Genomic DNA, 53,957 nt, shown 5'->3' on the forward strand with positions numbered 1-53,957 from the left:
AGCCAAGCGCGCGCTGCCCTCCGCCTCCTGCCCCGGCCGCACCGTCGACGCCGTCACGCATGCCATCGGCACCGCGGACTCGTCGGCCGCGGCGATCGACCTCGCGGTCGACGCCTGGCTCGCCTCGCCCTACGGCGAGACCGCCCGGCTGCTGTCGTCCTGCCGTCGGGCCCCCGGGTTCGAGTACGGGGTCGCTTCGCTCACGTCCGGTGGGACGCGCTGGATGACGGTCCTCGTCTCCTCCCCCACCGCCTCCACGTCGACGTCGGGAGCCTGCTGATGCCCGCGGTGCCCGGGACCCAGCCGCGCCTCTCCGAGACCGCGCAGCACGTGGTCCGTCGCTTCACGTACGGCTACAACCTCCGGCTCGAGGCCGACGTCCTGCGCCACTCCGGCGTCGACGCCTGGTTCGAATCGCAGTTGGCCCGCCACCCCGACCCCGCGGCGGACGCCGTGCTGAGCTGGTTCCCGCGGCTGAAGGACACGCCGAGCCGAGCCTGGGCGAACGCACGGTCGGAGGCGTACAGCGGCTGGCAGTACGGCGACGACCTGGTGAAGTACTCCCTGGTCCGTCGCGTGGTCGCCACCAACCAGGTCCACGAGATGATGGTCGACTTCTGGTCGAACCTGCTCCACATCCCGGCGGGCGAGGGCCTGAGCTTCCCGTGGCGCCTGCACTACGACACCCACGCGATCCGGCCCCACGCACTCGGGACGTACCGTGCCCTGCTGCGCGCGGCCGTCACGCACCCCTCGATGTCGGGCTACCTCTCGAACCACCGCAACACGAAGACGCTCATCAACGAGAACCTCGGCCGCGAGCTGCTCGAGCTCTACACGGTCGGCCGCAGGGCCGGGTACAGCGAGGCCGACGTCAAGAGCTCGGCGCGCCTGCTGACCGGCTTCACCGTCGCGATCGAGAAGGACTTCGGCGCCGGCTACGACCCCGCGCTGCACCACGTCGGGCCCGTCAAGGTCATGGACAGGACCTTCACGAACGCGGCCGCCGACGGACGGGCCGAGCTGAACGCGTACCTCGACTGGCTGGCGATGCGCCCCGAGACTGCGACGCGCATCGCCCGCCGGCTCTGCGTGCGCTTCATCAGCGACGACCCGCCGCAGAGCTCGGTCGACGCCGTCCAGAAGGCGTACCTCGCGTCCGGCAGCGACATCAAGGCCTGCCTGCGCGTGCTCGTGCGCGACCCCGGCTTCCTGGCCTCGAAGTTCAAGAAGGCGCGCACGCCCGCCGAGGACGTCGTCGCCACCCAGCGCGCGTGCGACATCGTGCCGACGGGCGCGGGCAAGGACAGCCACGTCGACGCCTTCAGCTGGCTGTGCAGCTGGATCGGCCAGGCGCCGTTCTCGTGGCCCCGGCCCGACGGCTCGCCCGAGCAGTCCGACACGTACCTCTCCCCCGCCCGGCTCCTGCGCTCCTGGACGACCCGGTCGTGGGCGGCGAACGCCGGTGAGAAGGTCACGAAGGCGACCCGCCCCCTCCCGCGCGACCTCGTCCCGCCGGTGTGGCCGCTCCCGCTGAAGGACCTCGTGCACCACCAGGCCGTCATGATGACGGGACGCCGGGCGACGGCCGAGACGGTCGCCGGGGTGGCGACCCTCCTCGACAAGCCGGCGACCCACGTCTTCTCGGCCGAGTGGGAGCGGAACGAGGGCCACATGACCTGGATGCTCACCCTCATCCGCACCGCGATCCTGAGCGCCCCGGAGGCGATGCTGCGATGACCGACGGACACGACGCGTCCTGCGCCGACTACGGCGTCACCCGGCGCAACCTGCTGAAGTCCGCCGGGCTGCTCGGCATGGCCGGCGTCTCCACCGCCATGTTCGGCGACGTGCTGGCCTCGACGGCCTACGGCGCCACCAACGGCAACGTCCTCGTGGTGCTGTCACTGCGCGGCGGCGCCGATGGGATGTCGATGATGGTGCCCCACACCGAGTCGGCGTACTACGCGAACCGCAAGACGATCGCCCGGAACCTGCAGCGATCGAACCTGCTCGCACCGGACGACACGTTCGGCCTGCATCCGTCGTTCAAGCCGCTCGAGGGGCTGTGGAAGAGCGGCAGGATGGCCGCGATCCACGCCGTCGGGCTACCAACCCCGAACCGGTCGCACTTCGAGGCGATGGAGCTGGTCGAGGACGCCGATCCCGGCTCGTCCGAGCGCATCGGCTGGCTCAACCGCGTCATCGGGTGCTTCGCGACCCACGAGGTCTTCGACGGCCTCCAGGTGGGGTCCACGGTCATGCCCACGTCGCTGATCGGACCCCGGTCGTCCTTCGCGACGACGGACTTCACCTCGTTGTCCGCCCCGTGGGCCGACCATCGCGACCTCGGCCCGCGCCTGCGCTCGGTGCTGGGCACCATGTACCGCGACTCCGGCACCGCGATCGGGCGCGCCGGCCAGGAGGCCATCGCCCTCGACCGGCGCACGGGCGCGATCGCGGCCGAGGAGAAGAAGGGCTCGCAGAACGGTGCCGTCTACCCGCGGTACAACGAGCTCGGCGAGGCGCTGGCCAGCTCCGCGGCGCTCATCCGCGCGGGCGTCGGCGTGCGAGCCATCGCCGTCGACTTCGGCGGCTGGGACCACCACGTCGACATCTCGTGGCGGATCAGCGACCAGATCGAGCAGATGTCCAAGGCGATCGCCGCGTTCCTGACCGACCTGGGCGGTCACGCCTCGCGGGTCACGATCGTGACGCTGAGCGAGTTCGGGCGCCGGCTGGGCGAGAACGGCGCGGCCGGGCTCGACCACGGGTACGGCAACGCCGTGTTCGCGTTCGGCGCGGGCGTCAAGGGGGGGTACTACGCGAAGTGGCCGACCCTGGGCGCCGGCAAGCAGGTCGACGGCGACCTCGCCGTCACGACCGACTACCGCAGCGTGCTGGCCGAGATCCTGCAGGCGCGGTTCCCCGAGGTGGGGGTCGGCACGGTGTTCCCGGGCCTGACCCGCACCCCGCTGGGCTTCATGTCCCCGTACTGACGCTCAGCCGGGGAACGCGCGCACCCGGCGGCCCTGCAGCTGCTCGGGGGTGATCGCGATGTGCACCGGCTCGCCCCGGCTGCCGGCCCACGAGTTCGGCAGCCGCGTGCCGAACGCCTCGAGCTGCTCGGGCGTCGCCCGGGCCGCGGTGCCGCGCACCACGACGCTCCAGCCGGTCTGGTAGGTGTCGTCGTGGTGGTCGGCCTCGAGGACGAACCGGCGCTCGACGATCGAGGCCAGCCCCGAGGTCTCGCTCGTGCGGATCAGGAGGATGCCGTCGTCGTAGGCGTAGTTCACCGGCAGCAGCTCCAGCTGCCCGTCGGCGTCGAAGGCGATTCGCGCGAACCGGCCGACCTGCAGCAGCTCACGGCACTCGTCCTGGTCCAGCTCTTGGATCGATCCGGTGCTCATGCCCCCATTGTGCACACAGCCGGAGCGCTACCGTGTGGCCATGAACTCGCTCCGCAGCCCGTGGCTCGCCGCCTTCGGCGTCGCCGTCGTGGTGCACCTGGCCCTGGTCCTCGCGCACGCGCAACCGTGGGAGAGCATCACCAAGTGCCTCATCGCCCCGCTGCTCGCGGCGTGGGTGATCGAGCAGCAGGGTCCCCGGATCATCGCGCTGGCCCTGGTCTTCTGCCTGTTCGGCGACCTCTTCCTCGAGATCGACGGGCTCTTCGTCGCCGGGATGGCGTCGTTCGCGGCCGCCCACGTGTGCTTCGTGACCTTCTTCGTGCGTCGTGGCGCACTCGACGCCCTGCGCCGCCGCCTCTGGATCCCGCTGGCGCTGCTCGTCGGCGCGATCGTGCTGCTGGTGTGGGTGTGGGGCGGCCTCGAGTCGGCCCTGCGGGTCCCCGTGCTGGTCTACGCGCTGCTGCTGTCGGCCACCGCCGCCACGGCGCTCGCGGTCGACCTGCGCGCCGGTGTCGGCGCGCTGCTGTTCCTGTTCAGTGACGGCCTGATCGCCGCCCGGATCGCGGAGCGGGTCCCGGAGGACTCGGTCCTCGGCGGCTTCGTCGTGATGCTGACCTACTGCCTGGCGCTGTTCCTGCTGGCCACCGCGATCGTGCAGAAGGAGGCCCGCACCCGTGCGGCGGGCGGGTTCGACCCGGCCCGGCCCACCGACTGCTGGCCCACGCTCCCGGCGGAGGTGGGCCGATGAGCACCGTGCGGGTGGGCGACCTCGCGTTCGACGTCGACGTCCTGGGCCCCGAGGACGGCACGCCGGTGGTGCTGCTGCACGGCTGGCCGCAGGACCGACGCTCGTGGCGCGCCGTCGCCGAGCGCCTCGTGGCCGAGGGCCTCCGCGTGGTCGTGCCCGACCAGCGCGGCTACAGCGCCGGCGCCCGCCCCGAGGGCGTCGAGCACTACCGGGCCGAGCTGCTGGCGCGGGACGTCGTCGACATCGCGGCGGCGCTCGGGCACGACCGGTTCCACCTCGTCGGGCACGACTGGGGCGCCGCCGTCTCGTGGGTCGTCGCCACCGGCCACGCCGACCACGTGCTGAGCCTGACCGCGGTGTCCGTCCCCCACCTCACCGCGTACAACGAGGCCCTGGCGACCGACCCCGACCAGCAGCAGCGCGGCGCCTACATCGGCCTGCTCCGCAAGCCCGGCAAGGCCGAGGAGATCCTGCTCGAGGGCGACGGCATGCGCCTGCGGGCCATGTACGGCGGCGACGTCGAGCGGGAGGACGAGGACGGCTACATCGCCCACCTCTCCGAGCCGGGAGCGCTGACGGCGACCCTGAACTGGTACCGGGCGATGGGGGCCGACCTGGCCTCGACGCCCGCCGTCACCGTGCCCACCACCTTCGTCTGGGGCGCGTCCGACCTCGCGATCGGCCGCTACGGCGCCGAGCGCTGCGGCGACCACGTCAGCGCCGACTACCGCTTCGTCGAGGTCGACGGCGGTCACTGGCTCCCCGACACCCACCCCGACCTGCTGGCCTCCGAGGTGCTGGCGCGGGTCCGCAGCGCAGCCGACCCGGCATGATGGGCGCATGACCGACCGCGCAGGACAGCCGGCCGAGGCGGCCGATCTCGTCGACCTGGCCCATCTGGTGACGGCCTACTACACGCTCACGCCCGACCCCGAGGTCGTCGACCAGCGCGTCGCGTTCGGCACGAGCGGACACCGCGGGTCGAGCCTCACGACCTCGTTCAACGAGGACCACATCGCGGCGACGACGCAGGCGATCTGCGACCGCCGCAAGCAGCAGGGCATCGACGGGCCGCTGTTCCTCGGTCGCGACACGCACGCGCTGTCCGAGCCGGCCTGGGCCACGGCGATCGAGGTGCTCATCGGCAACGACGTCGACGTGCTGGTCGACGACCGGGACGGCTTCACCCCGACGCCGGCCGTGTCGCACGCGATCATCCGCGCCAACCGCGGCAAGCGCACCGGCCTCGCCGACGGCATCGTCGTCACGCCGTCGCACAACCCGCCGGCCGACGGCGGCTTCAAGTACAACCCGCCGCACGGCGGCCCGGCCGACAGCGACGCCACGACGGTCATCGCCGGCCGCGCGAACGAGCTCATCGCGGCCGGACTCGGCGGCGTGCGCCGGGTCCCGTTCTCGCGGGCCCGAGCCGCGTGCCGCCCGTACGACTTCCTCGGCACCTACGTCGACGACCTGCCCCAGGTGGTGGACCTCGAGGCCATCGCGGCCGCCGGCGTGAGGATCGGCGCCGACCCGCTCGGCGGCGCCAGCGTGGCCTACTGGGCCGAGATCGCCGACCGTCACGGACTGGACCTGACCGTCGTCAACCCGCTCGTCGACGGCACGTTCCGCTTCATGACGCTCGACTGGGACGGCAAGATCCGGATGGACTGCTCGTCCCCGGACGCGATGGCGTCGCTGATCGAACAGCGTGACCACTTCGACGTGGCCACCGGCAACGACGCCGACTCCGACCGCCACGGCATCGTCACCCCCGACGCCGGCCTGATGAACCCGAACCACTTCCTGGCCGTCGCGATCGCGCACCTGTTCGGCGGTGCCCGACCCGGCTGGCCGGACTCCGCCCGGATCGGCAAGACGCTCGTGTCGTCGTCGATGATCGACCGGGTCGCCGAGCAGGTCGGCCGTCCGCTCGTCGAGGTCCCCGTGGGCTTCAAGTGGTTCGTGCCCGGACTGGTCGACGGCTCCTTCGGCTTCGGCGGCGAGGAGTCGGCCGGCGCGTCGTTCCTGCGCCGTGACGGCGGCGTGTGGACCACGGACAAGGACGGAGTCATCCTGGCCCTGCTGGCCTCGGAGATCATCGCCACGACCGGCCGCACCCCGAGCGTGCTGTACGCCGACCTGGTCGAGCGCCACGGCGACCCGGCCTACGCCCGGATCGACGCCCCCGCCGACCGCGCCCAGAAGGCCCGCCTCGCGAGCCTGAGCAGCGACGACGTGACGGCCACCGAGCTGGCCGGCGAGCCGGTCACTGCCGTGCTGACCGAGGCGCCGGGCAACGGCGCGGCGATCGGCGGACTGAAGGTGACCACGGAGTCGGCCTGGTTCGCGGCGCGCCCCTCGGGCACCGAGGACGTCTACAAGATCTACGCCGAGTCGTTCCGCGGCGCCGAGCACCTCGCCGAGGTGCAGGCCGCCGCGAAGTCGGTGGTCGACACGGCGCTGGCCGGCGGCTGAGTCAGCCGAACGGCCAGTTCTGGTCGGGGATCGTCAGGCCGCGGCCGAGCTCGTGGGCGCGCTTGTTCCAGTCCATCGTGCGGGCGGCGATCCAGTAGCGCTGCTGGGCCATCAGCATCGTGAGGCTCGACGCGACGACCTTCGGGAACGTCTTGCCCATGGTGAGGGCCAGCTCGCGCGCGGCGCGGGCGTCGTGCGCCGCGTCGTGCGCGCGGTCGAGCCGCACGCCGTAGTGACCGGCCACGTCGGCGAGGCGGCGCTGGCCGCTGCGCTCGCGATCGACGCCCCAGTCGATGACGAACGGGTCGACGACGAGCAGCCGGTCCCAGTCGGGCTGGTCGAGGTCGTGCCGCTCGGCCTCGGCGCGCAACAGCGTGAGGTCGAACGACGCGTTGTAGACGACCAGGCCGATGCGACGCTGGACGAGGTCGTGGACCCATGCGAGCACGGGGCGCAGGGCCTGCGCCGACATGGGCGAGGAGGCCAGGTCGGACGCGGTGATGCCGTGGATGTCGGCCGAGGACTCCGGGATCGGCACGCCGGGGTTGACCATGCCCATGAGGTCGCCACCCACGTCGGACAGCGCGGCGAAGCTCAGGATCCGGTCCTTGCGCGGGTCGATGCCGGTGGTCTCGAAGTCGAGCGAGGCCAACGGCTGGCGGTACCAGACGTTCGGGTCCTCGCGCGGCGGCAGGACGTTCTTGGCGCGCCGTCCCGAACCGGTGCGGACCGGATCAGACGTGGGGCGGGCGGACGCGTCAGGCATGGGGCGGTTCCTCTCGGTGCAACTCGTTCGACGGGGCCGTCCCCGGCTGCTGCGCATCCCGTTCCGCCATCTGTCCCTTGAGCTCGTGGACCTGGTGCTTGCGCCGTCGGGCCGCGGCCGTGAGCGTCACGAGCGCCAGGGCGGCGATCACACCGGCCAGCGCGCCGAAGAACGTGGCCCACTGGAAGCCGGGCGCCTCGTTCACCAACGTGATCCAGCCGGCGTCCGACGCGCTGTTGTCGCCCAGGCTGATCGACAGCGTCAGCCAGTTCGGCGCGGCGAGCGCGAGCGCCACCACGACGACGGCGATCTTCCACGGCCACTTCAGGAACGGCCGCCGCGCCTGCCACGCGACGAGCACCGGGAGGAAGCTGAAGACGAAGCCGTAGAACAGGCCCCAGAAGATGCCGACGGTCATGCGACCGTCGACCTGGTTGCCGATGCGCTGGGACCACCACCGCGGCAGTGCCGCGGCGAGGAGGCCGTAGACGACGAGGGCGAGGACGACGAGCACGAGGCCGACGACGATGCGCCGGACCCACGTCTCGGTCCCGGTCCGAGTACCGGGACCAGCAGAGGACAGGCCGGCGGAGCGGGAGTTCGCGGGGTCGGCCATGGTACCCATTCTGGCACTCCTCGAGGACACTTCACAGGGGCCCACCCGCTAGGGTTGGGCCGAGCCCATGGTCTTCCTCGTCGCGCTGCACTTTCTCGTTGCCGCGACCTCGCCTGTGCTCGTCCGCATGCTGGATAGACGAGCTTTCCTCGTCCTCGCGCTGGTCCCAGCAGCCTCATTCGTCTGGCTTCTCGGTCCCGTCGCGCGGGCCACCGAGGGCGATCCGACCTACGAGCACGTCACCTGGATCCCGCAGATCGGGCTCGACGTCGACTTCGCCGTGAACGCCCTCAGCGGCATCGTCGCGCTGCTCGTCACCGGCGTCGGCGCGCTCGTGCTGATCTACTGCACCTGGTACTTCCGACCCAACGATCCCGAGATCTGGCGCTTCTCCGGCGTCCTGACGGGCTTCGCCGGCGCGATGCTCGGGTTGGTGCTCGCCGACAACGTCTACGTGCTCTACGTCTTCTGGGAGCTGACGACGGTCCTGTCGTTCCTGCTCATCGGCCACAACCCCGAGCGGCGCGCCAACCGGCGCGCGGCCCTCAACGCGCTCATCGTCACGACCTTCGGCGGCCTGGCGATGCTGGTCGGGCTCGTTGGGCTGCACCTGGCCAGCGACACCCCGCGACTGAGCGCGATCCTGGCCGATCCCCCGGCGGCCGGTCCGGCCGTCACCGCCTCGATCGCGCTGGTGCTGGTCGGCGCCCTGTCGAAGTCGGCCCTGCTGCCGTTCCACTTCTGGCTGCCCGGCGCGATGGCGGCGCCGACCCCGGTCAGCGCGTACCTGCACGCCGCGGCGATGGTGAAGGCCGGCGTCTACCTGGTGGCCCTGCTGGCCCCCGTCTTCGCCGACACCCCGGGGTGGCGCCCCGTGCTGGTCGGCCTCGGCATCGCCACGATGATCCTCGGCGGCCTCCGGGCCCTGCGGCAGTACGACGTCAAGCTGCTGCTCGCCTACGGCACGGTCAGCCAGCTGGGCTTCCTCGTCGCGGTCGTCGGCGCCGGCACCCGCTCGGCCGCGTTCGCCGGCCTGGCGCTGCTGTGCGCGCACGGACTGTTCAAGTCCGCCCTCTTCCTCGTCGTCGGCGTGATCGACCGGTCCGTCGGCACGCGCGACCTGCGCGAGCTCTCGGGCCTGCGCGCCGCCCGGCCGGGCCTGTTCGTCACCACCGTCGTGGCCGCCGCGTCGATGGCCGGCCTGCCGGTGCTCTTCGGCTTCACCGCCAAGGAGGCCGCGTTCGCCGCCTTCGTCGACCTGGGCCACGACCTCGGCCACCCCGGATGGGGCCTGGCGGCGCTCGTGGGCACCGTGGTCGGCTCGATCCTCACGGTCGCGTACAGCGCCCGCTTCGTGTGGGGCACGTTCGCCGACAAGAAAGGCGTCGAGCCGTGCACGCCGCGTGACTTCTCGCCCTGGTTCGCCGGCGTCCCCGGGATCCTCGCCGCCTGCAGCCTCGCCGCCGGACTCGCCGGCCCGCTCCTCACGCCGCGCATCGCCACCTACGCCGACCAGTTCCCCGAGGGCTCGCACGAGGCGCTGCTCACCCTGTGGCACGGCTTCACCCCGGCGCTGTGGCTGTCCGTCGTCGCCGTCGTCGCGGGCGTGGCCCTGTACGCCGGACGCCACCCCGTCGCCGCGGCCCAGCACGCCGTCGCCGACCGCCTGCCCCTGCCGGACGCCGAGCGCGCCTACCAGGCCGTCATGCGCGGCGTCGACCGCCTGGCCGTCGAGGTCACCGGTCGCACCCAGCGAGGCTCGCTGCCGGTCTACCTCGGCATCATCCTGGTCACCCTGGTCCTCGTCCCGGGGTCGGCGCTCGTCCGCGCGTGGCAGACGCCCGACGTGCGGATCGCCGACAACCCGTTGCAGGTCGTCACCGGCCTGATCATGATCGCGGCCGCGATCCTGACCGTGCGCTCTCGACGCCGGCTGCGTGCCGTGCTGCTGCTGGGCGTCACCGGCTACGGCACCTCGATCCTGTTCGTGGCCCACGGCGCCCCGGACCTGGCCCTGACCCAGGTGCTCGTCGAGACCTTCCTGCTCGTCACGTTCGTCCTGGTGCTGCGCCGCCTCCCCCCGTTCTTCAGCGACCGCCCCTTCAACATCGCGCGCTGGGTGCGGGTCGGCGTGGGCACGGCCACGGGCCTGGCCGTCGCCGGGTTCGCGTTCGTCGCCACCAACGCCCGCACGGCCACGCCGATCTCGGCCGGCTGGGCGAAGCCCGCCTACGAGTACGGCGGCGGCAAGAACATCGTCAACGTCGCCCTGGTCGACATCCGCGCCTGGGACACGATCGGCGAGCTGAGCGTCCTGGTCGTCGCCGCCACCGGCATCGCCAGCCTGATCTTCCTGCTGACCGATCGCTCGATGCGCCAGGTCCGCGTGCGGCGCGTCGTCAGCGAGGACTCCAACGCCTGGCTCGCGGCCAACCTCCACGACCAGCGGCGCTCGATCGTCTTCGAGATCATCACGCGGCTGATCTTCCACACCGTGGTGGTGTTCTCGATCTTCCTGATGATCTCGGGCCACAACTCCCCCGGCGGCGGGTTCGCCGGCGGTCTCATCGCCGGCCTGGCCCTGATGATCCGGTACCTCGCCGGGGGCCGCGAGGAGCTCGACAACGCCGCGCCGGTCGACGCCGGCGTCGTGCTCGGCCTCGGTCTGGCCGTCGCCGCGCTCTCCGGCCTGCTGCCGACCCTGCTCGGCGGCGGCGTGCTGCAGAGCGCGATCATCGACATCGCGATCCCGGTGCTCGGCGAGCTCCATCTGGTGACCTCGGTCTTCTTCGACATCGGCGTCTACCTGGTCGTCGTCGGCCTCGCGCTCGACGTGCTGCGCAGCCTGGGCAGCGGGATCGACGCCCAGATGGAGGACGAGGACGCTGCCGCCGAGGACCCGAACCGCGAGGTGATGACGTGACCGCGAACCTGATGTTGATCGCCGTCGTCGGCGTGATGGTCGGCGCCGGCGTCACCTTGGTGCTCGAGCGCAGCCTGACCCGCATCCTGGTCGGCTTCGTGCTGATCGGCAACGGGCTCAACGTGCTGTTCCTCGTGGTCTCCGGCCCGGCCGGCGCCGCCCCGATCCTCGGTCTGTCCGGCGACCCGATGGCTGATCCGCTGCCGCAGGCGATGGCGCTGACCGCCATCGTCATCACGCTCGGCACCACCGCGTTCGGCCTGGCCTTGGCCTACCGGGCGTGGCAGCTGACGGGCACCGACGACGTGCAGGACGACCTCGAGGACGACCTGATCCGCCGCCGCGCCGAGCGCGACGAGGTCTCGGCCACGTTCGACGAGGTGGACGACACCGAGCTGCCCGACGAGGGCTACGCCGGCGACGCCACCCTGGCCCCCGAGGACGAGGTGCCCGCATGACGAGCCTGCTGGACCAACTGGTCCTCGCCCCCGTGATCCTGCCGCTGCTCGGCGCCGGCCTGTGCCTGGCCTTCGGCCGGTTCGCCTCCGCCCAGCGCGTCATCAGCATCATCACGCTCGTCGCGGTGGTGGCCTCGGCCAGCGTCCTGCTGGTGCGCGCCGACCGGCACGGGCCGCAGTCGTTCAATGTCGGCGGCTGGCCGGCCGAGATCGGCATCAGCCTCGTGGCCGACCGGCTGAGCTCGCTGCTGCTGCTGATCTCGACGATCGTCACCTTGTGCGTGCTGCTGTACTCGGTGGGCCAGGGCATCGTCGAGTTCGGTCGCGACGCACCACTGTCGGTGTTCTACCCGACGTTCCTGGTGCTGAGCGCCGGCGTCTCCAACGCCTTCCTCTCGGCCGACCTGTTCAACCTGTTCGTCGGGTTCGAGATCCTGCTGGCGTCCTCCTACGTGCTGATCACCCTCGGCGGCACCGAGGCCCGCGTGCGGTCGGGGACGATCTACATCATCGTCAGCCTCGCGTCCTCGGCGCTGTTCCTGATCTCGGTCGCGTGCGTCTACGCCGCCACCGGCACCGTGAATTTCGCCCAGCTCGCGCTGCGCATGCCCGAACTCTCCAGTCCCGTCGCGACCATGCTGCAGTTGATGCTGCTGCTGACCTTCGCGGTCAAGGCCGCGGTGTTCCCGCTGTCGGCGTGGCTGCCCGACTCCTACCCCACCGCGCCCGCGCCGGTCACGGCCGTGTTCGCGGGCCTGCTGACGAAGGTCGGCATCTACGCGATGCTGCGCACGCAGACCCTGCTGTTCCCTACCCACGAGCTGCGGACGCTGCTGCTGTGGGCGTCGATCCTGACGATGGTGGTCGGCATCATGGGCGCCGTCGCGCAGTCAGACATCAAGCGTGTCCTGTCCTTCACGCTGGTCAGCCACATCGGCTTCATGCTGTTCGGCATCGCACTGGCCAGCGACCTGGGCATGACCGGCGCGATCTTCTACATCGTCCACCACATCACCGTCCAGACCACCTTGTTCCTCGTGGCCGGCCTGGTCGAGTACCGCTCCGGCACCACCAATCTCGACCGACTGGGCGGCCTCGCCCGGCACGCCCCCGTGCTCGCGGTGATGTTCTTCGTCCCGGCGATGAACCTCGCCGGCATCCCACCCTTCTCGGGATTCCTGGGCAAGCTCGCGCTGATCGAGGCGGGCGTCGAGGCCGGCGACTGGCTGGCGCTGGTCGGCGTCGGCGCCGCGGTGGCGACGAGCCTGCTGACGCTCTACGCGGTCGTCAAGATCTGGAACCGTGCCTTCTGGCAGCCGATGGCCGACCCCGAGGACGAGACCCCCGTGCCCTTCGACCCGCTGGTCATGGGTGGCTCGCTGCACGGCCGCAGCAGCGTCGGCACGGCCACCCAGCGCGAGACCACGTGGAAAGAGGACACCGAGGGCGAGCGCCTGCCGCTGCGGATGGCGATGCCCACCATCGCCCTGGGCCTGGTCACCGTCGCCCTGACCGTCTTCGGCGCCCCCCTGTTCTCGGTGGCCGACCGTGCCGCCGACGAGCTGCACGAGCGCACCCCGTACATCGAGGCGGTGCTGGGCGATGGCTGATCGCGTCCGCGGCCTGCGGGTGTGGCACCTGCCCGTGATCGCCTGGCTGACCCTCGTGTGGCTGCTGCTCTGGGGCGCGGTCACGCCGATCAACGTCGTCGGCGGCCTTCTGGTCAGCGCCGTGATCGTCATGGTCTTCCCCTTCCCGCGGGTGTCCGTCGAGGGCACGCTCCGGCCCTGGCCCACCGTGGTCCTGCTCAGCCGCTTCCTCGCCGACCTGGCGGTCGCGAGCTTCACCGTGGCCTGGCTCGCGATCCGGCCCGCGGCCCCGCCGCCGAGCGCGGTGCTGCAGATCGACCTGGTCAGCGGCTCCGAGCTGCGCCAGACCCTGACCGGCGAGCTGATCTCGCTGGTGCCCGGATCGTTGCTGATCGAGCTCGACTCCGAGGGCCGGCGGATGTGGCTGCACGTGCTCGACGCGGCGACGCCCGAGAAGGTGGCCGGAGCGCGGCGCAAGGCCCGTCTGCAGGAGCACCGCCTGCTCCGGGCCATCGGCACCGACGCCGAGATCAACGACAGCGAACGCCGCCTCCGGGAGGACGCCTCATGATCGTCGTGGCCATCATCTGCGCCGTGTTCCTCGGCCTGACCGGGCTGCTGTGCCTGGTGCGCATCGTGCGCGGCCCCACGATGCTCGACCGCACCGTGGCGGCCGACGTCTTCGTCGCCGCGTGCGTCGGGGCCATCGGCGTCGAGGCGGCGGTGGGGCGCCACAACACCACGCTGCCGATCCTGGTGGCCCTGGCGCTCGTCGCGTTCCTGGGGTCGGTCAGCATCGCCCGCTACGCCGCGTCGCAGTCCACGGGAGGGTCGCCCTCATGAGCTGGAGCACCATCGCCGACGTCCTGTCCGGGGCGCTGCTCATCCTGGGCGCGGCCTTCGCGTTCGTCGCCGCCGTGGGCGTCGTGCGGTTCCCCGACGTGCTCACCCGCATGCACGCGGCCACGAAGCCGCAGACGTTCGGCCTGCTGCTGATCCTGGCCGGCCTGGCGCTGCGCAGTGACAGCGTCGGCGACCTGACCCTGGTGGCGGTCGTCGCGCTCTTCCAGCTGCTGACGGCGCCCGTCTCGGCCCACATGGTGGCCCGGGCGTCGTTCCGTGCCGGCCAGGTCGACCGCAAGGCGCTCGTCGTCGACGAGGGCGACTGACCGTCCGGCCTCAGTCGGCCAGGTCGACGACCACCGGGGCGTGGTCGCTGGCGCCCTTGCCCTTGCGCTCCTCGCGGTCGATCCACGCGCCCTCGACCCGCTCGGCGAGCGCCGGCGAGCCCAGCACGAAGTCGATGCGCATGCCCTTCTTCTTGGGGAAGCTCAGCTGCGTGTAGTCCCAGTAGGTGTAGACGCCCGGGCCCGGCGTGTGCGGACGGACCACGTCGCTGAACCCGGCGTCGACGATCGCCCGGAAGGCGGCGCGCTCGGGCTCGGAGACGTGCGTGCGCCCCTCGAAGACCGCCATGTCCCACACGTCGTCGTCCTGCGGCGCGATGTTCCAGTCGCCGGTGAGCGCGATCGGCAGGTCGGGGTTCTTCGCGAGCCACTGCTCGCCGGCCGAGCGCAGGCGCGCCAGCCAGTCGAGCTTGTACTGGTAGTGCGCGTGGTCGAGGTCGCGACCGTTGGGCACGTACAGGCTCCACATCCGCACGCCACCGCAGGTCGCGCCGATCGCGCGCGGCTCGAGGACGTCGTCGAACAGGGGCTGGTCGACGCCGAACGAGCGCTCGACGTCCTCGAGGCCGACGCGCGAGAGGATCGCGACGCCGTTCCACTGGTTGATGCCCACGTGCGCGTACTCGTAGCCCAGCGCCGTGAGCTCAAGCGCCGGGAACTGGTCCTCACGGCACTTGGTCTCCTGGATCGCCAGGACGTCGACGTCGTGGCGATCGACCCACGAGGCGACCCGGTCGATGCGGCTGCGGATGGAGTTGACGTTCCACGTCGCGATGCGCATCAGAAGTCGACCCGCAACGGGTAGGAGGACGTGCCGTCGGCGGCGGTGTTGACGCCCAGGACGTGGTGCAACTGGATCTCGTTTCGCTCGAACGCCAGGCGGGACCCGGCCATGTAGATTCCCCACACCTTCGCACGGCCCTCCGACACCTCGTCGAGCGCCTCGTCCCAGTGGTCGACGAGGTTCTGGCACCAGGCCGCGAGGGTGAGGGCGTAGTGCTCACGCAGGTCCTCGGCGTGGCGGATCTCGAAGCCCGCGTCCTGCATGGCGACGGCGATCGTGCCCACTCCGGCCAGCTCGCCGTCGGGGAACACGTAGCGGTCGATGAACTGACCGGCCATCGCCTTGCCCCGGTTGTCACGGCGGGTGATGCAGTGGTTGAGCATCCGTCCGCCGACCTTGACCTTGCTGCGCGCGAAGGCGAAGTAGTCGCCGTAGTTGCGCACCCCGATGTGCTCGGTCATGCCGATCGAGCTGATCGCGTCGAAGTCGGTCTCGGTGACGTCGCGGTAGTCGCTGAAGCGCACCTCGGCCCGGCCGGAGAGCCCCTGTCGCTCGATCTCGGCCTGCGCCCAGCCCGCCTGCGCCCGCGACAGGGTGACCCCCAGCGCGCGGACGCCGTAGTGCTCGGCCGCGTGCCGCACCATGCCGCCCCAGCCGCACCCCATGTCGAGCAGGCGGTCGCCGGACTTCAGGTCGAGCTTGCGGCACACCAGGTCGTACTTCTCGGCCTGCGCCTCCTCGAGGCTGGTGTCGGGCTTGGGGAAGACGGCGCACGTGTAGGTCATGGACGGTCCGAGGACGAGCTCGTAGAAGCGGTTGGAGACGTCGTAGTGGTGCTCGATGACCTCGGCGTCGCGCTCCTTGGTGTGCCGCAGCCCCTCGAGGGCGCGCCGCCACTTGGGCAGGTGCTCCTCCGACGGCGGCGCCGGGGGCTTGAGGTTGCCCAGACCGAGGCTGCGGACGATCTGCACCAGCTCGGGCCCCGAGGGCACGCGGAACCGGAGCCGGCTCATGAGCGCGTGCATCACGTCGTAGGGGTCGCCCGGATGGACGCCGTCGATCTCGAGGTCGCCCGACACGTAGGCCCGCGCGAAGCCGAGGTCGCCGGGCGCCGTGAGGAGGTAGGCCAGTCCGCGTTCGTTGAGCAGGCGCAGCCGGATCCGCGAGTCCTGCGGCCCGAGCGTGCTGCCGTCGAAGGCCTCGAAGGCGATGGGCATGCCGTCGCGCAGGAGCCGCTCGAAGGCCTCCGCGATCGTGAGTCGGGTCTCGGACGTGCTCATGAGTTCCTCACCGCCTTGTCGTGGAGGGTGGTCAGTCGGGACTGCGGGTCGTACTGCTCGCGCACCCGGTCGAGGCCGGCGGTGCCGTAGAGCCGGTCGAAGGTGGCGCGGTCGTAGAACGCCTCGGAGTACAGCGACTTGTGACCGCCGAGCCGGTGCACCTCGGCCTCGATCCGTCGGTTGACGGTTCCGGGCTCGGTGCCCTCGGGGACGACGACCGTGCCCCAGAAGCCGACGTTGACGTAGACCTCGCCGGGCGTCAGCGGATAGGTGGGCCACGCGCGCGTCGTGCGCAGGGGGCACAGCCAGACGGGCCGCATGCCGATCTCGCGATCGAACCAGGCGAGGAAGTCGTCGAGACGCTCGAGCGGCACCTCGATGTCCTGGATCACCCGCTCGCGCCCGGGGACGTGCTTGATCCGGTCGAGCACGCGACTGACGCCGACGACGGAGTCGAGGGAGACGAGCCGGTGGTAGACGTCGCTGCGTCGCCACCGCCGCGGCCAGACCCGGCGGACGACCGGGTGCTGGGCCCCGAACGCGCCGGAGCACCAGAACCAGTCGGTGTCCCAGCGCCAGAGGTAGTCGTGGACGGTCAGGACGTCCTCCTGGCGCGCGCGGATCGAGCGGTAGTAGACGTCCTGCCCGGCGTAGTCGCTCGTGGGCAGAGCGGTGTCGACGAACTGCGCGAGCGTCAGGTACACCTCGTCGGGGCTGAAGGCGGTGCCGTCCACCGCGTCGACGGTGGTGCCGTCCCACCGCCCCGCGTCGGCGATCTCGGCGACGGCCTTGGCGGCGTCGGCGGCCCCGGCGAACCGCACGTGGCGCAGCCGGACCTGCCGCGGCGCCGGCTGCAGCGAGATCCTGAGCCGCACGGCGTACCCGAGGCTGCCGTAGGAGTTGGGGAACGCCGCGAACAGCTCGGCGTGCTCGTTGTCGGGGGTGGCCATGACGAGGTCGCCCGAGCCGGTCAGCACGTCCATCTCGAGGACGGCCTCGTGCGGCAGGCCGAGCCGCAAGGACGTCGACTCGATGCCCAGGCCCGTGACGGCGCCACCGAGGGTGATCGTGCGCAGCTGCGGCACGACCGTCGGCATGAGGCCGTGGGCGAGCGTCTCGTCGACCAGCCGCTCGTAGGTGCACATGCCCTGCACGTCGGCGGTGTGGCCGACGGGATCGATCGCGATGACCCCGTCGAGCCCGGAGACGTCGAGGCCCGCGCCGGCGGCCCGCGCGCGGGGACGGAAGAGGTTGGAGGTGCGCTTGGCGAGCCTCACGGGCTGCCCGGACGGCAGCGCGTCCCACGAGGCGCGGAGGGCAGCCACGGCGCGCGTGTGCTGACCCCACCCCTGCATGTCTCGCAGGCTATCGCTGCGGACCGACGAAGAACCAGACCAAGACCTCGGCGTCCCGCCCCCTGATCCGCAGGTCGGCCGCTCCCGTGATCTGGAGCTCGTCGCCCTCGCCCAGCGACTCGCCGTCGATCGTCACCGGACCGCGGGTGACGTGGACCAGCGCGCCGTACTCCGCGGCGACCGTGAGGACGTCGTCCCCGCGCGGCCGCGCCACGACCAGCCGCGCGTCGGCGTGCACGGGCACCGTGTCGTGGAGACCGGGCCCGTCGGGAACGACGGCCGACGCGTACTCGGGCGCCTCCCCGTTCCGACTGCGGAGCATCATCTGCACGAAGCGCAGCGGCTCGGTGGCGCTCCCGTTGCGCTCGGCGTGGGTGACGCCCGCACCGGCGCTGAGCCGCTGGGCCACGCCCGCGCGGACCTCGCCGCGCTCGCCCGTGGAGTCCTCGTGCGCCAGCACGCCCTCGAGCACCCAGGTGACGATCTCGGCGTCGCTGTGGTGGTGCTCGTCGTACCCCGCCCCGGGCGCGAGCCGCTCCTCGTTGATCGCGACGACCGGACCGAAACCGACGCGCTCGGGGTCGTAGTGCCGCCCGTAGGAGAACGCGTGGAACGTCTCGGTGCCGTCGGCGAGGGTGTGGAACCGGTCGGCGGCGCGGCGGACGACGCGCGGCTCAGGCATAGCCGAGCTCGTGCAGCCGGGCGTCGTCGATGCCGAAGAAGTGCGCGATCTCGTGCACGACGGTGATGCGGACCTCCTCGACCACGTCCTCCTCGGTCTCGCAGATCGCCAGCGTGGGATTGCGGTAGACGAAGATGCGGTCGGGCACGACGCCGGCGTAGGTCGAGTCGCGCTCGGTCAGTGGGATGCCGTCGTAGAGCCCCAGCAGGTGCGGATCGTGCGAGGGTGCGTCGTCCTCGATGAACAGCACCACGTTGTCGAGCCGGTCGGCCAGCTCGCGGGGGACGTCGGCCAGCGCGGCGGTCACCAGTTCCTCGAACCGGTCGGGGTCGACGTCGATCACGAGCCGAGTCTAGGGCGGCGCGCGAAGCGCTGGGCGTGACGTTTCCAGGGTCGACACGCCGGTAGGCACCCCGCGAACGTCACTGCCAGCGCTGCGCTCAGGGACCGGGACGCGGTGCCCTATGCTGGTCTGGTTGTCCGGCCCCCTTCGTCTAGCGGCCTAGGACGCCGCCCTTTCAAGGCGGTAGCGCGGGTTCGAATCCCGTAGGGGGTACCAACGCCGCACCCCGTCCCCGACAGAACCAGATCAGTTCCCCATGCCCCAGAGAAGCCTTCCGCCCACCGCCGCGGTGGACGAGGAGAACCCTCGCCTGCACTGGGCGGCCATGTCGTTCACGATCCTGGTGATGATCGGCGCCGCCGTGGTGGGGCTGACCGCAAGCGACCACTTCACCCGCCTCACGATGGCCGCGAGCGTGATCGCCTGCATCGCACTGTGGCAGACCCTGCGCGATCCGGTGGTCCTGACCGGCCTGACGATCGTGGTCCTGGGTGCCGTCCTGGGCTGGGGACTGAACTTCTACGACCGCATCTGGTGGTACGACGACTTCGCCCACTTCACGTTCTCGCTCGTCAGCACGACGGGCATCGCGCGCCTGGTGCTGCACCGCTACCGCGCCGACACCGCCGCGCTGCTGCTGGTCGCGCTGTGGCTCTCCTGGCTGGGCATCGGCTCGCTGTGGGAGATCGGCGAGTGGGCCTCGGACCAGCTGCAGTCGACGCACCATTCGCGCGGCTACGCCGACACGATGACCGACATGATCCTGAACTCCACCGGCTCCGCGCTCGGCATCTGGATCTACTGGCGCTGGCTGCGCACCCCGGTCGACGCGGCGAGCGTGCTCGCGGCCGACGCCCGCCGCTGACCAGGGCGAGGGTCCGAGGCATCGACCCCGCCCCTCGCGTCGGCTACGTTCGGGGAGACCGACCTGCGAGAGGCACCGATGAGCTTCGACACTCCCCGCGGAACGCGCGGCAGGAAGAGCACGAGCAATCCCCTGCTCCGGCTGGTCAACCGGGTCGTCGTGTGGCGCGCCCGCAAGACCGGGTCGGTGACGATGGGCCCCATGAAGGTCCTGGTCCTGAACACCACGGGCGCGAAGACGGGTGAGAAGCGCGAGACGCCGGTGGGCTGGTTCCCGGGCGAGAACGGGTCGTGGCTCGTCGTCGCCTCGGCCAACGGCGCCGTGCGGAACCCGGCCTGGTTCCACAACCTCGCCGCCCATCCCGACGACGTCACGATCGAGGTCGACGGCCGCTCGGTGCCCGTCATGGCCGAGCAGCTGCACGGCGCCGAGCGCGAGGCCGCCCTGGCGTCGATCATCGCGTCGGCCCCGCAGTTCGCCGGCTACGAGCAGAAGACCGACCGCGCGATCCCCGTGGTGCGGCTGACCGAGAAGTCCGTCCCACGCGCCTGACGGGAGCATGGTCCCGCCCGTCCGGGGTACGCCACCGGCACAGCGATCGGAGGGCGACATGGGGATCAGCCGACTGGAGCACGGGATCGTCCGCATCGAGGACGCCGGCACCAACTGCTACGTGATGGAGCTGGCCGGGGGCCTGGTGTTCGTCGACGCCGGCCTGCCGCGCACGTGGCGGCTCACGCACGAGGCGCTGCAGGCACTGGGACGGCGCTGGGATGAGGTGACCGACGTCGTCGTGACCCACGCCCACTTCGACCACCTCGGCTTCGCCGCCCGGGCCCAGCGCGAGTCCGGCGCCCGCGTGTGGGTGCACCCGGGCGACCACCGCATCGCGGCGCATCCCTACCGCTACCGACCGGGTCGCCCGCGCCTGCTGTACCCGCTGCTGTACCCCGCGTCGTTGCGCGTGCTGGGTCCCATGGTGCTCGCGGGCGCCCTGCGGGTGGAGGGCGTGGAGCTCCTCGAGACGCTGGACATCGGGTCCGCGCCGGCCGGCGTCACCGTCGTGCCGACGCCGGGGCACACCGACGGCCACTGCGTCCTGCACGTCCCCGAGCTCGACACGGTCTTCACCGGGGACGCCCTGGTCACCCTCGACCCGTACACCGGACGACGCGGGCCCCGGATCGTCGCGCAGGCCGGCACCCGGGACGCCCCGTCGGCACGCAGGTCGCTCGACCGGATCGCCGAGACGGGCGCGCGCCTGGTGCTGCCCGGCCACGGCGAGCCGTGGCACGACGGGGCGGTCGCGGCCGTCGAGTCGGCCCGGCACACCGAGATCGCCTGAGCCCGCGACCCGGACACTAGGCTCGACCGCGTGTCTGCCGGTCGCTTCGCCCCGTCGCCCTCGGGCGACCTGCACCTGGGGAACCTGCGCACCGCGATCCTGGCGTGGCTGTTCGCCCGCGCGACCGACCGGAGCTTCCTCGTCCGCGTCGAGGACCTCGACCGGCAACGGTCTCGGCCCGAGTTCGAGCGCACCCAGCTCGAGGACCTCGCCGCCCTCGGCCTGACCTGGGACCCGCCCGTCGTCCGGCAGTCCGAGCGGGACGACCGGTACGCCGCGGCGCTGGACCGGCTCACCGACGCCGGGCTGACCTTCGAGTGCTTCTGCACCCGGCGCGAGGTCGCCGAGGCGGTCCGGGCCCCGCACCACCCGCCCGGCGCGTACCCCGGCACCTGCCGCGACCTCACGGAGGCCGAGCGCGCCGAGCGTCGCGCCGAGCGCGTCCCGGCCATCCGGCTCCGCGCCCAGGCCGACCGCTGGGTGATCCACGACGCGCTGCACGGCGAGGTGGACGGACACGTCGACGACGTGGTGCTGCGTCGCGGCGACGGCGCCCATGCCTACAACCTCGCGGTCGTCGTGGACGACGGCGAGCAGGGAGTCGACCAGGTCGTCCGCGGCGACGACCTGCTGGACGTCGCCCCCGCGCAGGCGCACCTCGCCCACCTGCTCGGCCTGCCCGAGCCGGCGTACGCGCACGTCCCGCTGGCCCTGAACGCCGCAGGCAGGCGGCTGGCCAAGCGCGACGGCGCGGTCACCCTGCGCGACCTCTCGCCCGGGACGGTGTGGGACCTGATCGGGGACTCCCTGGGCGTGAGGGCACGCTCGCCGGAGGCCCTGTTGGCCGAACTGGACCCTGCCGATCTCCCCCGGAAACCGTGGATCCTGACGTCTTGACCACCCCCGTTTTGGTGCCTCCGGAGGGCGTCAGGTAGGCTTGCGGTCGCGGTTCAACCGCACAGCATGAGGCCCCGTGGCGCAGTTGGTTAGCGCGCCGCCCTGTCACGGCGGAGGTCGCGGGTTCGAGTCCCGTCGGGGTCGCCAGTGCTGAAACCCCGCCCCTTTCGGGGGGCGGGGTTTCGTCTTTCACCAGTTGCGCACGAGACCACCGGTGTCGATCCGCCGCCGGTGGTGCGGTAGGGTGAACGTCGCTCGTGAGAGCACGGCCAGGTAGCTCAGTTGGTACGAGCGTCCGCCTGAAAAGCGGAAGGTCGCCGGTTCGACCCCGGCCCTGGCCACCACCTGAGAACCCCGGCTCCGCGCCGGGGTTCTCCTCGTTCAGCCGCCTCCGCTCCGGCAGTGGGACACTGCGGCGTGTGAGTGCCTCCTTGCCGACAGCCAGAGCCATCGAGGACCAGCTCTTCGCCGCCCTCGGCATCGTGCGCGTCGTCCTGCTGCTCAACGCCGTCGGATGGAACATCCACCGACGCGACAACTTCCAGCACCCCGAGGCCGCGGTCGCGTGCGTGGCGGTGATGGTGCTGTGGACCTTCGTGGCGAACGTCTCCTACGGCCGACCGCGCCTGCGCACGGCTCAGCTCGTCGTCGTCGACCTCGCCCTGGCCGTCGTCCTGATGCTCGTCACACCCTGGGTGAAGGGCGAGGGGTACCGCGCCACCGTGCCCGGCTTCTGGGTGGCCGGGGCACTGCTGGCCGCGGCGCTGCGCTTCGGCTGGCGGGGTGGCTTCATGGCCGGCGTGGTGCTCGCCGTCGCCGACATCGTCCCCCGCGAGGAACTGCGTCAGTCCGACGTCGGCAACGCGTTCCTGCTGATCCTGGCCGGAACGATCGTCGGGTACCTGTGTGCCTCCTTGCAGACGATGGCTGCCGAGCGCGAGGCCGCCCAGCGCGAGGCAACGGCAGCGGCTGAGCGCGCGCGTCTGGCACGCGCCGTCCACGACGGAGTCCTGCAGGTGCTCGCCCTGGTCCAGCGGCGTGGTCGCGAGCTCGGCGGCGACCTGGGTGAACTCGGCGCCCTCGCGGGGGAGCAGGAGGATCGGCTCCGACGCCTGATCCGTGCGCAGGACTCCCTGTCGGTCGACGCCGACACCTTCGACCTCGCGACCGCGCTCACCGGACTGGAGGAGCTTCCCGGCGTGACCGTGTCCACGCCCGGCCACCCCGTGGAGATGGGGGCAGCGACGGCCCTCGAGGTGGTCGCCGCCGTCCGGGCCTGCCTCGACAACGTCCGGTTGCACGTGGGCGAGGACGCACCGGCCTGGGTGCTGCTGCAGGACCGGCAGGACCGGGTCGAGGTGTCGGTGCGCGACGACGGGCCCGGCATCGCGCCCGGCCGGCTCGAGATCGCCGCCGCCGAGGGCAGGCTCGGCGTCTCGGGATCGATCCGTGGTCGGATCCGCGACCTGGGCGGCACCGCCGAGGTGGCGACCGGGACCTTCGGCACCGAGTGGAGGTTCGCGGTCCCACGAGAACGACCCGACACGGCCTACGGTCGTCGTCATGAGTGAGATCGAGGATCCCCGTGCCATCCGGGTGATGGTGGTGGACGACCACCCGATGTGGCGCAACGCCGTCGAGCGCGACCTCAGGCAGGCGGGGCTCACCGTCGTGGGGGTCGCCAGCACCGGCCGGGAGGCACTGGCCCGGTTCCCCGCGGCACGCCCGGACGTCCTGCTGCTCGACCTGCAGATCCCCTCCCCGGACGGCATCGAGGTCACGGCCGAGGTCGTGCGCCAGGACCCGTCGATCCGGATCCTGGTGCTGTCCGCCTCCGGCGAGTCGGCCGACGTGCTGGCCGCCGTCAAGGCCGGTGCGACGGGGTACCTGGTGAAGTCCGCGTCGCGCGAGGACCTGCTCGAGGCCGTGCGCCGTGTGGCCGACGGCATCCCGGTGTTCACCCCGGGCTTGGCCGGACTGGTGCTGGGCGAGTTCGAGGGCCCCTCGCACGGCGGCGCGAGCGCACCCCCGGAGGCGCGACTCACCGCTCGCGAGACCGAGATCCTGAGGATGGTCGCCACCGGCATGGCCTACCGTCAGATCGCCGAGCGCCTGGTGCTGTCGCACCGCACGGTGCAGAACCACGTCCAGAGCATCCTGGGCAAGCTCCGGATGCACAACCGGGTGGAGCTGACCCGCTACGCGATCGAACGCGGCATCGGCGACGCCTGAGCGCTCCACACCTTCTTCACTCCTCGGTCGCGACGGAGACCTTCGTGCAGTCGGCGCCGAAGTCCTGCTTGAGCCTGCCGCCGGTCTCGTCCGCCGAGAAGAGGCAGTCGCCGCCACTGATCATCGCGTAGAAACTCTCGCCGGACGTGAGCGTGTAGAACGCCTGTTTCACCCCACCCAGCTGCTCGAGGTGCCGCCCGGCCATCGCCGAGACCTCCGCCGGCGTCGCCGAGGCCGGCACCTGTGCCGTGGCGTAGTCGTCGGTCAGCATGATCGTCGCGCCCGTCGGCAGGTCGGTGCGGAGACGGTCGTAGAAGGCACGTTGCTGCGAGCTGGGGAACCCCGAGCTCGACCCGAGCTCCCACCCGGTCTCGTCGTCGCGGGTCTGGACGTCCCACCCGGCGTTCGCGATGTCGCCGTGCCTGCGCTCGAGCCTCGCCAGCATCCGCAGCACACTGTCACCGTCCTGTTCGCCGATGGTGACGGTGAACCTCGTGAAGACGTGGGGCGACGTCGCGACGTCCTGGGTGTTGATGTCCGCGTTGACCGAGGCCGTGGGGAACACCGTGACCGCGTCCTCCGCAGCCTGTTCCACGGCCTCCACCTCGGCGTCGGGATCGAAGCTGCGCACATGGACCGTGTCGTCACCGAGGGTGACGAAGAGGTCGCCCTCCTCACCGTGGTGGGTGCCCGCGAAGCTCTCGTACGTTCGCGCCACCACCGCGACGACGTCGTCGGCCTCGGCGTCCTGCGCCATGGCGACCCGGAACTCCAGCTTTCCCGAGTCCAGCACCACCGGCTCCGTGTACCGAAGGTCGACGTCCGTCACGCCGGGCAGCTCGGCGAGGGCTCCGCGCAGGTCCTCGGCGGCACCGGCACGACTGATGCCCGCACAGGCGGCCAGGAGGGGCAGGGCGAGCGCGGCGGCGGCGGCCGCGAGGAGTCGGTGGTTCATGCCTCTCAGCCTGTCGGGACGATGCTCCCGACGTCATGAGTGCGAGTACTCATCTTGACGCTGGACAGGCGACGATCCGTGTTCCGTCGCCTACGCTGACCAGATGCGCCGGCTCGGAATCGTCCTGACCTCATTGTTCGTCGCCCTGGCGGTCGCCGCCCCGGCCCACGCTGCGAAGCCCAGCTCGCCGAAGCGCTTCACCGGGTACGCCTTCGACACCTGCGTGTCGCCGTCCGACCGGACGATGGACGCCTGGAACGTCGCCTCGCCCTACGCGGTCGTCGGCATCTACACCTCGGGCAACTCCCGGTACTGCGACGACGCGAAGCAGCCGTACCTCAGCCCTGCGTGGGTCAAGCGTCAGGCGAACCGGGGCTGGCTGTTCATGCCGATCCACGTCGGCTACCAGGCGCCGTGCTTCGATTCGAAGTCGAAGAAGCTCCGGATGTCGTCCGTGGGCACCACCGCGCGCCGGCAGGCCCGAGCGGACGCCGACGAGGCCGTGCGGCGCGCCGCGTACTTCGGCTTCGCGAAGGGGAACGCCGTCTACCTCGACATCGAGTGGTACGACCGGACCAACCGCCGGTGCGACGCCGTGGTGCTGACGTTCATCGACGCGTTCGTCCAGCGGGTCCACCAGCGCAAGTACAAGGTCGGCCTGTACTCCAGCGGCTCTGCCGCCATCCAGTCCGTCAACGCCGCCCGGCTGGCGCAGCGCAAGGGCTTCGACTTCCCCGACCAGATGTGGTTCGCCTGGACCAACCGACGCGCCAACACCGACGGCGGCCCGTACCTGTCGAGCTCGCTGTGGACGCGCAACCGGGTGCACCAGTACCACAACAACGTGGCCCTCACGTACGGCGGAGAGAAGGTCACGATCGACAAGAACGTCCTCACCGTCGGTGGCGGCTCCCGCGCCAAGAAGGAGCGCAAGGTCTGCAAGATGTCGCCGACCCTGTCCCGGTACCGCTCCGTGAAGGCCGGCTCGCGCGGCAAGGACGTCAAGCTCCTGCAGTGCCTGCTGCGCCGCAGCGGCTACAAGACCACGGTGACGGGCCGTTGGAACGCGCGCACGACGAAGGCGGTCAAGGCCTACCGCCGCGAGCTGGGATGGAAGCAGACCGGTTCGACGTCCCGCGCGCTGTGGACGGCGCTGCTGTCCCGCGGCTCGACGCCGATCGCCCTGAAGCGCGGCGAGGTGGGTGAGCCCGTCCACCGGCTCCAGCGCTCCCTGCGCGCCTCGGGCCAGAAGGTCAAGGTCACCGGCATCTACGACGCCCGCACCACGAGCGCGGTCCGCGCCTACCGCAAGCGGATGGGGCTGCCCGCCTACCAGACCGCGGACGTCCGGGTCTGGGCCGCGCTGCAGGCCGGTCGCCGCTGAGTCGCCTCAGCGCCGGTGCCCGGCGACCAGCAGGACGCCGGCCAGCCCGACCAGCATCGCGCCGCCCGCACGGCGGACCGCGGCGAGCCGCGCCGGCGAGCTGACGAACCAGTCGCGCGCGGCGCCGGCCGCCAGCGCCCACCCCGAGTCGGACACCACGGCGATCGCCAGGAAGACCACGCCCAGGACCAGCATCTGCGACGCCACTGCACCGGCCTCGAGGTCGACGAACTGCGGCAGCACGGCGACGAAGAAGACGATCGTCTTGGGGTTGGTCACCCCGACCGCGAAGCCCTCCGCCAGAGCGCGCCACGGCGAGGCGGGTGCCGCCGCCGCACCGTCGGTGAGCGCTCCCTCGTCGCGTCCACCGCGCCAAGCCTTCACACCGAGGTACGCCAGGTACGCGGCTCCGACGACCTTGACGGCCGTGAACACGGCGGCGGACTCGGCCACGACGGCCCCGATCCCCAGCGCGACCGCCGCGACGAGCGGGACGCCGCCGAGCCCGTTGCCGAGCACGCTGAGGATCCCCGTGCGCCGCCCGTGGGCCAGCGACCGTCCGACGACGAACAGCACGCTGGGGCCCGGGACGACGATCAGGACCAGCGAGGCCAGCGCGAACGCCAGCAGGGACTCGACGGGAGGCACGCCAGCACCGTAGTCCAGCGGCACCGCCGGAACGAGGAACGGCCCACCCGGCCGGAACCGGGTGGGCCGTTCGTTCGTCCAGCGTCAGTGCATGACGACCGGGGGCTTGCCCTCGTCGTCGAGCAGGTGCGCCGGCTCGCTCTTGCGGGGCAGGAACGCCACCGGGATCAACGTGGCGAGCAGCACCGCGAAGGCCACCCAGTACGACTGCGAGAACGCGTCGGCCAGGTCGCTGAACCCGGCCTGCAGCTGGTCGGGCGTCACGCCGAGCATCTCGACGAGTCCACCACCGTTGTCGGTGTAGGACTGCGCGGCCAGCTGGGCGCCGGTCAGGCCGTCCTCGACCCCGGGGATCTTGTCGGAGCCCGGGATGACCGAGCCGCGCTGCATGCCGTTGGTCAGGACCACCGAGATGACCGCGATGCCGGAGGCACTGGCGACCTGCTGCACGACGTTGAGCAGCGTCGAGCCGCGGGCCACCTCCTGGTTGGTCAAGGTCTTCAGCGCCGAGGTGAAGATCGGCATCATCGTGCCGCCCATGCCCAGGCCCATGACGAACAGCCAGCCGATGATGTGCCAGTACGGCGTGCCGGGATCGGTGCTGGTGGCCAGACCGAACATGCCGACCAGGATGCCGATGAAGCCGAACGGGACGATCCGGCCGACCGGGATCCGGTCGACGAGCGCGCCGGCGATCGGCATCGTCAGCATCGCGCCGATGCCCTGCGGGGCCACCAGGAGTCCGGCCATCAGGACCGACTCGCCGTGGACCTGCTGGAAGTACGTCGGCACCAGCAGCAGCGCGCCGAAGAACGCGCTGGCGAACAGGAACATGACGATGAGCGAGACGCGCAGGTTGCGGTTGCCCAGCAGACGCAAGTCGAGCAGCGGGTGCTGCGGCTTGAACGAGTACACGACGAACGCGCCGATCAGCAGGACGCCGATGACGGCCGGGACGATGACCTTGGCGGCCATCGCGGTGCCCTCGCCCGGGATGGAGGAGATGCCGTAGAGCAGCAGCGCCAGACCGGGCGACATCAGCAGCATGCCGACGACGTCGAGCCGCTCACTGGGCTCCGGGGAGTCCTTGGGCAGCACGCGGCTGGCGTAGACCAGGCCGACGATGCCGATCGGCAGGTTGATCAGGAAGACCCAGTGCCACGACGCCTGGTCGATCAGGATGCCGCCGAGGATCGGGCCCATGATCGGGCCGAGCAGCATCGGGATGCCCAGGATCGCCATGAGGCGGCCCATCCGGTGCGGACCCGCGGCGCGGGTCATGATCGTCATGCCCAGCGGCATCAGCATGCCGCCGCCGAGTCCCTGCAGGACGCGGAAGGCGATGAGCGACTCGATGTTCCACGCGGTGGCGCACAGCAGCGAGCCGAGCGTGAACAGGGCGATCGCGGTCATGTAGAGCCGCTTGGTGCCGAACCGGTCGGCGGCCCAGCCGGTGAGCGGGATGACGGCCGCCAGCGCGAGCATGTAGGCGGTGGCCGTCCAGGCGACGGTCGCGTACTTCAGCGGCTCGTCGGTGCTGGAGAGCTCGGTCTGGAACGTCGGCAGGGCGACGTTGACGACCGTGACGTCCAGGATGGACATGATGGCGCCGAGGACGACCACGCCGGCGATCTTGAGGATCTCCGGAGTGATCTTGTCGTCGTCGACGCTGACTCCTTCAGGAGGACTGGCTGACATCGGGAACTTCCTTCACGAGTGGCTGGAGGGCCTCGGTGAGCGCGAGGCATTGTGCGGGGTCGAGGTCGTCGAGCAGTCGGCGCACGGCGTCCTCCTTTGACTTGAGGTGACTCCCGGCCAGCTCGCGACCTCGGTCGGAGACGGCGACGAACTTCACCCGTCGGTCCTGCGGATTCTCGGTGCGCACGATGAGCTTCTTGCGCACCAGTTGTTCGATGTTGCGTCCGGCGGCGGCGGCGGACAGACCCACCGAGTCGGCCAGGTCCCCGATGGGGACCGGATCGTCGTGATGGGCCAGGGCGAACACCAGTCTGGCCTGCGTGAACGACAGTTTCAGACCGGCGACGGCCTCCAGCGACTCGCCCTCGGCGGTCGTGAAGACCCGTCCCAGGAAATCGCGGACGGCATCGAAGGCGCAGGCATGGGCAGGGTCGGTCATGACCGGGAAACACTAACGCACCTGCAACTATTGCGGGTACGTGACCTTCGTTACGGGCTGCGCGGACAAGGGAGTTGCGAACCTGCCGTAGAATCGTGCGAGTGCCTACACGCTCTGATCTGCGCAATGTCGCCATCGTCGCCCACGTCGACCACGGCAAGACCACCCTCGTCGACGCGATGCTCCAACAGCAGGGCGCGTACTCCGACCACCAGGAAGTGACCGATCGGGTCATGGACTCCGGTGATCTCGAGCGCGAGAAGGGCATCACCATCCTCGCGAAGAACACCGCGGTCAAGTACTACGGACCCGGCACCGAGGACATCCCCGGCAACGCCGTCACGATCAACATCATCGACACCCCCGGCCACGCCGACTTCGGTGGCGAGGTCGAGCGCGGCCTGTCGATGGTCGACGCCGTCGTGCTCCTGGTCGACGCCTCCGAGGGCCCGCTCCCCCAGACCCGCTTCGTCCTGCGCAAGGCCCTGCTGGCCAAGATGCCCGTCATCCTGGTCGTCAACAAGGTCGACCGTCCCGACGCCCGCATCGCCGAGGTCGTCGACGAGACCTACGACCTGTTCATGGACCTGCTGCCCGAGGACGCCGCCGACGACGCGCTCGACTTCCCCGTCGTCTACGCCTCCGGCAAGGCCGGCATCGCCTCGCTCGAGCGTCCCGCGGACGGCACCCTGCCCGAGGGCGAGAACCTCATCCCGCTCTTCCAGACGATCATGGAGTCCGTCCCGGCCCCCGAGTACACCGAGGGCGCGCCGCTGCAGGCCCACGTCACCAACCTCGACTCCTCCCCCTTCCTGGGCCGCCTGGCGCTCGTGCGCGTCGAGGAGGGCGAGCTCAAGAAGGGCCAGCAGGTCGCGTGGATGAAGCGCGACGGCTCGGTCGAGCGCGTCAAGATCACCGAGCTGCTGATCACCGAGGCCCTCGACCGCAAGCCCGGCGAGCTGGCCCGCCCCGGCGACATCGTCGCCATCGCCGGCATCAGCGACATCAACATCGGCGAGACCCTGGCCGACCCCGAGAACCCCATCGCGCTGCCCCTCATCCACGTCGACGAGCCGGCCATCTCGATGACCATCGGCACGAACACGTCGCCGCTGGCCGGTCGCGAGAAGGGCACCAAGGTCACCGCCCGCCTGGTCAAGGACCGCCTCGAGTCCGAGCTCATCGGCAACGTCTCGATCCGCGTGCTGCCCACCGAGCGCCCGGACGCGTGGGAGGTCCAGGGCCGTGGTGAGCTGGCGCTGGCCATCCTCGTCGAGCAGATGCGCCGCGAGGGCTACGAGCTCACCGTCGGCAAGCCGCAGGTCGTCACGCGCGAGATCAACGGCAAGCTGCACGAGCCCGTCGAGCGCCTGACGATCGACGCCCCCGAGGAGTACCTCGGCGGCATCACGCAGCTGCTGGCCGTCCGCAAGGGCCGCATGGAGCAGATGGTCAACCACGGCACCGGCTGGGTCCGCATGGAGTTCCTGGTCCCGGCCCGCGGCCTGATCGGCTTCCGCACCGAGTTCCTCACCGACACCCGCGGCACGGGCATCGCGCACCACATCTCCGAGGGCTACGAGCCCTGGTTCGGCGAGATCTCGACGCGCCCCTCGGGCTCGCTCGTCGCCGACCGTTCCGGCGCCGTCACCTCCTTCGCGATGACCAACCTGCAGGAGCGCGGCACGCTGTTCGTCGAGCCGGGCACCGAGGTCTATGAGGGCATGATCGTCGGCGAGAACTCCCGTGATGACGACATGGACGTCAACATCACCAAGGAGAAGAAGCAGTCGAACGTGCGCTCCTCGACCGCTGACAACTTCGAGAAGGTCATCCCGCCGAAGAAGCTGTCGCTCGAGCAGTGCCTGGAGTTCTGCCGCGAGGACGAGTGCGTCGAGGTCACCCCGACCAACGTGCGCATCCGCAAGGTGGTGCTGGACGCCGGCGAGCGCAACCGCACCGCGCGCAAGCGCAAGTGACCTGATCCGCGCCTCGAACGCCCACCGCCTCCCGGCGGTGGGCGTTCGTCGTTTCCAGAAGTCCCCCAACCTGTGCGTCTTGCGCATACTGTGCGTCGCACAGTAACGTGTGATCCATGGACGAGTTGACCCAGCAGCACCTGCAGGAGCTGCGCCGCGGCACGGTCGTGCTGGCGTCCCTGCTGACCCTGCGCACCCCGGGCTACGGCTACGGGCTGCTGGAGTCGCTGGCCGCGGCCGGCATCGCGGTGGACGGCAACACGCTCTACCCGCTGCTGCGCCGCCTCGAGAAGCAGGGACTGCTGACCAGCGAGTGGAACACCGAGGACGCCAGGCCGCGGAAGTTCTACCGGACCAGCGCCGAGGGCGAGCGGTTGATCGACGCCCTGCTGACCGACTGGCACGAGATCGACGCCGCCCTGGGGCGGCTGACCGACGGAGGAACCCGATGACGACGACGCTGACCGACCGCTACGTCCACGCCGCCACCCGCTGGATGCCCGGACGGGTCCGACACGAGGTCGAGGCCGAGCTGCGCGAGCGGATCGAGGACACCGTCGAGGCGCAGGGCGGGCGGCCCGAGGCCGAGCGCGAGGCCCTCGAGATCCTCGGCGACCCGCTGCGCATCGGGGTCGAGTACATCGGTCGCGAGCCCGCTCTGCTCGGACCGCGGATGTTCTTCCCGTGGCTGCGCCTCACCGCTCTGCTCGTGGTCACCGTCGCGCCGATCGTCGCCGCGATCACGATGACCGTCGGCGCTTTCGAGGGCGACTCCGTGGGCGCCATCATCGGCGGCGGGGTCTGGACGCTGCTCGAGATGGTCGTGCACCTGGTCTTCTGGACCACGCTGGTCTTCGTCGTCCTGGACTGGACCGGGATCAGCGCACCGTCGGACGCGGACACCTGGTCGGTCGACCAGTTGCCCGACCCCAGGGCCGGCACCGGGCTGGGCGACCTCGTCGCCGCCGGCGTCTTCCTGCCGTTCTTCGCCGCGCTGCTGGTGTGGCAGCACGTCTCCCCGCCGTTCGTCGAGGACGGCGACCGGCTCGCGGTACTCGACCCCGACCTGTGGTCGTGGTACCTGCCGCTCGTGCTGGTGACGCTCGCGCTCGAGCTCGCACACGCGGTGTGGGTCTACCGCCGTGGCTGGACCTGGCCGGCGGCCTGGGCGAACCTCGGGTTGACCCTGCTCTTCGCCGTGCCGACCATCGCGCTGCTGCTGGACGGGTCGATCGTCAACCCCGAGCTGGTCGCGCACTTCGACTGGGACCCCGCCGTGGTGGAGCAGGTCCTGCGCGGGATCGCGGTCGGCGTGGGCCTGGTCAGCGCCTGGGAGGCCTTCGACGGCTTCCGCAAGGCACAGGCCGCCGGCTGAGGGGCGCGGGGCGTCAGTAGCCGGAGCCGCGCGTCTGGGCCAGGTACACCAGGGCCGCGACCGTGCCGAGCAACGGCAGGATGCTGATCGGGTCGCGGAAGACGACGTCGACGAAGATCGACAACGGCAGGATGATCAGCCAGACGTTCTTGGGGAGCGTGCCGGCCATCTCGAAGTCGTAGGGCTTGCGGCGGACGCAGTCGACCAGGGCGAACACCTTGGTGCACAGCAGCAGCCACCAGATCACCGGGGTCACGAAAACCATGGAGGGAAGACTACGGTGGGCACCACCCGAAGGTGATGCCCACCGTGGATTCGGTGCGAACCGAGCGTCAGGACGTGGCCTTCTTCGCGGCGGTCGTCTTCTTCGCGGGAGCCTTCTTGGCCGGCGCCTTCTTGGCCGTCGTGCTCGTCGTGGCCTTCTTCGCGGCCGGGGCCTTCTTCGCGGCGGTCGACTTCGTGGTCGAGGCCTTCTTCGCGGCCGGGGCCTTCTTGGCGGTGGTGGACTTCGCCGCCGGGGCCTTCGTGGCCGGCGCCTTGGTCGCGGAGCCCGCCGGCGCGGTGGCCTTGCGGATCCGGGCCGAGCTGGCGAACGACGCCGCGGCGGCACCGGCGGTGCCGGTGGCGTCCTCGACGGCCTCGGCGGCCTTGCCGGTGAGGTTCTCGGCCTTGGCGGTCAGCTCGTCGATGACCTCCTCGGCCTTCTCCTTGAGGTCGTCGACCAGGTCGTCGGCCTTCTCGCGGAAGTCGTCGACCGCGCTCTTGAGGTCGTCGACCTTGGCGTCGGCGACCTTGCCGCGCAGCTCGGCGACGAAGACCTCGGCCCGCCCGGCGAAGTCCTCCGCGGCGGCCTTGACGTCGTCGACGGTCAGGCCCTTGGCCAGGCCGACGAGGTCGTCGCTCTTCTTGACGAGGTCGGAGTAGGCGGCCGTGGCCGAGCCGAGCGCGGTCTGCGCCAGGGTCTCGGCCTTCTTCTGCAGGCCGGCCACGTCGATGCCCTTGACGGACGCGGGCAGGGCGCGGATGTCGTCCAGGACGGACTTGATCTGGGCGTTGATGGTGTCGGTGATGCTCATGGTCTCTCCTCGAGGTCTGCGGTTCCGACGAACGAACGGTAGATGTCCCGCAGCGCCGCCTTCTGGCGTGCGGTCAACCGCGGATCGCGGTCGATGACGTCCTCGACCAGGTACGCTCCCGACTGCTCGGCATCGAGGATGCCGGCGCGGACGTAGAGCGACTCGGCCGAGATCCTCAGTGCCTTCGCGATCTGCTGCAGCACCTCGGCGGACGGTTTGCGCAAGCCACGTTCGATCTGGCTGAGGTACGGGTTCGAGACGTCCGCGAGCTCGGCCAGCTGTCGAAGTGACATCTGCGCCTGGGTGCGCTGGTCGCGCAGGTACTCGCCGAGCGACCCCATGGCCGACCCGACCGCATCTGGCATGTTCAGCTTCCCCATGCCTCCAGCGTGCTTGCAAAAGTTAGCAAATGCAAGCAAGTGTGATGCACCGGACACGCTGCCCGGAAGCGGTGCAACCGCGGGTTAGCCTGTGGACGCCGATAGTGCTCCCGGGCGGCGCCCTTCCCTTTCCCAGTCCGGCCCCATGACTGCCACGATGTACCGTCGCGCCCTGCTGGCGCTCGCCCTCACCGGCACCCTCCTGATCGCCCCGGCCACGAGCGCCGAAGCCGCCGGCAAGCGGCCCGCCAAGATCACGAAGATCCGCTCCGCGACGACCACCACCACCTTGCGCATCGCCTGGAAGCGCCCGAAGCGCGCCACGGTCTTCGCCGTCTGCGTCAAGACCGCGCCGAAGTCCCGGCGCTGCGTCCGCAAGGTCCGCACCCGCAAGACCTCGGTCACGTTCCGCCGGCTCGCGCCCAACTCCGGGCACGACTTCTACTTCCGGGTCACGCCCTACCGCGGCCGCAAGCACGCGACCCCGACCAGGTGGAAGCGGGCCGACCTCCGCGTCGCCCGCGGCACGGCCAACCGCGCCACCGGCGGGCGCGGCCACTACCTCAACTACGTGTGGTCACGCACCAGGAACGCGAGCGGCTACCAGTTCCAGCTCGCGACCAGCCGCGACTTCCGCTCCGGCGTGCGCACCACCGGCCGGTCCGGCCTCCGGGCGACGGTCACCGGTCTCAACGGCGGCATGACCTACTTCGCCCGCGTCCGGGGCACGAACGGCACGGTCAAGGGCGCGTGGGGCCCGGTCTCGCAGGTCAAGCTGGCGCCCGTGCCGGTGCGGGCCACGGTCGCCACATACAACCTGTGCGGCGAGGACAAGTGCCGCCCCGGGAACGACGCCTGGTTCCTGCAGAACGTCCCGCCGTGGGCCGTCCGCAAGCCCCTCGCCGGCGCCGTCGTGCGATCGGCGACCCCCGACATCGTCGCCACGCAGGAGTCGGGCACGAAGACGGCGTTCCACACCGAGCTGCCGGGCTTCACGCGCGGTGCCTCCAAGAGCGCCAAGACCATCTACTTCCGCTCCTCGCGCTTCGCCGCGGTCGACGGCGGCTGGTTCGCGCTCGACGCCGACCGCAAGCGCTACGCCACGTGGAACGTGCTGCGCGACCGCAGCGCCGGCACCGCGTTCTTCGTCGCGAACGTCCACCTCGAGCCGCACAAGGGTGCCGCCCGCGACATCCTGCGCGACCAGCAGACCGCTCGCCTCGTCTCCAAGGTCAGGGCGCGCAACGTGCACGGCCTGCCGGTCGTTTGGGCCGGCGACTGGAACTCGAACGCCTCGAACGCGAACCAGGCCAACTACCCGGGCGGCTTCGACGCCCCGAGGGAGCGCTTCGCGCGCCTGGGCGTCGTGAACTCGCTCGACCGCACGACGGACGCCATCAACGCCGTCCTCAACAGTGCCAACGGCGGCGTGCCGACGCCCAAGGCGCACGGCCACCACGTCGACGCGATCTACGTCCCGCTGACCGGGATCGCGGTGGAATCGTGGTCCATGCCGGCCAACGTCATCGACACCCAGGACGGCCGCCAGTACGCGACCCCGTTCCCGTCGGACCACAATCCCGTCGTCGCGAAGCTGGTCCTCGCGACCCCGTAGGATGCGGGCGTGCCCGGTCTTTTTCGCTCCTTGTGCCTCCTCGGCGCGGGGGTCGTGCTGACCGCGGGCGCCGCGGTCATGGCCGCCACCACCGATCCCGACGGTCACGGCCCCGTCGTCGCGCTCGCCGGGGTCGAGTCGCCCTATCTGAAGGTGGTCTCGGTCGACGTCGACCCGCGCCAGGTGTCGCTGGCCTGGGCGGGCAACGGGAGCCAGTACCGGGTGTCCCTGGGCGACGACCTCGCCCGGCCCGCCCGCACCGTCCTGACCACCGAGCCCGAGGCCGTGCTGCGCGCACCGGAGGCCGCCGACCCGAAGGGCCGCGTCGCCTACCGGGTCGAGGCCGTCGAGGACGGCGCCACCGCGCTCGCGGTCGAGGGCACGGTCACGCTGCTGCCCGACGTCCCGCCCCGACCGAAGGTCAAGCGCACGGCGCCCGAGGGCGCGGTCGTGACGTGGAAGCCGGCCGACTACGCCACCACCTACGACGTCGCCGTGTCCCGCACGAAGGGCGAGCTGCCCGAGCAGGTGCGACGCCTCGCCCGGGGCGGCACCGCGTTCGCCACGTCGTCCCTCAAGCCCGAGAGCACGTACTGGCTGCGCGTCCGCGCCGTGGGCGAGGCCGGCGTCAGCGCGTTCGGTCCCCCGGTTCGGATCACCACGCCCCCGGCCGACTCGGAGCTCTCGATCGGGTCGTGGAACATCTGCGCCGAGGCGTGCGACGGCTTCGGCGGGCGCGTCGGCGCCCAGGCCGCCCAGGTCCACGAGTCCGGCGTCGACATCATGGCCCTTCAGGAGGCCGGCGGTGGGCGCGTCGGTCCCACCACACGCGCGGCCTTCAGCGGCGGGCCCCGCAAGCTCGTCATGGCCGACGGCGGTGGCAACTCCCGCTACATCCTCTACTCGTCGGAGAAGTTCGAGCAGGTCGCCGGCGGGCGCTGGGCGCTCGGGCACGGCCGCTGGGCCGCCTGGGCCCGGCTCGTCGACCGCGAGACCGAGCGCCCGTTCGTCGTCGTCAGCGTCCACCTGCTCAGCGGTCACCAGAAGACCGGTCAGCGCGCCTCCGAGATGCGCACGCTGATGGGCGCGCTGGCCGGGATCAACCCCGACCGCGATCCCGTCGTGATGGCGGGCGACTTCAACTCCGGCACGCACCGCCGGGGCGACTCCGTCGGCCCGATCGTCCGCGCCGGCGGGTACCGCGACACGGTCGAGGTCGCCGAGGACACCGAGAACGCGCAGGTCAACACCGGCAGCCGGCGCGGCGACCGGGCGATCGTGTCCCACGACCACGTCGACCACATCTACGTCTCCGACGCCTGGGCCGTCCCGGCGTGGAAGCAGTGGGCCGCGCTCGCGGGCACCACCTACGTGGGTCGGTGGCTGTCCGACCACAACATGATCGTCGCCACGCTCGGCCTCGAGCGCGACGAGGACGATGCCGTCACGAAGCCCACCGAGGTGACGAAGGTGCCCGTGGAGATCCCTGAGGACGTCGATCCGGGCACGGTCAACTGACGACCGTGCGGGGACTTTTTGGACGAAGGATGTGACTGGAGGGACGCCTGCGGCTTAGGCTCTCGTCCATGCGCCTTCGTCTGCTGGGCTGTGCCCTGATCGCCGTGCTCACCGCGGCCATGCTCGGCACCCCTGCGGACGCGGCTTCGAAGAAGCCCGGCACGGTCGGCCTGGTGTCGGTCACCGGCGCCTCGACGTACGCCTCCGGTGGCAAGCAGTATGCCAAGGTCAAGCTCGCCTGGCCTCGCGCCACGCGGGCGAAGAAGTACCAGGTCTTCGTCGCGTACTCCCGCGAGAAGGTCTCCCAGGTCACCCGGCCGCGCGCCACCGTGAAGTCCCCGAAGGCCACGATCACGAAGCTCAAGCGGAACCGCACCTACTGGTTCCAGGTCCGCGCCGTGAACGGCAAGAGCGCCGGCAAGCGATCGGCGCGCATCGCGCGCGTGACGCCCACGGCGTCCGCCAGCCTCGACACGCAGCGCCACCCGGCCTACCGGCTGATGAGCTACAACGTCTGCTCCAACGCGTGCAGCCGGTGGCAGACGCGCCTGCCGCTGGTCGTCAGCGAGGTGCAGCGGCTCCGGCCCGACGTCCTGGCGGTGCAGGAGGCCAGCCAGTGGCGCGGCGCGGTCATCCCCGGCTACACCGAGACGCTCGGCGGCAAGGACAACCGGATCTTCTACCGCACCGCGGCGTTCGAGCAGGTCCAGCAGGAGCTGCCGCCCGAGCAGGAGTCGGCCGAGTGCCCGGTGATGCGCGACTCCCGCAACCGCGTGCTGCGCGACGACGAGGGAGAGCCGGTGCCCGTCGACCCGTGCGTCCTGCCGCTCGACGGCATCACCGACCCTCCGGGCAAGGCCGCACCGTGGGCCATGCTGCGGCACCGAGCCAGCGGCCAGGAGGTCCTGTTCGTCGGCGCGCACCTGCTCACCGGCAGCTCGAACGCCAATGCGCGCTACCGCGCCTCCCAGGCGAACGACATCTTCACCCAACTGCAGGCCCAGCTCGACTGGTGGGGCCGCAGCTTCGCCCGCACGCCGATCGTCGTCCTGGGCGACTTCAACACCAACCGCAGCCGGTCGAACCACGCCCTCGTGGAGACCGCGATGAAACGATTCGGGTTCTGGGACAGCTACGAGCAGGCCCAGTCCCTGTCGCGCCAGCACATGAACACGGCCAACCCGAAGTGGCTCACGAAGCCGGTCATCGGCGTGACGTGGGGCGACCACGTCGACAAGGTGTGGGTCCGTCCCGGTCGCACCCGCGTCCTGTCGTGGACCAACGCGGGCAAGATGGCCGGCGGCCGCTTCGTCGCCCCGCTGCCGTCGGACCACCACCCGCTGCTGGTGCGCGCGCAGGTCTCCTGAGACCCGAGCCCGCCACCAGACAGCGGAGGACGGTCAGTCCTTCTTGTGCCGGGGCTTCTTGTCCTTGCCGGCGGGCTTGGAGGAGGACTTCTCCGAGGACTTGGCGTACCTGCCCGCGGGCTTGGTGTACGGCTTCTTGCGCTCGCCGCCGGGACGGCCCGCATCGGGCTGCAGGTCGATCTTGCGACCCGAGATGCGCGTGCCCGAGAGGGCGTCGAACACGGCGTCGGGCAGGTCGGCGGGCAGCTCCACGAGCGTGTGCTCGATGCCGATCGTGATCTTGCCGAAGTCCGAGCGCTTGAGCCCGCCCTCGTTCGCCAGCGCGCCCACGACCATCGAGGGCCGGATCTTGTGGCGCTTGCCCACCGCGAGGCGGTAGACCGCCATGCCGTCGGACGAGGGCCGCTCGGTGCGCTCACGCGGCTCGCGCCTCTCGCGCGGCTCGCGCTTCTCCTGCGGCGGGTCGGGACGCAGGAAGAACTCCTTGTCGTCCTGGCTCATCACGGCCAGGGCGGCGGCGATGTCGGTCATGTCGACGTCGTGCTGCTGGGCGTACTGCTCGACCAGCTCCTTGTAGCTGCTGAACTGCGGGTTGCCCATCGCGGTGGTGATCGAGCCGGCGAACCGGTCGGCACGCTTGGCGTTGACCTCGTCGGGGGTCGGCACGGCCATCTGCTCGACCGTGCGGCCCGAGACCCGCTCGAGGGACTTGAGCATGCCGCGCTCGCGCGGGGTGACGAAGACGATCGCGTCGCCCGAGCGGCCGGCGCGGCCCGTGCGGCCGATGCGGTGCACGTACGCCTCGGGGTCGTGCGGGATGTCGTAGTTGACGACGTGCGTGATCCGGTCGACGTCGAGGCCGCGAGCGGCGACGTCGGTGGCGACCACGATGTCGATGACACCGCTCTTGAGCTGGCCGACGGTGCGCTCGCGCTGGGCCTGGGCAAGGTCGCCGTTGAGGGCGGCCACGGTGTAGCCGCGGCTGCGCAGCTTCTCGGCGAGCTCCTCGGTGGCCGACTTCGTGCGCACGAAGATCAGCATGGCGTCGCCCTGCTCGACCTCGAGCACCCGCGTCAGCGCGTCGAGCTTGTTGTGGTGCGAGACCGGCATCCAGCGCTGGCGCACGTTCGTCGTGCTGCGCGTGGCCTGCGGGGTGGAGATGTCCTGCGGGTCGTGCAGGTAGCGCTTGGCCAGACGGCGGATGCCGGGCGGCATGGTGGCCGAGAACAGGGCGACCTGCTTGTACTCGGGGGTGTCGGCCAGGATCCGCTCGACGTCCTCGGCGAAGCCCATGTTGAGCATCTCGTCGGCCTCGTCCAGGACGAGCATCTCCAGGGCCGAGAGGTCGAGCGAGCCGCGCTCGAGGTGATCGATGACGCGACCGGGGGTGCCGACGACGACCTGCGCGCCGCGCTTGAGTCCCGACAGCTGCGCGCCGTAGCTCTGGCCGCCGTACACCGGCAGGACCTTCAGCCCGGTGCCGGAGGAGTAGCTCTGGATCGCCTCGCTGACCTGCAGCGCCAGCTCACGCGTGGGTGCCAGGACGAGGGCCTGCGTCTTGCTCGAGCCGGGATCGAGGCGCTGCACCATCGGCAGCGCGAACGCCGCGGTCTTGCCGGTGCCGGTCTGGGCCAGGCCCACGACGTCACCGCCCTTGAGCAGGGCCGGGATGGCCTGGCCCTGGATCGGGCTGGGCGTCTCGTACCCGAGGGCACGGACGACCTGGACGAGCGACTCGTCGAGGCCGAGGTCGTCGAACGAGAGCGGGGTGGGCGTGGGGTCTTCGGTCATCAGAGGTTCAATCCGGCCCGCACGTGCAGGCCTGCGTCGGGGTCGACGATCGGCTCCTGCGCGGCGGCGACGCCGTCGGCCAGGAGCGTCGCGTCCACCGGAGTGTTGCGCTTCAGGAGAGCCAGGGCGATGGGCCCCAGCTCGTGGTGCCGGGCGGCGCTGCCGACCTGTCCGACGACCTTGCCGTCGTGCAGGACGTCGGCGCCGTGCGGGGGCAGGTGGTCGACGGAGCCGTCGAGGTGCAGCAGGGTCAGCCGGCGCGGCGGCCGACCGAGGTTGTGGACGCGCGCCACCGTCTCCTGGCCGCGGTAGCAGCCCTTGTCGAGGTGGACGGCCGAGCCGAGCAGGCCGACCTCGTTGGGGATGGTGCGCTCGTCGGTGTCGAGCCCGAACCGGGGACGGCCCGCGGCGATCCGCAGCGCCTCCCAGGCGAAGAGGCCGACCGGCGTGCCGGGGACGGTGGCGAGGTCGTCGACGAACTCGGTGACGAGGCCGTCGGCGTAGCGCCCCACGACGAAGCGGTCGTCGACCGCGGCGACCTCGACGCGCGACATGAAGCGCATCCGGTCGAGGAACGTGATCAGGGCGGCGCCGGCACCGGGCTCGGTGTGGGCCCAGAACGTCTCGCCGTCGTCGACGCCGCTGAAGTCGTGCTCGATGCGGCCCTGCGGCGACAGCAGCAGGACGTCGGTCCAGCGGCCGGCGGCCAGGCCCTCGAGGTACTGCGTGGTCAGCGAGTGCAGCCAGGTGAGTCGGTCCGGACCGGTGACCCGCAGGACGTCACGGTGCGAGAGGTCGACGAAGCCCTCGCCCGACAGCAGCGTGCGCTGCTCGGCCGCGAAGGACGAGCCGTAGTGCACCGCGACACCGGCGTCGAGGCCACCGTCGGCCTCGACCGCGCCCGGGCGGTCCAGCAGGGGGCTAGACACGCTCGAGCTTTCCCCACAGGTGCGACTGCATGGGCTGGCCCTCGGCGGCCATGTCGTAGGCGTACATCAACGCTCCCTCGACGAGGCCGTACATGCGCTGGCCGGCCGTGTACTCCTTGGCGGTGACCGTGCGGGCGACGACGTCGGTGGCCAGCGTGATGCGGGCCCCCTCGGTCTCGCCGTACCAGATCTCGGCGTAGCCGGTGGGGTGTGCGAGGACCAGCTCGACCTTGCCGTCCTCCGAGGGGCGCAGAAAGCCGGTCTCGAGCGCGCCGGGGCGCACCCGCTCGCCGGCGTCGTCGGTGATCCACGTGCGGCTGAAGTAGTGCAGGAAGGGCCGGCCGTCGTGCGCGAACACCACGTCCTGCTCGAAGCCGAAGGCGTCGATCGTGGGATATTCGCCGCGACCGTTGCCGTGCCAGGTCCCGAGGAGCCACGCCACCGGCATCAGATCGGGGTGCAGGTCGCTGGGGATCTGGAAGGCCATGGGTTCCATGCTATCGGCCGGGCACGACGCCGCCGCTACGCTCCTGCCATGCGTGCAGTGGTGCAACGGGCGAGCCGCGCCGAGGTGCGCGTCGCCGACGAGGTCGTGGGCCGGCTCGACGGCCCGGGGCTGGTGGTGCTGGTGGGGGTCGCGCACGGCGACACGGCCGACGACGCCCGGCGCCTGGCGACCAAGATCGTGCGGCTGCGCATCATGGCCGGCGAGCAGTCGGTCGACGAGACCGGCGGCGGCGTCCTGGCGATCAGCCAGTTCACGCTCCACGCCGACACCCGCAAGGGCCGACGTCCGTCGTGGGGCGCCGCGGCGCCCGGCCCGGTCGCCGAGCCGTTGTACGAGGCGTTCTGCGCCGCGGTCCAGGAGGCCGGCGTGCCCGTCGCGCGCGGCGTGTTCGGCGCCGACATGGCGGTCGAGCTGGTCAACGACGGACCCGTGACGATCACGCTGGAATCCTGAGGGCCCTCTCAGCATGGAACGCCATACTGGGAAGGTTGATCGACGACGAGGAGAGCCCTGGTGAGCGACGCCCCCGAACCGGTCCGGAAGCCCGGATCGCGTGCGTCGAACCGTCGTTCCTTCCGCCAGCGGCACCCGGCCGTGGTGTGGTCGGTCGTGCTGATCGTCCTGCTGCCGCTCGTGGGCGGCGCCGCGTACGCCTGGAACCTCAAGCGCCAGCTCGACGACGTCGAGACCGTCCGGCTCAACGCGAAGAACGCGCCGGACCCCGACGAGGGCCGGGCGCTCAACATCCTGCTGCTCGGGTCGGACAAGGGTGAGCCCAGGAAGGGCCAGCCCCAGGGCACGACGATCGCCGAGGACGCCGCCTCCGGTGACTGGCCCGTCGGCAAGTACCGCAGCGACACCCTGATGATCGTGCACATCCCGGCCGACCGGAAGAAGGTCTACCTGGTCTCGGTCCCGCGTGACTCCTTCGTGCCGGTCTACGACGCGAAGGGCCGGACCGACCACTCCGAGAAGATCAATGCGGCGTTCAGCGCCGGAGGTCCGCTCGCCACCATCAACACGGTCGAGAAGCTCACCGGCCTGCGGATGGACCACCTGACGATCATCGACTGGGCCGGGTTCAAGGACCTCTCGAGCGCCGTCGGTGGCGTCGAGGTCACCATCCCGCGGTCCTTCTACGACCCCCAGCAGAAGGTCCAGTGGAACGCGGGCCGGCAGACGCTCGAGGGGAACAAGGCGCTGCAGTACGTGCGCACCCGGTACGGGCTGGCCGGCGGCGACTTCGACCGCATCAAGCGCCAGCAGAACTTCATGCGGTCGCTGATGGGCAAGATGCTCAGCTCGGGAGTGACCTCGAACCCCCGCAAGCTCACCCGGACGGTCTCGGCCCTGACGGACAACCTGACGGTCGACGAGGGCTGGTCGGGCACCGCGATGGCCAAGCTGGCGCTGTCCCTGCGCGGCATCACGACCGACGACGTCACCTTCATGACGGCTCCGGTGCAGGGCACCGACACCGACCCGACCTACGGCAGCATCGTCGTCCTGCAGGAGGACAAGCTGGAGGAGCTGTTCGACGCGCTCGGCGACGACACCATGCGCGCCTACCTCGAGAAGTACCCCGACGACGTCCTGCCGGACGCCGAAGAGGTCTCCTGACCGATCACCCGCGGCGGTTCCACTCGATCGCCGGGCAGGTGTCCATCACCATCGGCACGCCGGCGGCGATCGTGCGATCGAAGGCGGCCACGTCGATCACGCCGAGCTGGAACCACACGGCCTTCGCACCGACCTGCACCGCCTGGTCGGCGAACGGGCCGGCCTGCTCGGAGCGCCGGAAGACGTCCACGACGTCGATCGGGAACGGCACGTCGGCGAGCGTCGCGTAGCCCTGCTCCCCCAGCACGACCGGCGCGTCGGGGTGGACCGGGACGATGCGCTTGCCGCGGGCCTGCAGCAGCTGCGCGATCGAGTGGGCCGTGCGCGACGGGTTGTCCGACAGCCCGACGATCGCCCACGTCTGCAGGTCGTCCAGCATCAGCGACACGGCCTCGGGATCCTGCCAGGAGCTGCTCATGGCACGACCGTAGCGCCGTGGCGTCAGGCCCGCTTCTCGTCGCCGGGAAGCATCAGCTCGAACGTCGTCTGCGCGGCGTCGGTGAGTGTCAGGTAGCCGCCCAGGGTGGTGGTGAGGTCGGCGGCGATCGTCAGTCCCAGGCCGCCCTCGTCCCCGGCCTTGCTGCTGGTGCCGCGCTGGAAGATCTCGTTGCCGAAGTCGCGCCGGCCGGCGTCGGACACCACGATCGTGACGTACCGTCCGGCGTCGCGCGCCTGGACGCTGATCGGGCTGGTGCCGTGGGTGCACGCGTTCTCGATGAGCACGTCCAGGACCTGCACGACCGGACCGGGCACCACGCGCGCGGTCACGGCGCCGGCGTCGACGTGCCGCACCTGGTGGCCCGCCGCCTCGACCGTGGGACGCCAGCGGTCGACGACGTCGGCCACGAGATCGTTGAGGTCGACCTCGACCGCGTCGCCGAGGCGGTGCCCGCGCGCGAGCCCGAGCATCTCGTCGATGGCGCTGCTCAGCCGGTCGAGCTCGGGCAGGTAGCGGTTCAGCTCCTCGGCGATCTCGGGCGGCGTCTGGGGCCACAGCGAGAGGTCCTCGAGCTCCAGGCGCAGCGCGGTGATCGGGGTGCGCAGCTGGTGGGACGCGTTGGCGGCGAACTCCCGCTCGCGCCGCACGAGCTCGGCGAGCCGGGCCGAGCTGCCGCGCAGGGCCTCGCCGATCGCCTCGGCCTCGGGAATGGAGTAGTGCGGCGGGTCGACGTCGAAGCGTCCGAGGCCGAGCTTGTCGGCGGCCTCGGCGAGCTCGTCGAACGGGCGAGACAGCCGCCGGGCCAGGACGTAGCCGAACCCGGCGGCGACCGCCGTCAGGCTCAGGCCGATCAGGATGAGCGGGACCAGGGCGTCGGAGATGCGCTGGTCGATGAGCTCGCGCGAGCGCGACAGGGTGAGTGCTCCGCCTCCCTTGAGCGAGCGCTCCTCGACGATGTCGTCACCGAGGTCGGGCGTCGGCCCCGCGACGACGGTGGCGCCGGCGGGCGAGCGGTACGTCAGGGTCTCGGCCTCGCTGAGGAACCCGGTCAGGAAGGCCTCGTCGACCGGGGCGCCGTTGCGCTGCCGTTCGACGACGACCGCGGCCAGCTGGTCGGCGGCGCGGTCGATCTTGCGCTCCTCATAGGTCGTGACGAGGTCGGCCAGCATGTACGCGCGCGGGATGCCGTAGAGCGCGAGCATCGCGATCGTCATGCCCACCAAGGTGGCGACGAGCCGCTCACGCACCGGGCTGGTCCTCCAGCCGGAACCCCACGCCGCGGACGTTGGCGATGTGCACCGGCGCGCCGGCGTCCTCCAGCTTCTGGCGCAGGCGGCCCACGGCGGCGTCGACCATCTTCGTCGAGCCGAACCAGTTCTCGTCCCACACCTCGCTGGTCAACCGCTCGCGGGTGACGACGGCGCCGCGCACCTCGTCGAGCAGGACCAGCACGTCGAACTCCTTGGACGTCACCGCGACCTCGGCGTCGTCCACCCAGATGCGCCGGGCGGCCACGTCGACCCGCAGGCCGGACGTGGCGGGGGCGGCGGCCAGGGGTGCCGCGGCCTCGACGGGGGCGCTGCGCCGCAGCAGCGCCCGCGCCCGTGCGAGGAGCTCGGCCAGGCCGAAGGGCTTGGCGAGGTAGTCGTCGGCCCCGACGTCCAGCCCGACCACGCGGTCGAGCTCACCGTCGCGGGCGGTAAGGATGATGATGCCGCCCTGGTACCCGCCCTCGCGGGCGCGGCGGCAGACATCGAGGCCGTCGATGTCGGGCAGGCCCAGGTCGAGGAGCACGAGATCGAGCGGCCCGGACGCGATGCGCTCGACCGCGGCGAGGCCCTCGGACACCCACTCGACGACGTAGCCCTCACGCTCGAGCGTGCGAACGAGCGGCGGGGCGATCTTGTCGTCGTCCTCGACGACCAGCACGTGGGTGGTCATGATCACCGAGCATAGGGGCGACGCGTGTGACGCATGTGCTCAGCGCGCACGCGCGCGTCCCCCCACAGCAGGACCGGGATCGCGGCGCAGAGCACCAGGAACGAGATGTGGACGACCATCGGGCCCGCCACGCCACCGCCCGGCAGGCCGGCGGTCAGCGCGAGCAGGGCGCCGCCGGCGGTGGCCGGCGCCAGCAGCAGCGCGGCGAGGTGCGACTCGAAGCAGTTGTGGAACCACATCTTGGCGGCGGTGAGCACGGCGACGACGGCCAGCACGCCCTCGAGCAACGCGTACGTCGGGGACGTCGAGGCGATCATGCGCTGCACGAGCAGGGCGCCGATCGTCAGGCAGACGAGGGCGGCTGCACGGGAGGCGGGGGTGCGGAGGCGTCTCATCAGAAATCTCTGTCGGCGGTGCCGGATTCGGTGATCGTCGTGGTCGAACTGCGGTTGCCGAAGAGGTCGGTGACCGCGTTCGAGGGCGCCCACGTCATGGTCTTGCTCGTGGTGACGGTCTTGAGCGAGGTCGTCTTGCCGCTCGCGAGGGAGCCGAGCCTGACGGTGACCACCGAGCGCTCGAGGCCGTTGACCGTGACGGTCGAGGCGGTCATGGTCGCATCGAAGAAGACCGTCGTGTACTTGACGTAGTCGCCCTTGAGGTTGACCTCGCCCAGGCCGAGCGCGGCCGAGCCGGCGGCGTTGTAGACCTCGAGGCTGTCCGCCGAGCCGAGGCGCCACATCAGCGCGCCGTCGCGCAGTCGGACCCGGACGTTCGTCGCCGCGCCGTTCCAGCCACTGAGGACGGTGGCGGGGTTGATCTGCGTCGTGTACGTGAAGGCGATCGTGTCGTTCGCGCCCAGTTGGCCCGCGACACTGCCCGAGCCGTTGAACGCCTGAACGTCGGCGCCGGCGAGAGGGCTGTTGTCGACGATCGTGCTCTCGGTCGCCGACACCGTCGTCGCGCCCTTGCCGTCGAGCAGCACCGCGCGCAGGTCGTACCCGCCGCTGGCGACCCGGGTGGTGTCCCAGGCGCACGAGTAGGGGGCCGTCGTGTCGGTGCAGACGTCGGTCCACGTCGAGCCGCCACTGGGGGCCGACTGGATGCGCACCGAGGTGACACCTGCGGTGGAGCTCGCCTCGGCCGTGAGGGTGGCGGTGCGGTGGAGCAGGACGCCGGGATCGTTGAGCGAGACCGACGAGATCGTGTTGTCGACGACGCGGTTCGCGACCGTCGTCGAGGTGGTGGTGTTGCCGGCCTCGTCGGTGGCGATCGCACGGAAGGCGTACGTGCCGTTCACCAGGTCGGTCGTGGCGACGCGGCAGGACCACGGCTCCTCGACGAGGCTGCAGATGGTCTTCCACGTGCCGCCGGCGAGCTGCGCCTGGATCGCGACCGTGGCCACGCCCGAGTGTGCGTCCGTCGCCGCGGCGGCGAAGGTGCGGGTGCCGCTCAGCGGCGAGCCGGGATCGGTCATCGTCACCGACGGGGCGACGTTGTCGACCGTGACGTCGGGGACGACCTCGGAGCCATAGACCGACGTGCCCGCCACCAACTGGGCGCGGAGCTCGTAGTCGCCGGCCATCGTGCCGGTGTTCCAGGAGCAGGTGTAGGGCGAGACGAGGCCGGAGCACGCGTTCGTCCACGCGTTCGTGCTGCCGTTGACGCGGTACTGCAGGCGGACCGTGTGGCTGAGCGTGCCGGCACCGAACACCGAGGCCGAGAGCGGGACCGTGCCGCGGACGACGTCGCCCGGGTCGTTCATGACGACGAGCAGCTTGTTCGCCACGGCGGTGCGGACCGAGGCGGAGGTGGCCTCGTAGCCGCCGAGGTCGACCGCGCGGGCGCGCAGGTCGTACTGGCCGTCGGCCAGGCCGGTCGTGCTCCAAGGGCAGCTGTACGGGGCCGTGGTGTCGGTGCACAGCGCGGTCCACGTGCCGGAGCCGACGGGGGCGTACTCGATCGTGACGGACTTGACGCCGGCCCCGGCGTCGGTGGCGTCGGCGGCGATGGTGACCGCGCCCTGGACGGCGGCGCCGGGCGACGTGACGGCGACCGTGGGGGGCGTCCAGTCGGCGGCGGCGCGGACCGACGCGGTGTTCCCAGAGGTGGAGGTGAAGGTCGCCGAGGAGGAGGTGGGGGCCAGCAGCGCCACGGTGGTGGCGGCGGCGAGCGCGGCCAGGACGGCCAGCGGGCGACGGGCGCGGTTCGTGCGCATCGGTCCACCTGCCTTCTCACTCCGGGTCATGTCATCAACGCTACGGAGGAGCGGTCCACGGCTGATCCACGCGATCTCCACATGAGATCCACACTTCGCGGACCGCAGGAGCCAGGGTCCTCAGACCGCCGTGGCGACCGGGCCGGGGACGGCCGCGGTGGGCTGGTCGTCCTCGGGCTTGGCGAAGAGGGCGCGGGTGAGCTCGACCATCGCGAAGAGCGCGATGAGGGCTGCCGGCACGCCGATGACGCCGATCCGGGTCTCGCGGTCGGCCAGCGCCATGAAGACGTACCCGGCGTACGGGACGGTCTGCTCCACGACGGGCTGGGTGCCCGAGACGAGGCTGAACTCCCACGGGTCCGGGTCGGCGTTCGCGTCTCCCTGGGTGGTGTAGACGCGGGCGCCGTTCTCGCCGGGCTCGATCGTGAGGATCCGGTGCGTGACGAGGTTCGTGACGCCGCTGTCGGCCGGCGGCAGGTAGGTGATGACGTCGCCGACGGCGAGGTCGTCGACGGGCACGGGCTTCTCGAAGGCGATGGAGCCCTTCTCGAAGGTGCCGGACATCGAGCCGCCCGTGATCACGTAGCGCTCGTAGCCCAGGAGGCCCGGCGCGATGTACGCGACGCTGGCGGCGGTGATGGCGACGAGGAGCAGGGTCGTGAGGAGGCTGCCCAGGCGGCCGGCGGTCCGGGTGACGTGCTTCATCTCAGTGCTCCTGCGTCGCGGTGGTGCTGAAGGTCGGTGGTGGTCGAGCGCCGGGGCGGGGTGGCAGGGCGCCGGTACGACGCCCTGCCGTCAACCCGGGTTCCCCGGAATCTGGTGGGTCTTACTGGTTGGTGGTCGTGCCGTCGAGCTGCACGGCGTCCCAGCTGTAGACCGCGGTCGCGGCCTTGCCCTGCTGGGTGTTCGGCGCGGCCTGGTCCAACGTCACCGTGAAGGTGTAGTCGTTGGCCTCGCCGACGGCCCACTGGCCCAGCGTGTTCTTGGTGCCGTCGGCGAGTCCGCCGAACGTGCCCGTGTAGACCGTCGTGTTCTTGGTCGTGTTCTTGATGACGAGCTTGAGGTTCTCGCCGTCGAAGCCGTTGGTCGAGGAGACCTCGGTCAGCGAGAAGTTCGCCGGCAGCGAGCCCGTGTTGGTCAGCTTCAGCGAGCCGTTGAGGACGTCGCCGGGCTTGAGGTTCTCGAGGGAGAAGACGGCCTTGCCGTCCTTGGAGTTGGCCTGCGTCAGCGTGCCGGAGGTGGCGGCGCTGATCGTGTTGCCCGTCGTCGAGCTGAAGGTCGCACCCGAGCCCACGGCGATGGCGCCGGCGGCGAGCAGCGTGGCGAGGGGGGCGAGGGCCTTCTTCGAGCGAGTACGCATGATTTTCTCCTGGGGTTTCAGTTCCGGCTCCGCCTGCTGCGGTGTCGGTGCGGGTTGACAGGAAGAACGTTACGGAGGCCAGATCCACGGGATCTCCACATGAACTCCTCACCCATTCCTCACTTCAGCCCTCTTTCGTCACACGTCGGAACGGCGCGGAACGGACGTTCTCCCGGGGTCGGTGCGGCGCGGCGACCGGGGGCCGCGGGCTCGGCGGTCCGTATCCTGAGCGGGTGACGACCGTCCTGACCTACGGCACCTTCGACCTGTTCCACATCGGCCACCTGCGGCTGCTGGAGCGACTCGGCGCGATGGGCGACCGACTGATCGTCGGCGTCTCGACCGACGAGTTCAACGCGGGCAAGGGCAAGAGCACCGTCGTCCCCTACGACGACCGCGCCGCCATCGTGGGCGCCATCAAGGGCGTCGACCTCGTCCTGCCCGAGCAGTCCTGGGAGCAGAAGCGGCTCGACATCGTCGAGCACGGCGTCGACGTGTTCGTCATGGGCGACGACTGGGCCGGGAAGTTCGACGACCTCGCCGACCTGTGCCGCGTCGAGTACCTGCCGCGCACGAAGGGCATCTCCACCACCGGCCTGAAGGAGATGCTGCGGGTGCTGGACCCTAACCACGTCGAGGAGATGCAGGACGCGCTGCGCGTCGTCTCCCGCCTCCTCGACCACTACCGCGACCTGACCTGAGCGCTGGCAGTGACGTTTCCGGGGTCGAACACGGCGTGTCGACCCCGGGAACGTCACGCTCAGCGCTTCCTCCGCGGTCCCGCACATGCGAAGGGCCGGGACCCCCGTGGCCCCGGCCCCTCGTGTGTGCGTCTGGTTCAGATGGCGACGGCGACGTCCGCGACCGATCCCGTGGCGGCGACGACCTGGGAGTCGACCACCTCGGCGCGCGGCGCGAGCGTGCGCAGCGTCCACGTGCCCGGCGCGGCGAAGAACCGGAACTGCCCGGTGGCCGAGGTGGGCACCTCGGCCGTGAACTCACCGTTGCGGTCGAGCAGGCGCACGTAGGCATTGCCGACGGGCTGCTCGCCACGCAGGACGACGCCCTGGATCACGGCCTGGTTCGTCACGTCGACGCCCTCGAGGCTCGGTCCCCCCTGGATGGCTCCGCACATGTCAGGCCTCCCCGGGCTCGTCGCCGACCGCGACCGGCACGCCGCGCAGCGAGCCGTACTCGCTCCAGGAGCCGTCGTAGTTCTTGACGTTCTGGTAGCCGAGGATCTCGCTCAGCACGAACCAGGTGTGCGAGCTGCGCTCACCGATGCGGCAGTAGGCGATCGTGTCCTTGCCCTCGTCGAGGCCGGCGTTCGCGTAGAGGTCCTTGAGGTCCTCGTCCTTCTTGAACGTGCCGTCGTCGTTGGCGGCCTTGCTCCACGGCACGTTGCCGGCGGTGGGGATGTGGCCACCGATCTGCGCGGCCTCCTGCGGCAGGTGCGCCGGGGCGAGGAGCCGGCCCGCGAACTCGTCGGGGCTGCGCACGTCGATGAGGTTCTGCGTGCCGATCGCCGAGACGACCTCGTCGCGGTAGGCGCGGATGTCCTCGTTCGGCTGCTGCGCCGTGTAGGTGGTGGCCTCGCGGGTGACGACCTCGTCGGTCAGCTCACGGCTGTCGAGCTCCCACTTCTTGCGGCCGCCGTCGAGCAGGCGCAGGTCGGTGTGGCCGTAGTACTTGAGGTACCAGTAGGCGTAGGCCGCGAACCAGTTGTTGTTGCCGCCGTAGAAGACGACGGTGTCGTCGTTCGACACGCCCTTCTCGCTCAGCAGCTGCTCGAGGCGCTCCTTGCTGATGAAGTCGTGGCGCACGCCGTCCTGCAGGTCCTTCTTCCAGTCCAGCTTGACGGCGCCGGGGATGTGGCCCTTGTCGTAGGCCTCGACGTCCTCGTCGACCTCGATGAGGACGACGTTCGCGTCGTTCAGGTGGTCCTCGACCCAGTCGGCGGTGACGAGTGCGGTCTCGCGGCTCATGGTGTTCCTTTTCCTCTGCGAAGTGGTGGTTGCGGCAGTTGGCTCAGGCGCTCAGGCCAGGGTTCTGGCGAGGCGGCGGGTGGTCAGGTAGAGCTCGCAGCCGAGGCAGAAGCCCGTGGTGGCGTTGAGCAGCGCGGCGACGAGGGCGAAGCCCACGGCGACGAGCCCGGCGGTGGTGGAGCCGGCCAGCAGTGCGGCCAGCCCGACCAGGGCGAAGGTGAGGCCGACCGCCTGGGCGAAGCGCGGCGGCCGGGCGTCCTCGGTGCGGTCAGGGGCGCCGATCCGCGGCCGGACGGCGGTGCGGAACAGCCACGACCACGGGGAGGCCGCCAGCGAGACGAACACACCGAGGGCGAAGATCACGGCCTGCCCGGCGAGCAGGACCTCGCGCACCGGGGACGGCGTGACGAGGACCAGCGCCAGGACGGCGGTGGTCGCCGCGGCGCCGAAGCGCAGCGCGCGCGGATCGACGACGGTCGTGTCGTGGGACATGAAGGCTCTCCGAACAGGAGTGAGGGCTGACGTGCGAAGCAGGCGGGACTGTCAGCGCAGACGACACAGCGCCGAACGCGTGCGGCAGTTGTCCACTGCGCGGCGTCGGGTGAGGTGTGTCGTGAACATGCCGCCAGACTAGGGGCCCAGGCCCGACACACCGGACGATCGTCTCGCAATGCGAGACCAATGTCCGAACTCCGAGACAGTCAGGCGGAGAGCGCGACGTCCAGCGCCACCAGCACCTGGTCCCGCGTCGGCGCGCCGGACGCGCGCCCGACGACCCGCCCCTGCGCGTCGAGCACCAGCACCGTGGGCGTGCGCAGCACGTTCATCCGTCGCACCAGCTCGAGCTCGGCCTCGGCGTCGATCTCGACGGCCGCGACCCCCGGCACCAGCGACACGACCTGCCCCAGCACCTGACGCGTCGCCCGGCACGGGGCGCAGAAGGCGCTGGAGAACTGGACGAGGGTGGCCCGCTCCCCGAGCGGCGCCCCGATGTCGCCGGGCTCCAGCCGCTCGGAGTCGTCCGACTCGGGGGCCCGGGCGGTGAACCGGCCGTTCTTCCAGCGCATCGCCGCCGCCGAGAAAGCCGCGACGACCAGCGCCACCACCAGTACCTGGACCCCGGTCATCGACTCTCCTCCTCGCGTCCGCCACCGTGTGACAGCGGTGTGACGTGGTTCGCATTCTCGGCCATGCTCGTCACAGCCACGTGACATGAAGTATGGTCGACGCAGCAATGAGGCTTCGATGAACCGCCAGGTCCGTCGGAGCCTCGACGTGTATAGGAGGCCGGTCACGTGTCCCACCTGCTGCTGCTGACGAAGAGCAACCAGTCCTCGGTCGAGGTGCTGCCGTCGCTCGCGCTGCTCCCCCACCACGTCAAGATCCTGCCCGCGGAGGCGAGCGCCCTCATCGATGCGCCGCCGTGCGACGCGGTCCTGGTCGACGGGCGGCACGACCTCGCGCAGGTGCGCAGCCTGACCCGCGTGATCCGCACGACCGGCATCGAGTGCCCGCTCATCCTGATCCTCACCGAGGGCGGACTCACCGTCGCCGCCGCCGACTGGGGCATGGACGACGTCATCCTCACCACCGCCGGCCCCGCCGAGCTCGAGGCGCGCCTGCGCCTGGGCATCGGCCGCGCCGCCGCCGACGGCGACAAGACCGACGACGACAGCCACATCATCAGCGCCAGCGGCCTCGTGGTCGACGACGTCACCTACACGGCCAAGCTCGACGGCCGCGTCCTGGACCTGACGTTCAAGGAGTTCGAGCTCCTCAAGTTCCTCGCCCAGCACCCGGGCCGCGTCTTCACCCGCCAGCAGCTGCTGCAGGAGGTGTGGGGCTACGACTACTTCGGCGGCACCCGCACCGTCGACGTCCACGTCCGGCGCCTGCGCGCCAAGCTCGGTCCCGAGAACGAGACGCTCATCGGCACCGTGCGCAACGTGGGCTACCGCTTCGTGTCGCGTCGCGAGCCCGCCGAGCGCGCCGCCGACCGCGCTGCCGAACGCCAGGACGAGGCGCGCCAGCAGGTCTCCGGCCGCGCCTGACTCCGCCTCCGGCGGACGCGATGTGTCGCCGTATCCACCGAGATCGCGTGGTTTCGGCCCATCACAGGTGGACAGCGCCACAGATCTCGTCCCGCGAACGCGGGAGGGTCAGCCCAGGGTCGGGACGAGCCGCTCGAGGTACGCCACGGTGTCCTCCCAGCCCTCGACCGCGTGGCAGTCGACGCCCAGGGCCAGCACCGGGTAGTCGTTGCCGTCCGGGTCGAGCCGGTCGCCGACGAACAGCATGTCGTCGAGGCTGATCCCGGTGGCGTCGGCCAGCTGCTTCATCCCGTAGGCCTTGTCGATGCCGCGGTGGGTGATGTCGACCGAGGTCGAGCCGCCGGACCGCACCTCCAGGTCGGGCAGCTGCGCGGCGACCGCGTCGCGCAGGGTGCTCTTCTTCGAGCTGTCCGGGTCCCAGGCCATCTTCGCGTCGATCGGCGCCTGCTGGCCGAGAGCCGAGAAGGTGATCTGCGAGCCGCGGTCCTCGAGGATGTCGCCCCACGGCTCCGCCTCCCACAGTCCGAGCCGCTTGGCCTCGGACTCCACCGCCGCCAGGGCGCGGTCGCGCTCGTCCTGCGTCAGCGCGTGAGCGTAGACCGTGACGATCTCGCCGCCGCGCAGCCGGTAGTACTGCGTGCCGCACGTGGGCAGCAGGTGGATGCGCTCGAGGACCTCGTCCGGCGCCGCGGGCAGCTGCTCGACGACCTGCTTGCGGAACTGCTC

Annotated in this window: 59 protein-coding genes and 3 tRNA genes (2 of these 62 cut by a window edge); 32 read left to right on the plus strand and 30 right to left on the minus strand. The window is 71.1% G+C overall.

Annotation, left to right across the window (positions count from 1 at the left end; all coding sequences use genetic code 11):
• The 3 genes in view from AFL01nite_RS15260 to AFL01nite_RS04110 are tightly spaced (each overlapping or abutting the next) and all read left to right on the plus strand, a layout consistent with a single transcriptional unit that may run on beyond the window.
• Positions 1–280, plus strand: the 3' portion of a protein-coding gene (locus AFL01nite_RS15260) for a spore germination YkwD domain-containing protein (RefSeq protein ID WP_186813801.1). It extends 671 nt beyond the left edge of the window; 280 of the gene's 951 nt are visible here — the last part of the coding sequence; its start codon lies off the left edge, out of view; its stop codon occupies positions 278–280.
• Positions 280–1,740, plus strand: a complete 1,461-nt coding sequence (locus AFL01nite_RS04105) for a DUF1800 domain-containing protein (RefSeq protein WP_186813802.1) — start codon at positions 280–282, stop codon at positions 1,738–1,740. Before AFL01nite_RS15260 ends, AFL01nite_RS04105 begins: the two co-directional genes overlap by 1 nt.
• Complete coding sequence (locus AFL01nite_RS04110; protein WP_146825892.1) at positions 1,737–2,999, plus strand: DUF1501 domain-containing protein; 1,263 nt, start codon at positions 1,737–1,739, stop codon at positions 2,997–2,999. Before AFL01nite_RS04105 ends, AFL01nite_RS04110 begins: the two co-directional genes overlap by 4 nt.
• A 3-nt stretch (positions 3,000–3,002) precedes the next feature.
• Here the strand turns inward: AFL01nite_RS04110 and AFL01nite_RS04115 are convergent, their stop codons facing one another.
• A complete protein-coding gene (locus AFL01nite_RS04115; protein ID WP_146825893.1) occupies positions 3,003–3,410 on the minus strand; it encodes a pyridoxamine 5'-phosphate oxidase family protein in 408 nt (135 codons plus the stop codon).
• A 40-nt stretch (positions 3,411–3,450) separates the two neighbouring features.
• Here AFL01nite_RS04115 and AFL01nite_RS04120 point away from each other — a divergent pair, with 40 nt between their 5' ends.
• The 3 genes from AFL01nite_RS04120 to pgm are packed head-to-tail and all read left to right on the plus strand — an operon-like array spanning position 3,451 to position 6,636.
• A complete protein-coding gene (locus tag AFL01nite_RS04120) occupies positions 3,451–4,158 on the plus strand; it encodes a lysoplasmalogenase (RefSeq protein WP_186813803.1) in 708 nt (235 codons plus the stop codon).
• Positions 4,155–4,991: an alpha/beta fold hydrolase gene (locus tag AFL01nite_RS04125; RefSeq protein ID WP_146825895.1), complete on the plus strand. Its 837-nt coding sequence runs from the start codon at positions 4,155–4,157 to the stop codon at positions 4,989–4,991. The genes AFL01nite_RS04120 and AFL01nite_RS04125 overlap by 4 nt, the downstream gene beginning before the upstream one ends.
• A gap of 7 nt (positions 4,992–4,998) precedes the next feature.
• Positions 4,999–6,636, plus strand: coding sequence for a phosphoglucomutase (alpha-D-glucose-1,6-bisphosphate-dependent) (gene pgm / locus AFL01nite_RS04130; RefSeq protein ID WP_146825896.1), 1,638 nt, complete (start codon positions 4,999–5,001; stop codon positions 6,634–6,636).
• A 1-nt stretch (position 6,637) separates the two neighbouring features.
• Here pgm and AFL01nite_RS04135 read toward each other — a convergent pair whose 3' ends face one another.
• Entirely contained in the window at positions 6,638–7,402 is a 765-nt protein-coding gene (locus AFL01nite_RS04135; protein WP_186813804.1) for an exonuclease domain-containing protein, read from the minus strand.
• Complete coding sequence (locus AFL01nite_RS04140) at positions 7,395–8,018, minus strand: hypothetical protein (RefSeq protein WP_146825898.1); 624 nt, start codon at positions 8,016–8,018, stop codon at positions 7,395–7,397. Before AFL01nite_RS04140 ends, AFL01nite_RS04135 begins: the two co-directional genes overlap by 8 nt.
• 67 nt (positions 8,019–8,085) lie before the next feature.
• Here AFL01nite_RS04140 and AFL01nite_RS04145 point away from each other — a divergent pair, with 67 nt between their 5' ends.
• The 6 genes from AFL01nite_RS04145 to mnhG are packed head-to-tail and all read left to right on the plus strand — an operon-like array spanning position 8,086 to position 14,157.
• Positions 8,086–10,941 (plus strand): Na+/H+ antiporter subunit A, encoded by a 2,856-nt coding sequence (locus tag AFL01nite_RS04145; protein ID WP_146825899.1) that lies wholly within the window; start codon positions 8,086–8,088, stop codon positions 10,939–10,941.
• On the plus strand, positions 10,938–11,399 hold the full coding sequence (locus tag AFL01nite_RS04150; protein WP_146825900.1) for a Na(+)/H(+) antiporter subunit C: 462 nt from the start codon (positions 10,938–10,940) through the stop codon (positions 11,397–11,399). Before AFL01nite_RS04145 ends, AFL01nite_RS04150 begins: the two co-directional genes overlap by 4 nt.
• Positions 11,396–13,009, plus strand: coding sequence for a Na+/H+ antiporter subunit D (locus AFL01nite_RS04155; protein ID WP_186813805.1), 1,614 nt, complete (start codon positions 11,396–11,398; stop codon positions 13,007–13,009). The genes AFL01nite_RS04150 and AFL01nite_RS04155 overlap by 4 nt, the downstream gene beginning before the upstream one ends.
• Positions 13,002–13,559 (plus strand): Na+/H+ antiporter subunit E, encoded by a 558-nt coding sequence (locus AFL01nite_RS04160; RefSeq protein ID WP_146825901.1) that lies wholly within the window; start codon positions 13,002–13,004, stop codon positions 13,557–13,559. The genes AFL01nite_RS04155 and AFL01nite_RS04160 overlap by 8 nt, the downstream gene beginning before the upstream one ends.
• Complete coding sequence (locus tag AFL01nite_RS04165) at positions 13,556–13,831, plus strand: MrpF/PhaF family protein (protein ID WP_146825902.1); 276 nt, start codon at positions 13,556–13,558, stop codon at positions 13,829–13,831. The genes AFL01nite_RS04160 and AFL01nite_RS04165 overlap by 4 nt, the downstream gene beginning before the upstream one ends.
• Entirely contained in the window at positions 13,828–14,157 is a 330-nt protein-coding gene (mnhG, locus tag AFL01nite_RS04170; RefSeq protein ID WP_146825903.1) for a monovalent cation/H(+) antiporter subunit G, read from the plus strand. The genes AFL01nite_RS04165 and mnhG overlap by 4 nt, the downstream gene beginning before the upstream one ends.
• 10 nt (positions 14,158–14,167) lie before the next feature.
• Here mnhG and AFL01nite_RS04175 read toward each other — a convergent pair whose 3' ends face one another.
• Genes AFL01nite_RS04175 through AFL01nite_RS04195 form a run of 5 tightly spaced genes read right to left on the minus strand, consistent with a single transcriptional unit; the run spans position 14,168 to position 18,619 of the window.
• A complete protein-coding gene (locus AFL01nite_RS04175; protein ID WP_146825904.1) occupies positions 14,168–14,956 on the minus strand; it encodes an exodeoxyribonuclease III in 789 nt (262 codons plus the stop codon).
• Entirely contained in the window at positions 14,956–16,239 is a 1,284-nt protein-coding gene (locus AFL01nite_RS04180; RefSeq protein WP_146825905.1) for a class I SAM-dependent methyltransferase, read from the minus strand. The genes AFL01nite_RS04175 and AFL01nite_RS04180 overlap by 1 nt, the downstream gene beginning before the upstream one ends.
• The gene (locus AFL01nite_RS04185) at positions 16,236–17,594 is read right to left on the minus strand and encodes an FAD-binding oxidoreductase (RefSeq protein WP_146825906.1); all 1,359 of its coding nucleotides are present in this window, start codon (positions 17,592–17,594) and stop codon (positions 16,236–16,238) included. Before AFL01nite_RS04185 ends, AFL01nite_RS04180 begins: the two co-directional genes overlap by 4 nt.
• A gap of 10 nt (positions 17,595–17,604) precedes the next feature.
• On the minus strand, positions 17,605–18,276 hold the full coding sequence (locus AFL01nite_RS04190; protein WP_146825907.1) for a pirin family protein: 672 nt from the start codon (positions 18,274–18,276) through the stop codon (positions 17,605–17,607).
• A complete protein-coding gene (locus tag AFL01nite_RS04195) occupies positions 18,269–18,619 on the minus strand; it encodes a metallopeptidase family protein (protein ID WP_146825908.1) in 351 nt (116 codons plus the stop codon). Before AFL01nite_RS04195 ends, AFL01nite_RS04190 begins: the two co-directional genes overlap by 8 nt.
• 140 nt (positions 18,620–18,759) lie before the next feature.
• On the opposite strand from AFL01nite_RS04195, the gene AFL01nite_RS04200 reads away from it, so the two are divergent.
• The 9 genes from AFL01nite_RS04200 to AFL01nite_RS04240 all read left to right on the plus strand — a co-directional run bounded on the left by AFL01nite_RS04200 (position 18,760) and on the right by AFL01nite_RS04240 (position 23,958).
• Positions 18,760–18,835, plus strand: a tRNA-Glu gene (locus AFL01nite_RS04200).
• A gap of 40 nt (positions 18,836–18,875) precedes the next feature.
• Positions 18,876–19,484, plus strand: a complete 609-nt coding sequence (locus AFL01nite_RS04205; RefSeq protein ID WP_146825909.1) for a DUF2238 domain-containing protein — start codon at positions 18,876–18,878, stop codon at positions 19,482–19,484.
• Positions 19,485–19,562: 78 nt separating this feature from the next.
• The gene (locus AFL01nite_RS04210) at positions 19,563–20,036 is read left to right on the plus strand and encodes a nitroreductase/quinone reductase family protein (protein ID WP_146825910.1); all 474 of its coding nucleotides are present in this window, start codon (positions 19,563–19,565) and stop codon (positions 20,034–20,036) included.
• Between the two features lie 58 nt (positions 20,037–20,094).
• Entirely contained in the window at positions 20,095–20,829 is a 735-nt protein-coding gene (locus tag AFL01nite_RS04215) for an MBL fold metallo-hydrolase (protein ID WP_146825911.1), read from the plus strand.
• Positions 20,830–20,859: 30 nt separating this feature from the next.
• Positions 20,860–21,726 carry a tRNA glutamyl-Q(34) synthetase GluQRS gene (gene gluQRS, locus AFL01nite_RS04220; protein WP_146825912.1) on the plus strand — a complete coding sequence of 289 codons (867 nt, stop codon included), beginning with the start codon at positions 20,860–20,862 and terminating at the stop codon, positions 21,724–21,726.
• Between the two features lie 70 nt (positions 21,727–21,796).
• A tRNA-Asp gene (locus AFL01nite_RS04225) sits at positions 21,797–21,873 on the plus strand.
• A gap of 120 nt (positions 21,874–21,993) precedes the next feature.
• A tRNA-Phe gene (locus AFL01nite_RS04230) sits at positions 21,994–22,070 on the plus strand.
• Positions 22,071–22,145: 75 nt separating this feature from the next.
• Positions 22,146–23,297, plus strand: a complete 1,152-nt coding sequence (gene macS, locus AFL01nite_RS04235; protein ID WP_146825913.1) for a MacS family sensor histidine kinase — start codon at positions 22,146–22,148, stop codon at positions 23,295–23,297.
• Positions 23,290–23,958, plus strand: a complete 669-nt coding sequence (locus AFL01nite_RS04240; protein ID WP_146825914.1) for a response regulator — start codon at positions 23,290–23,292, stop codon at positions 23,956–23,958. Before macS ends, AFL01nite_RS04240 begins: the two co-directional genes overlap by 8 nt.
• A 16-nt stretch (positions 23,959–23,974) precedes the next feature.
• Here AFL01nite_RS04240 and AFL01nite_RS04245 read toward each other — a convergent pair whose 3' ends face one another.
• Positions 23,975–24,913: a hypothetical protein gene (locus AFL01nite_RS04245; protein ID WP_146825915.1), complete on the minus strand. Its 939-nt coding sequence runs from the start codon at positions 24,911–24,913 to the stop codon at positions 23,975–23,977.
• Between the two features lie 103 nt (positions 24,914–25,016).
• Here AFL01nite_RS04245 and AFL01nite_RS04250 point away from each other — a divergent pair, with 103 nt between their 5' ends.
• On the plus strand, positions 25,017–26,297 hold the full coding sequence (locus AFL01nite_RS04250; RefSeq protein ID WP_146825916.1) for a glycoside hydrolase domain-containing protein: 1,281 nt from the start codon (positions 25,017–25,019) through the stop codon (positions 26,295–26,297).
• A 6-nt stretch (positions 26,298–26,303) separates the two neighbouring features.
• Here the strand turns inward: AFL01nite_RS04250 and AFL01nite_RS04255 are convergent, their stop codons facing one another.
• From AFL01nite_RS04255 to AFL01nite_RS04265, 3 genes are all read right to left on the minus strand, one after another.
• On the minus strand, positions 26,304–26,945 hold the full coding sequence (locus tag AFL01nite_RS04255; RefSeq protein WP_146825917.1) for a LysE family translocator: 642 nt from the start codon (positions 26,943–26,945) through the stop codon (positions 26,304–26,306).
• A gap of 84 nt (positions 26,946–27,029) precedes the next feature.
• A complete protein-coding gene (locus AFL01nite_RS04260; protein WP_146825918.1) occupies positions 27,030–28,643 on the minus strand; it encodes a DHA2 family efflux MFS transporter permease subunit in 1,614 nt (537 codons plus the stop codon).
• Positions 28,624–29,082 (minus strand): MarR family winged helix-turn-helix transcriptional regulator, encoded by a 459-nt coding sequence (locus AFL01nite_RS04265; RefSeq protein ID WP_146825919.1) that lies wholly within the window; start codon positions 29,080–29,082, stop codon positions 28,624–28,626. The genes AFL01nite_RS04260 and AFL01nite_RS04265 overlap by 20 nt, the downstream gene beginning before the upstream one ends.
• Before the next feature lie 101 nt (positions 29,083–29,183).
• Here AFL01nite_RS04265 and typA point away from each other — a divergent pair, with 101 nt between their 5' ends.
• From typA to AFL01nite_RS04280, 3 genes are all read left to right on the plus strand, one after another.
• The gene (typA, locus tag AFL01nite_RS04270; protein ID WP_146825920.1) at positions 29,184–31,061 is read left to right on the plus strand and encodes a translational GTPase TypA; all 1,878 of its coding nucleotides are present in this window, start codon (positions 29,184–29,186) and stop codon (positions 31,059–31,061) included.
• Positions 31,062–31,177: 116 nt separating this feature from the next.
• A complete protein-coding gene (locus tag AFL01nite_RS15685) occupies positions 31,178–31,513 on the plus strand; it encodes a PadR family transcriptional regulator (RefSeq protein WP_146825921.1) in 336 nt (111 codons plus the stop codon).
• Positions 31,510–32,436, plus strand: a complete 927-nt coding sequence (locus AFL01nite_RS04280) for a hypothetical protein (RefSeq protein ID WP_146825922.1) — start codon at positions 31,510–31,512, stop codon at positions 32,434–32,436. The genes AFL01nite_RS15685 and AFL01nite_RS04280 overlap by 4 nt, the downstream gene beginning before the upstream one ends.
• Positions 32,437–32,449: 13 nt before the next feature.
• Here AFL01nite_RS04280 and AFL01nite_RS04285 read toward each other — a convergent pair whose 3' ends face one another.
• The 3 genes from AFL01nite_RS04285 to AFL01nite_RS04295 form a co-directional block, all read right to left on the minus strand.
• Positions 32,450–32,701: a DUF2516 family protein gene (locus AFL01nite_RS04285; protein ID WP_146825923.1), complete on the minus strand. Its 252-nt coding sequence runs from the start codon at positions 32,699–32,701 to the stop codon at positions 32,450–32,452.
• Between the two features lie 67 nt (positions 32,702–32,768).
• Entirely contained in the window at positions 32,769–33,512 is a 744-nt protein-coding gene (locus AFL01nite_RS15265) for a hypothetical protein (RefSeq protein WP_186813806.1), read from the minus strand.
• A complete protein-coding gene (locus AFL01nite_RS04295; protein ID WP_186813807.1) occupies positions 33,509–33,892 on the minus strand; it encodes a helix-turn-helix domain-containing protein in 384 nt (127 codons plus the stop codon). Before AFL01nite_RS04295 ends, AFL01nite_RS15265 begins: the two co-directional genes overlap by 4 nt.
• A 145-nt stretch (positions 33,893–34,037) precedes the next feature.
• Here AFL01nite_RS04295 and AFL01nite_RS04300 point away from each other — a divergent pair, with 145 nt between their 5' ends.
• From AFL01nite_RS04300 to AFL01nite_RS04310, 3 genes are all read left to right on the plus strand, one after another.
• A complete protein-coding gene (locus tag AFL01nite_RS04300) occupies positions 34,038–35,507 on the plus strand; it encodes an exonuclease/endonuclease/phosphatase family protein (protein WP_146825924.1) in 1,470 nt (489 codons plus the stop codon).
• A gap of 9 nt (positions 35,508–35,516) precedes the next feature.
• Complete coding sequence (locus tag AFL01nite_RS04305; RefSeq protein WP_146825925.1) at positions 35,517–37,025, plus strand: endonuclease/exonuclease/phosphatase family protein; 1,509 nt, start codon at positions 35,517–35,519, stop codon at positions 37,023–37,025.
• A gap of 68 nt (positions 37,026–37,093) precedes the next feature.
• Positions 37,094–38,392 (plus strand): endonuclease/exonuclease/phosphatase family protein, encoded by a 1,299-nt coding sequence (locus tag AFL01nite_RS04310; protein ID WP_146825926.1) that lies wholly within the window; start codon positions 37,094–37,096, stop codon positions 38,390–38,392.
• Positions 38,393–38,425: 33 nt separating this feature from the next.
• Here AFL01nite_RS04310 and AFL01nite_RS04315 read toward each other — a convergent pair whose 3' ends face one another.
• The 3 genes from AFL01nite_RS04315 to AFL01nite_RS04325 are packed head-to-tail and all read right to left on the minus strand — an operon-like array spanning position 38,426 to position 41,599.
• On the minus strand, positions 38,426–40,183 hold the full coding sequence (locus AFL01nite_RS04315; RefSeq protein ID WP_146825927.1) for a DEAD/DEAH box helicase: 1,758 nt from the start codon (positions 40,181–40,183) through the stop codon (positions 38,426–38,428).
• Positions 40,183–41,112, minus strand: coding sequence for a CAF17-like 4Fe-4S cluster assembly/insertion protein YgfZ (gene ygfZ / locus AFL01nite_RS04320; protein ID WP_146825928.1), 930 nt, complete (start codon positions 41,110–41,112; stop codon positions 40,183–40,185). Before ygfZ ends, AFL01nite_RS04315 begins: the two co-directional genes overlap by 1 nt.
• Positions 41,105–41,599 (minus strand): heme-binding beta-barrel domain-containing protein, encoded by a 495-nt coding sequence (locus tag AFL01nite_RS04325; protein WP_146825929.1) that lies wholly within the window; start codon positions 41,597–41,599, stop codon positions 41,105–41,107. The genes ygfZ and AFL01nite_RS04325 overlap by 8 nt, the downstream gene beginning before the upstream one ends.
• Positions 41,600–41,647: 48 nt before the next feature.
• Between AFL01nite_RS04325 and dtd the strand changes: the two genes are divergently transcribed.
• Positions 41,648–42,073 carry a D-aminoacyl-tRNA deacylase gene (gene dtd / locus AFL01nite_RS04330; RefSeq protein WP_146825930.1) on the plus strand — a complete coding sequence of 142 codons (426 nt, stop codon included), beginning with the start codon at positions 41,648–41,650 and terminating at the stop codon, positions 42,071–42,073.
• Positions 42,074–42,133: 60 nt separating this feature from the next.
• Positions 42,134–43,240 (plus strand): LCP family protein, encoded by a 1,107-nt coding sequence (locus tag AFL01nite_RS04335; protein WP_146825931.1) that lies wholly within the window; start codon positions 42,134–42,136, stop codon positions 43,238–43,240.
• 4 nt (positions 43,241–43,244) lie between these two features.
• Here the strand turns inward: AFL01nite_RS04335 and AFL01nite_RS04340 are convergent, their stop codons facing one another.
• The 7 genes from AFL01nite_RS04340 to AFL01nite_RS04370 form a co-directional block, all read right to left on the minus strand.
• On the minus strand, positions 43,245–43,658 hold the full coding sequence (locus AFL01nite_RS04340; protein ID WP_146825932.1) for a CoA-binding protein: 414 nt from the start codon (positions 43,656–43,658) through the stop codon (positions 43,245–43,247).
• A gap of 23 nt (positions 43,659–43,681) precedes the next feature.
• The gene (locus AFL01nite_RS04345) at positions 43,682–44,926 is read right to left on the minus strand and encodes an ATP-binding protein (protein WP_146825933.1); all 1,245 of its coding nucleotides are present in this window, start codon (positions 44,924–44,926) and stop codon (positions 43,682–43,684) included.
• Positions 44,919–45,620, minus strand: coding sequence for a response regulator transcription factor (locus AFL01nite_RS04350; protein ID WP_146825934.1), 702 nt, complete (start codon positions 45,618–45,620; stop codon positions 44,919–44,921). The genes AFL01nite_RS04345 and AFL01nite_RS04350 overlap by 8 nt, the downstream gene beginning before the upstream one ends.
• A 2-nt stretch (positions 45,621–45,622) precedes the next feature.
• A complete protein-coding gene (locus AFL01nite_RS04355; protein WP_146825935.1) occupies positions 45,623–46,015 on the minus strand; it encodes a hypothetical protein in 393 nt (130 codons plus the stop codon).
• Positions 46,015–47,865 carry an Ig-like domain-containing protein gene (locus AFL01nite_RS04360; RefSeq protein WP_146825936.1) on the minus strand — a complete coding sequence of 617 codons (1,851 nt, stop codon included), beginning with the start codon at positions 47,863–47,865 and terminating at the stop codon, positions 46,015–46,017. Before AFL01nite_RS04360 ends, AFL01nite_RS04355 begins: the two co-directional genes overlap by 1 nt.
• Positions 47,866–47,955: 90 nt before the next feature.
• Positions 47,956–48,540: a signal peptidase I gene (locus tag AFL01nite_RS04365; protein WP_146825937.1), complete on the minus strand. Its 585-nt coding sequence runs from the start codon at positions 48,538–48,540 to the stop codon at positions 47,956–47,958.
• 121 nt (positions 48,541–48,661) lie between these two features.
• A complete protein-coding gene (locus tag AFL01nite_RS04370; protein ID WP_222593387.1) occupies positions 48,662–49,195 on the minus strand; it encodes a TasA family protein in 534 nt (177 codons plus the stop codon).
• A 233-nt stretch (positions 49,196–49,428) separates the two neighbouring features.
• On the opposite strand from AFL01nite_RS04370, the gene AFL01nite_RS04375 reads away from it, so the two are divergent.
• Complete coding sequence (locus tag AFL01nite_RS04375; RefSeq protein ID WP_146825939.1) at positions 49,429–49,896, plus strand: adenylyltransferase/cytidyltransferase family protein; 468 nt, start codon at positions 49,429–49,431, stop codon at positions 49,894–49,896.
• Positions 49,897–50,033: 137 nt separating this feature from the next.
• On the opposite strand, the gene AFL01nite_RS04380 is transcribed toward AFL01nite_RS04375, so the two are convergent.
• The 4 genes from AFL01nite_RS04380 to AFL01nite_RS04395 all read right to left on the minus strand — a co-directional run bounded on the left by AFL01nite_RS04380 (position 50,034) and on the right by AFL01nite_RS04395 (position 52,307).
• Positions 50,034–50,330: a DUF1416 domain-containing protein gene (locus tag AFL01nite_RS04380; RefSeq protein WP_146825940.1), complete on the minus strand. Its 297-nt coding sequence runs from the start codon at positions 50,328–50,330 to the stop codon at positions 50,034–50,036.
• Between the two features lies 1 nt (position 50,331).
• Entirely contained in the window at positions 50,332–51,180 is an 849-nt protein-coding gene (locus tag AFL01nite_RS04385; RefSeq protein ID WP_146825941.1) for a sulfurtransferase, read from the minus strand.
• A 51-nt stretch (positions 51,181–51,231) separates the two neighbouring features.
• Entirely contained in the window at positions 51,232–51,672 is a 441-nt protein-coding gene (locus tag AFL01nite_RS04390) for a DUF4395 domain-containing protein (protein WP_146825942.1), read from the minus strand.
• A 209-nt stretch (positions 51,673–51,881) separates the two neighbouring features.
• Positions 51,882–52,307: a thioredoxin family protein gene (locus tag AFL01nite_RS04395; RefSeq protein WP_146825943.1), complete on the minus strand. Its 426-nt coding sequence runs from the start codon at positions 52,305–52,307 to the stop codon at positions 51,882–51,884.
• A 168-nt stretch (positions 52,308–52,475) separates the two neighbouring features.
• On the opposite strand from AFL01nite_RS04395, the gene AFL01nite_RS04400 reads away from it, so the two are divergent.
• Positions 52,476–53,231: a winged helix-turn-helix transcriptional regulator gene (locus AFL01nite_RS04400; RefSeq protein ID WP_146825944.1), complete on the plus strand. Its 756-nt coding sequence runs from the start codon at positions 52,476–52,478 to the stop codon at positions 53,229–53,231.
• A 108-nt stretch (positions 53,232–53,339) separates the two neighbouring features.
• On the opposite strand, the gene AFL01nite_RS04405 is transcribed toward AFL01nite_RS04400, so the two are convergent.
• On the minus strand, positions 53,340–53,957 hold the 3' portion of the coding sequence (locus AFL01nite_RS04405) for an HAD-IIB family hydrolase (protein ID WP_146825945.1). Its footprint extends 141 nt past the window's final position; only the last 618 of its 759 coding nucleotides appear in the window; its start codon lies beyond the right edge, outside the window; the stop codon is at positions 53,340–53,342.

The organism is Aeromicrobium flavum (assembly GCF_007992115.1).
GTDB classification, from domain to species: Bacteria; Actinomycetota; Actinomycetes; order Propionibacteriales; family Nocardioidaceae; genus Aeromicrobium; species Aeromicrobium flavum.

Coding starts and splice junctions, on each gene's coding strand:
- mnhG (WP_146825903.1), top strand. CDS start 13,828: ATGAGCTGGAGCACCATCGCCGACGTCCTGTCCGGGGCGCTGCTCATC.
- pgm (WP_146825896.1), top strand. CDS start 4,999: ATGACCGACCGCGCAGGACAGCCGGCCGAGGCGGCCGATCTCGTCGAC.
- AFL01nite_RS04355 (WP_146825935.1), bottom strand. CDS start 46,015: ATGAGACGCCTCCGCACCCCCGCCTCCCGTGCAGCCGCCCTCGTCTGC.
- AFL01nite_RS04135 (WP_186813804.1), bottom strand. CDS start 7,402: ATGCCTGACGCGTCCGCCCGCCCCACGTCTGATCCGGTCCGCACCGGT.
- AFL01nite_RS04240 (WP_146825914.1), top strand. CDS start 23,290: ATGAGTGAGATCGAGGATCCCCGTGCCATCCGGGTGATGGTGGTGGAC.
- AFL01nite_RS04340 (WP_146825932.1), bottom strand. CDS start 43,658: ATGAGCAGCTCCTGGCAGGATCCCGAGGCCGTGTCGCTGATGCTGGAC.
- AFL01nite_RS04325 (WP_146825929.1), bottom strand. CDS start 41,599: ATGGCCTTCCAGATCCCCAGCGACCTGCACCCCGATCTGATGCCGGTG.
- AFL01nite_RS04300 (WP_146825924.1), top strand. CDS start 34,038: ATGACTGCCACGATGTACCGTCGCGCCCTGCTGGCGCTCGCCCTCACC.
- AFL01nite_RS04365 (WP_146825937.1), bottom strand. CDS start 48,540: ATGAAGCACGTCACCCGGACCGCCGGCCGCCTGGGCAGCCTCCTCACG.
- AFL01nite_RS15685 (WP_146825921.1), top strand. CDS start 31,178: ATGGACGAGTTGACCCAGCAGCACCTGCAGGAGCTGCGCCGCGGCACG.
- AFL01nite_RS04155 (WP_186813805.1), top strand. CDS start 11,396: ATGACGAGCCTGCTGGACCAACTGGTCCTCGCCCCCGTGATCCTGCCG.
- AFL01nite_RS04120 (WP_186813803.1), top strand. CDS start 3,451: ATGAACTCGCTCCGCAGCCCGTGGCTCGCCGCCTTCGGCGTCGCCGTC.
- AFL01nite_RS04315 (WP_146825927.1), bottom strand. CDS start 40,183: ATGACCGAAGACCCCACGCCCACCCCGCTCTCGTTCGACGACCTCGGC.
- AFL01nite_RS15265 (WP_186813806.1), bottom strand. CDS start 33,512: ATGAGCATCACCGACACCATCAACGCCCAGATCAAGTCCGTCCTGGAC.
- AFL01nite_RS04185 (WP_146825906.1), bottom strand. CDS start 17,594: ATGCAGGGGTGGGGTCAGCACACGCGCGCCGTGGCTGCCCTCCGCGCC.
- AFL01nite_RS04160 (WP_146825901.1), top strand. CDS start 13,002: ATGGCTGATCGCGTCCGCGGCCTGCGGGTGTGGCACCTGCCCGTGATC.
- AFL01nite_RS04295 (WP_186813807.1), bottom strand. CDS start 33,892: ATGGGGAAGCTGAACATGCCAGATGCGGTCGGGTCGGCCATGGGGTCG.
- AFL01nite_RS04145 (WP_146825899.1), top strand. CDS start 8,086: ATGGTCTTCCTCGTCGCGCTGCACTTTCTCGTTGCCGCGACCTCGCCT.
- AFL01nite_RS04245 (WP_146825915.1), bottom strand. CDS start 24,913: ATGAACCACCGACTCCTCGCGGCCGCCGCCGCCGCGCTCGCCCTGCCC.
- AFL01nite_RS04180 (WP_146825905.1), bottom strand. CDS start 16,239: ATGAGCACGTCCGAGACCCGACTCACGATCGCGGAGGCCTTCGAGCGG.
- AFL01nite_RS04285 (WP_146825923.1), bottom strand. CDS start 32,701: ATGGTTTTCGTGACCCCGGTGATCTGGTGGCTGCTGCTGTGCACCAAG.
- dtd (WP_146825930.1), top strand. CDS start 41,648: ATGCGTGCAGTGGTGCAACGGGCGAGCCGCGCCGAGGTGCGCGTCGCC.
- AFL01nite_RS04260 (WP_146825918.1), bottom strand. CDS start 28,643: ATGTCAGCCAGTCCTCCTGAAGGAGTCAGCGTCGACGACGACAAGATC.
- AFL01nite_RS04360 (WP_146825936.1), bottom strand. CDS start 47,865: ATGACCCGGAGTGAGAAGGCAGGTGGACCGATGCGCACGAACCGCGCC.
- AFL01nite_RS04175 (WP_146825904.1), bottom strand. CDS start 14,956: ATGCGCATCGCGACGTGGAACGTCAACTCCATCCGCAGCCGCATCGAC.
- AFL01nite_RS04115 (WP_146825893.1), bottom strand. CDS start 3,410: ATGAGCACCGGATCGATCCAAGAGCTGGACCAGGACGAGTGCCGTGAG.
- AFL01nite_RS04215 (WP_146825911.1), top strand. CDS start 20,095: ATGGGGATCAGCCGACTGGAGCACGGGATCGTCCGCATCGAGGACGCC.
- AFL01nite_RS04265 (WP_146825919.1), bottom strand. CDS start 29,082: ATGACCGACCCTGCCCATGCCTGCGCCTTCGATGCCGTCCGCGATTTC.
- AFL01nite_RS04105 (WP_186813802.1), top strand. CDS start 280: ATGCCCGCGGTGCCCGGGACCCAGCCGCGCCTCTCCGAGACCGCGCAG.
- AFL01nite_RS04250 (WP_146825916.1), top strand. CDS start 25,017: ATGCGCCGGCTCGGAATCGTCCTGACCTCATTGTTCGTCGCCCTGGCG.
- AFL01nite_RS04310 (WP_146825926.1), top strand. CDS start 37,094: ATGCGCCTTCGTCTGCTGGGCTGTGCCCTGATCGCCGTGCTCACCGCG.
- AFL01nite_RS04390 (WP_146825942.1), bottom strand. CDS start 51,672: ATGTCCCACGACACGACCGTCGTCGATCCGCGCGCGCTGCGCTTCGGC.
- AFL01nite_RS04370 (WP_222593387.1), bottom strand. CDS start 49,195: ATGCGTACTCGCTCGAAGAAGGCCCTCGCCCCCCTCGCCACGCTGCTC.
- AFL01nite_RS04190 (WP_146825907.1), bottom strand. CDS start 18,276: ATGCCTGAGCCGCGCGTCGTCCGCCGCGCCGCCGACCGGTTCCACACC.
- AFL01nite_RS04210 (WP_146825910.1), top strand. CDS start 19,563: ATGAGCTTCGACACTCCCCGCGGAACGCGCGGCAGGAAGAGCACGAGC.
- AFL01nite_RS04385 (WP_146825941.1), bottom strand. CDS start 51,180: ATGAGCCGCGAGACCGCACTCGTCACCGCCGACTGGGTCGAGGACCAC.
- AFL01nite_RS04140 (WP_146825898.1), bottom strand. CDS start 8,018: ATGGCCGACCCCGCGAACTCCCGCTCCGCCGGCCTGTCCTCTGCTGGT.
- AFL01nite_RS04125 (WP_146825895.1), top strand. CDS start 4,155: ATGAGCACCGTGCGGGTGGGCGACCTCGCGTTCGACGTCGACGTCCTG.
- AFL01nite_RS04350 (WP_146825934.1), bottom strand. CDS start 45,620: ATGACCACCCACGTGCTGGTCGTCGAGGACGACGACAAGATCGCCCCG.
- AFL01nite_RS04110 (WP_146825892.1), top strand. CDS start 1,737: ATGACCGACGGACACGACGCGTCCTGCGCCGACTACGGCGTCACCCGG.
- AFL01nite_RS04165 (WP_146825902.1), top strand. CDS start 13,556: ATGATCGTCGTGGCCATCATCTGCGCCGTGTTCCTCGGCCTGACCGGG.
- AFL01nite_RS04205 (WP_146825909.1), top strand. CDS start 18,876: ATGCCCCAGAGAAGCCTTCCGCCCACCGCCGCGGTGGACGAGGAGAAC.
- AFL01nite_RS04380 (WP_146825940.1), bottom strand. CDS start 50,330: ATGTGCGGAGCCATCCAGGGGGGACCGAGCCTCGAGGGCGTCGACGTG.
- AFL01nite_RS04280 (WP_146825922.1), top strand. CDS start 31,510: ATGACGACGACGCTGACCGACCGCTACGTCCACGCCGCCACCCGCTGG.
- AFL01nite_RS04395 (WP_146825943.1), bottom strand. CDS start 52,307: ATGACCGGGGTCCAGGTACTGGTGGTGGCGCTGGTCGTCGCGGCTTTC.